This is a genomic window from Akkermansia sp. 54_46 (assembly GCF_001917295.1).
Taxonomy (GTDB): domain Bacteria; phylum Verrucomicrobiota; class Verrucomicrobiia; order Verrucomicrobiales; family Akkermansiaceae; genus Akkermansia; species Akkermansia muciniphila.
The window spans coordinates 1-53,452 of the sequence record NZ_MNUD01000025.1 but is presented as its reverse complement, the minus strand read 5'-3'; the positions used below and the strand labels follow the sequence as shown (position 1 = coordinate 53,452).

Below are 53,452 nucleotides of genomic sequence, written 5' to 3'. Positions count from 1 at the left end.
CCTATAGGCATAATACCTCCAAGATTGAAGTAATGGAATGTATAGGAGATACGATTACCAAAATGGTTGGTAAGAGAATGATGTATTGTGAATTGGTGAAGTGACTTTTAAAAATAAAGGATAAGTAATTTTATGGAAAAAAGATTACATTATTATAACAAAGAAAGAGATCGATGGATTTCAGAAAATGGATTTTTTGTTACTGATCCAATATTAATTGAAATAGAACAAATGAGTTACAATCCATTATGGAAAATAAAATTCCTATTTTTTATCTCAAAATTATTAAATATAAAAATAATTATAGACAAAAAGGAAAAATGGAGACACAAAAGTATCATTTATGACACTGTAAATGGCAAATATATTAAAAAAGATGATATTAATCTAGACAATTTATCCCCGGTCCATCACTAATATCATTACCTTCGTCCATTCTCATAGAATGAACTACCATATTTGAGGAATCAATTTTTAATAAAATAAATGAATCTTCAAATTCAGAACGATATTTTTCAAAAAAATTTTTCACAGAATCAATTAGATCAGGAATTTCTTCAATACATTGTATTGATATTTCTCCTAAATCTGGTTCATCTTCGTGAATTATATATGTTGAAGTAGAAGAATTATTATCGGTTTCTAGCGGAAATTTTTTAGGAGCATAAGACGCTAATAGATCATCAAATTCTTTTCTCCGTTGTTGATAGGAATTAGAAGAACCATCTCTTGTTGTAATCCTAAATGTTATCAAATATGTGGTCATTTCTTCTGAGAGATAATTTGTTTTATAGCTTCTTTTATAATAGAATCATTCTCTTCTCCACTTTTCCCAAGAAGCCAAACCAATAGAGGAAGTGCAACATTGTTTTCTACAATAAACCATTTGGGATGACCGAACGCGCTTGGATAGCCAATACCATTGTATGCTTCATTCCATCTCATTCCGACACGTGAATTGCTTTCATCGTCGTCCCAATTCCCTATCGCTATAGAAAAATCTTTATTATTGTATAAGACTCTATGATTTGTGAAATCTCTAGGATGTACATTTTCTGGTTCCATTTGCATATAATTGAATAATTTTCTTGAGAAGTCAAGAGTCAACTTGTAGTCTTCTAAGAAATTTGGGGAAAACCAATTCCCAAAAGTTAAGACTCTAGTTCCTTGATCAAATCAAATATATTAATATTGAGCAATTTACAAAGAGATAACACTTCCAAAAAGGTCAAATACCGTTCTCCTGTCTCATATTTGGAAACGAATGACTGAGGAAGATTACACATCTCGGAAAGTTCTACTTGAGACAATCCCATTTTTTTACGCTTCATCCTAAGGAATAAACGCAATTTTTCTTCTTGGACATTGTCCCTCTTTCTGAGCATTTAAGCAGGATAACCTAGAAGCCAAAATAACCCGAATCGGGATATTTTTAGGTTTACAATCAGCTTATATCTCGTACTATGCGGATGAGTTCCCAAATCTGGGAATCCTCAAAACGAGATAGAACTATGAAGACATTATTACTTGGAACAGTCTTGGCATCCCTGGCTTTGCTTACCTCATGCAGCAATTCATCATCCAATGGAGATGGAAGCAATTCAGAAGCTCCATTGACACTGGAAGGAAAAACTCTTACGGGAGGCATGTATGTAGACTATCAAGAAGGTGATGGTTGGGAATTGGAGGCAAAGGATTTTGTTTTCAGTACTGGAACCGTTACGTTTGGCGCAGTCGAATATGATGCCAATGACCATGAGACAACCAGAACAATTACAGGAAGTTATGTTTTTGAAAAAACTGGAACTAATGTAGGAACCCTGCAAATTGAGTCAAATTGGGTAGGGTTTCATCTTAATTTGACGTTTAATGGTAGTAATGTTGCTGCTGAAGGAACGATGAAAGAGAATATGGGAAAGGAATTACCTGCAAAGGGTACATTTGATAAGAGGTAATTTATTTATTACAAATATATTATGAAAAACGCTGACTAGAATACCTAGTCAGCGTTTTTGTCTAAGTTATTCACCTTCAGATGATAAGGGGATGACGAAAATATTTTAAAATAATATGGTTAGTCAAGTATGTAGGTCCCTATTTTTTTTCTTTATCCCTGCGCGGAGCATTGGTTTCCTGTGGCTGGAAGGGGTATGTTTGCCGGGAAACGCCGGATGATGCGGAAAAGAAATGCGAAGGTATTCGGATTATTGATGATTTGTTTTTTCAATTTATTGATAAAGAACGGATTTGATTTATTTTTACTGGTGAGGTCAACGTGTTTTTCCCGCGCTCTGTCATTCTGATTCCGCTTGACTTGCATCCGGATAAAGAGTACCTATCGGTACATTTTTGAAGCATGCTTCATTGTTTTATGGCCGACCCTTTTACGATTTCGTTTTTGATGAAAATGATTACGGACCGCGTGGATATGATGCTTACGCGCGGCTTGACTCTGGAGCGTGTTACGGCCTCCCAGGGCCGGGTGCTGGCTTACCTGATGTCCCGTGACGGAGAAAACGTCTCCCAGAGGGACATAGAGCGGCATTTGGGTGTCTCCCATACCACGGCCAAGGGAATTGTCCAGAGGCTGGAACAGAAGGGCTGGGTAACCACGGCTTTTGACAGTGAAGACGGACGGCTGAAGAATGTGTACCTGACGGATATGAGCCGGGGCGTTCATGAGGCCATCTGTCAGCAGATAGGAGTGATTGAAAATACGCTGCTGGACGGGGTGCCGGAGGAAAGCCGCAGCATGCTGAGGGATCTGCTCCGGCGCATGTACGACAATCTCAAATAATAAAAGCCCGTGCTTTTTTCCGGGGAACGGGTTTGGAAAAATATGAAGCATGCTTCAATAATATTGTTAACCAACAACATGAAAGCACACTATATACTGATAGCGGTCCTGTGCGGGCTGGCAGGGTGCCGGGAAGACAACGGCGCCGCGGATGCTGCAAACCGGAGGGAAATGCCTCCGCTCAAGGTTTCCGTGATGAATATGGAGCAGAGAACGGTGGAGTTGAAATCTTCCTGGTTCGGCCATTTGCGCGGGGTGGAGCAGGCGGACATCAGGCCGCAAGTTTCCGGAACGCTGATACGCCAGGTTTACTGGGACGGCTCCATTTGCGACAAGGGAGAACTGCTTTTTGAAATTGACCCGGCTACCTATCAGGCCGCCGTGGACAGGGAGGCGGCCAACCTGGCTACGGCTCGTGCCGTCAAACTTCAGGCGGAAGCTTCTCTGGACAGGGTGCAGAAGGATTTGGACCGCTATGACAAACTGATCAGGACGGGGGCTATTTCCGTCAAGAACCTGACGGACGCGCAACAGAACCTTAAGGAGATGCAGGCCGCTCTGGAACAGGCGGAAGCGGGCATCAAGCAGGCGGAAGCCTCCCTGGAAAACGCCCGGATCAATCTTGACCGCACCAAAGTACGCGCGCCGTTCCGGGGACTGGCTTCCAAGGCGACGGCCAGCGTGGGGGAACTGATTTCCGCCAGCGGCTCGCCGCTCACTACCATGTCTTCCATCGACCCCATCCGGGTGGATTTTTCCGTGACGGGAAAACAGGTTCTCAGCCGCCTGATGGATGGAACCGTGAATGTGAAAACCGGGCGCATGGGAGACATGCCGGATTTTGAATTGATTCTGGAAGACGGCTCCGTCTTTGAAAAGAAGGGGAAGGTGGTTTCCGTGGACAGCGAGGTGAGCCGTTCGACGGGCACCGTCAATTTCATCGGCCATATTCCCAATCCGGATCTGAAACTGCGTTCCGGAATGGCGGTGCGCGTGCGCGCCGTGACGGGTACGGAGAAGGATGCCTTGCTGGTTCCCGCCCGCGCCCTGCTTTCTTCCATGAACCACCGCAACATCATGGTGGTGGCTCCGGACGGGATGCCGCGCCGCATTGACGTGCAGCCGGGGGAAACCGTAGTTCTTGACATGCCTGACGGCAAGGGCGGAACGGCCCCCATGCTGATGCAGATAGTAACGGGAACGGTCAAGCCCATTCCGGAATCTCTGAAGGAAATAGGATACGGAAAGCCGGCGGATGCTCCCGTCATCGTGGAAGGCGGAATGATGGCCGCCCAGTATTCCAAGGCGAACAGCCTGATGCGGGAACATGGAGCCACGGAAGGGTTCGGGACGGTTGTCCCCGTTCCCTTCATCTATACCGCCCCTGTTTCCACCACTCCTTCCGTAACTGCCAAATAAGCCATGAGTGCGTTTTTCATCAAGCATCCCGCAATCGCAGCCGTGATTGCCATTGTGACCACGCTGCTGGGGCTGGTCTGCATGTTCAACCTGCCTATTTCCCAGTATCCGGAAATCACGCCGCGCACCATCCAGCTTCAGGCCATGTTTCCTGGGGCCAGCGCGCAGGCGGTGGCGGATTCCGTGGGCACTCCCCTGGAACGCCAGATTTCCGGCGTGCAGGGCATGGACTACATGACGTCCGTTTCCTCCAACAACGGCGTGTATAACCTTTCCGTCATTTTTGAACCGGGTTCCGATACGGATATTGACCAGGTGCTGACCAATATGCGCTATGGGCAGGCCTCCTCCCAGCTTCCGCAGGAAGTTCAGAGCACGGGCGTGACCATCAAGCAGCAGCCGGGGCTTCCGCTGATGATTTATTCCCTGACATCCCCGGACGGCAGTTATAATTCCGTGGATTTGGCGAACTATGCCCAGGTGAAGCTGGTGGATGAACTTAAGCGCGTGGAGGGCGTGGGGGAAGTTCAGGTGTACGGCGCGGGGCGTTATGCCATCCGCATCTGGCTGGATACGTCCAAAATGACCCATTACGGCGTTTCCGTCAATGAAGTGCGGGGCGCCATCTCCGCCCAGAACACCACCAACCCCGGCGGCAAGATCGGGGCGGACCCCGTGCCGGACGGCCAGGAGCAGACCATTACCGTGCGCACTCAGGGGCGTCTTTCGGAGCCCCATGAATTTGAAGACATCATCATTCGCCAGAATGGGGATGAAATCCTGTACCTGAAAGATATTGCCAAGGTGGAACTGGGAGCTGAAGACTATTCCGCCACCGGCCGCCTGAACGGAGAAGTTTCTGCAGCTATCGTTATCTTCCAGTCTCCGGGTTCCAACGCCATCGCTACGGCGGACCGCGTGGAAAAACTGCTGGAAGCCAAGGCTCCGCTGATGCCGGAAGGAATTACCGGGCGCGTTTCCCTGGATACGACTACGGCGGTGCGCTATTCCATTGATGAAATCAAGCACACGTTCATGGAAGCCGTCATCCTGGTGGCCCTGGTCGTGTATGTTTTCCTTCAAAACTGGCGCGCCACCCTCATTCCACTCATCGCCGTTCCGGTTTCCCTTATTTCCACGTTCTGCCTCTTTCCCGTCCTGGGGTTTTCTCTGAACACCATTTCCCTTCTTGGCATGGTGCTGGCCATCGGCCTGGTTGTGGATGACGCCATTGTGGTGGTGGAAGCCGTGCAGGAGCACATAGACAAGGGGCTCAATCCGCGCATGGCTTCCTTCGCCGCCATGCAGGAGGTATCCGGCCCCGTCATCGCCATTGCCCTGGTACTGGCGGCGGTGTTCCTGCCTTCCCTGCTGCTGGAGGGCATCACGGGAACGCTGTTCAAGCAGTTCGCCGTGACCATCGCCATTTCCATGCTCATTTCCGCCTTTAATGCGCTGACGCTTTCCCCTGCCTTGTGCGCCCTGTTGCTGAAACCCCGGAATGCGGGCAGGAAGAGCCTCTTTTCCCCATTTCACCGTTTGTTCAACTGGTGTTACGGACGTGTCTCCAACGGCTATACCCGCATGTGCGGAAGCCTGGCCCGCAAGCTGGCGATTTCCATCCCCCTCCTGTTGTTATTCTGGGGGGCGGTAGCTCCTGTGGCGGAGCGCGTTCCCGGCGGCTTTCTTCCGGATGAAGACCAGGGCTTTCTGCTGGCCTGCCTGATCCTGAAGCCGAATACCTCCCTGCAGGTTGCCTATGAACAGGACAAAAAATTTGAGGCGGTCCTCCAGGATCCCGCCGTGAAGAACCTTACTACCGTGGTGGGGCTCAACATCCTCAACAGCGTGCAGACTCCCGGCGCCTGCATTGCCTACATTGAGCTCAAGGACTGGAGCGAACGGCCGGAAACCTCCGCGGAGCTGGCCGGAAAGCTTCAGGGAAAGCTGGCCCAGGCCGGCCTGGACGGCATGGCGATGGTGCTGGAACCTCCCGCCATCCCCGGCGTGGGAACCGCCAACGGGGTTACGATGGTACTGGAGGATCTGGAAGGGCAGGGCGTAGCTTATCTGCATGAACAGGTGCAACGGTTCCAGGAAGCGGCTTCCCGGCGTCCGGAAATAGCCTTGTGCATAGACATGATGATGGCGGACATGCCGCAGAAGTACGTGAACCTGGACAAGGAAAAATGCAAATTCCACAAGGTGGATATTGACGTGGCCAACGGCATTTTGGCCTCCTACAACGGTTCCTCCTTCATCAATTACTTCAATGCCTTCGGCCAGCAGTGGCAGGTGTATATCCAGGCGCAGGGCGAAGACCGCGCCAGCCTGGAGAAGATGGACGGCTTCTTTGTCACGAACGCGGACGGAGCCCGCGTGCCTCTCTCCGCCCTGGTGAACATCAGAGAGATAGAGGATACGGAATTCGTGATGCACCATAACATCTACAACGCCGCCAAATTGAACGTGATGCCCCGGCCCGGCCACTCCACCCAGCAGGTGATGGATGCGCTGAAGGAAGTGTTCCATCAGACGATGGATCCCACGAAGGTTGGCTTCGACTACCAGGACATGAGTTTCCAGGAAAATAAAGTGCGCAACAGTATTGGGCTGGGGGCCATCTTCACCATGTCCGCCGTTTTCGCCTTCCTTATCCTGGTGGCGCTTTATGAGAAATGGTCTCTTCCCCTGGCGGTTTTCCTCACGGTTCCCATTGCCGTGCTGGGGGCCTATGCCGGGTTGTTCTGGCAGGGCATGGAGCTGACGCTCTAAGCGCAGATCGGTCTGGTGATGCTGGTGGGTCTGGCGGCCAAGAACGCCATCCTCATCGTGGAATTCGCCAATCTGGAGATGCAGCGCGGCAAGGGCCTGATGGAGGCTACGCTGGCTGCCGCGCGTCTGCGCCTGCGTCCCATTCTGATGACTTCTCTGGCATTCGTTCTGGGATGCATCCCCCTGATGCTTTCCTCCGGTTCCGGGGCTCTGGCGCGCAACGCTATCGGTACGGTTGTGGTGATTGGCATGGGGGTGGCTACACTGGTGGGCGCTTTTCTGATTCCATGTTCTTATGTGTTCATCATGAGATTATTCCGTATTAAATTCTCCCTGAATGATCTGAAGGAGGATCCGGATGAAGTGGGAGCCAGGAAATACCTGGCCGCCCATACGAAAGACTGATGTTTTACAGATTGTCCTGTTCCGGCGCTGACCATCCAGGGCAGCGCCGGAGCTTGCTTTCGGAGCCGGAGGGGAGTATTTTCCTGTCCGGACGCCGGGAGTAACGCCGGGTCATTTTAAGGGAATGAATGAGTACCGGCAGATAACTGAAGCTTTTCAGGAAAACTTCCGTAACTACGGAGAATTGGGCGCTTCCGTTTCTGTCTGGAAGGAGGGAAGGGAAATCGTTTCCCTGCATTCCGGGTTTGCCGCAGCGGATAAAACGCGTCCATGGACGGAACATTCGCTGGTGCCCGTTTACTCCGCCACCAAGGGAGCCGCATCCGCCGCCCTTCTGCTGGCCCTGCACCAGCAGGGAGCCTCGCCGCAGATGAGCATGGGGGAACTGTGGCCTGAATTCCCGCTGCCCTATGCATCCATCGCGCAGATGATGTCCCATCAATGCGGTTTGGCAGCTTTCTCCCGGACGGCAAGCGTGTTTGACCATGAGGATTGCGTGCGCGCCCTGGAGGAAACCGTTCCGGCGTGGCAGCCGCCGGAACACGGCTACCATCCGCATACTTACGGAGTGATGCTTGATGAACTCATGCTGCGGCTGACCGGGGAACGCCTGTGGCGCTACTGGGAGGAATACATCCGCAAACCGTTGAATCTGGATTTTTACATCGGGTTGCCGGAATCCGAATGGAACCGCGTGGCGACGCTGTATCCCGGCAAGATGGACATGTCCAACATGGGTACGCCGTTTTATCTGGAATACATGAACAAGGGCACGCCCGTAAACCGTGCGTTCAATACTCTGATAGGGCTGAACAGTGTGCGGCAGATGAACACGCCGGAAGCGTGGGTGTCCGGAGTTCCGGCCTTTGGCGGCGTGGCTTCCGCCCGCGGCATGGCGCAGTTCTACCAGGCCTGCCTAGGGCTGGATGAACTCCGGGTATTCCCGTCCGACGTGCGCGGCTGGATGCGGAACGTCGTCATTGACGGGCCGGACCTGACGCTGAAAACGCCCACCGCCTTTTCCTGCGGCTTCATGCACGATCCCGCAGACCCCGCCACGGGCCGCAAGCTGCGCCATCTGTTCGGCTCCGGCGGCTTCGGTCATGCCGGGGCGGGCGGTTCCCATGCCTTTGCGGATCCAGCCCACGGCCTTTCCTTCGGCTACGCGATGAACCGCATGGACTTGAACGTGCTGCCCGGCGTGAAGACCCGAAACCTTATCAGCGCAGTCATGAAAGAAGTGGCTGGAGAGTGTTCTTAACCTGAGACCTGGCTATCTGTTCAATCCCATCGGAAGTTTCCGGATAGTTTATTCGTTCCTATTCTTGCGGCCTTTTTTAATCTGAACGTGGGGGGTACAAAGAATGATTCTTCAGTCATTCCCTTGCTGCCCTGTCCCCTGTTGAAAAATCAGGGTTCCGTTTGCCGGGGATGCTGAACCCGGCCTTTGGAGTCAGCTGCTGGTTACCACCCTCCGCCCAGGGCGCGCGCGAGCTGCACCACGGCCTTGCGGATGTTCTGCTTCATGGTGACCAGGGATTCCTCCGAGCTGAGCCAGGAACGCTGGGCGGTGATCACGTTCAGGAAGTCCGTCTCGCCGTTGATGTACAGGGTGCGGGAGAGCTGGAACGCTTCTCTGTTGGCGTTGTTTTCCTTGTGCAGGTATTGCATCTGGGAGGTATAGCTGCCATAGGCGATCAGGGCGTCCTCCACCTCGGAGACGGCGGTAATGAGCGTTTTGCGGTAAGTTTCCGCAGCTTGTTCCGCTGCGGCTTTCTGGGCGCGTACCGTGGCTCTCAGGGCTCCGCCCCGGAACAGGGGCTGGAGCAGGTTCCCTCCCAGGGACCACGCGTTGTTGTTTTCCCTGAAGAGCTGGCCGAAATCTCCGCCGCGGCTGGAAAGGGAGCCCGTCAGGCTGAAGCGCGGGTACAGATCCGCTACGGCTACGCCCACGTTGGCCACGGCCGCGTGCAGGTCCGCCTCAGCGGCGATAACGTCGGGCCTGCGCCGCAGGAGTTCGGAGGGGAGGCCTACCGGAACGGTGGGCGTTTTCTCAAAGACGGAAGCTTTGGGCAGCGTCAGTTCTACACGGGAATTGTATGTTCCCAGCAGCACGGCGAGCTGGTTTTTAGAGGAGGCCACCTGTGCTTCCAGTTGCGGGATGCGGCTTTCCGTGGAGGCGACGGTGGAGGTGGCCTGCTCCACATCCAGACGGGGGGCGAATTCCGTTTTGTAGCGTTTTTCCGCAATGGTGAGGGTGCTGCGTTGGATTTCCAGTTGTTCCCTGGCGATGCGGAGCTGTTCGCAGGCGGTAATCCAGTCAAAGTAGGCCGTAGCGACGTCCGCCAGCAGGGCTGTGCGCACGGCTCCTGCGGAAGCTTCCGTGGACATGAGGGAGGCGCGGGAGGCCTCGATGGAACGCCGGTTGCCGCCAAAGAGGTCCAGCTCCCAGGAGGTGGACGCTCCCAGGGAGAAGTTCTGGGAAGTGGAGCTGCGAAAACCTCTGTCCGGGGACAGGCTCCACCCGGCGCTGGCGTCTGCGGAGGGAAGCAGGGATGCCTGGGAGACGCGGAGTTTTTCCCTGGCCTCCCGGATGCGGAGCAAAGCCACCTTCATGTCCGGATTGTTGTTGAGGGAGGTGGAGACCAGGCGGTTGAGTTGGGGGTCTCCAAAGATATTCCACCAGGAACGCAAATCTTTGTCCGAACTGTGGGGGGGCCTGTTCGCCTCCCACGTGGCGGGGAGGTCATTGGTCGGCGTCCGGAAATCCGGGCCTACCATGCAGGAGCCAAGGAAACAGGCGGCCAGAAGGGGGAGATGTTTGAACGTGGATGACATGGAAAAATAAAAAGTAAGGTGTTATTCGTGGCGAAGGGCATCAATGGGGTCCATCTTGGACGCCTTCCAGGAGGGGTACCATCCGAAGGCCAGGCCGATGAATACGGAGACGCCTACAGCCAGAGCCATGGCTTCCGGGGAGGAGGCTGTGGCCCAGTTCATGGTGCGGCTGACGATGATGGAGATCGCCTTGCCGAGCATGATGCCCAGCGCGCCGCCCACCACGCAGAGCAGCACCGCTTCCAGCAGGAACTGGCGCATAATATCCTGCGGACGGGCGCCCACCGCCATGCGCAGGCCAATTTCCTTGGTTCGTTCCGTGACGGAAACGAGCATGATATTCATGATGCCGACGCCGCCGACGACCAGAGAGATCATGGCCACGATCATCAGCAGATTGGTCATCACTTCCGTGGTGCTGCTCATGGCACGGGACATTTCCGCCATGTCCCATACCCGGAAATCGTCCAGCTGGCCGTCCTTGAGGTTGTGTTTGGCGCGGATCACTTCCGTAATCTGGTCAATGGCCTCGGAGGAGCGTTCCGGGTCTGAAATCTGAGCCATGATGGAATCAATATTGTTGAAGCGCCGCGGATGGGGAGCGTCCGTATAGGGCTGGTCCGTAGTTTCCGTGTAGTAATCCACGGAACTGGCAGTGTATTTATCTGCCCGGTTGAAGGTGGTGGTGCTGTTGCCGGTGGAAGTGGTGGTGGAACCGCCGCCCAGGCCCTGGAGGCGGTAGCGGATGCTTGTCCATGGGAGGATGATGGAGTCGTCCTGGTCGCGTCCCATCATGTTGGCCCCTTTTTTCTGAAGGATGCCGATGACTTTGAACATGACATTCTTGATGCGGATATCCTTGCCCAGCGGGTCTTCGTCCCCGAAAAGTTCCTTGGCCACCGTCTGGCCGATGACGCACACGCGCCTGGCCTGTTCCACATCTTCCTCGGAGAAGGGCTGGCCTCGCGCCATGTCATACCAGCTTTTGATTTTCAGGTATTCCACGGAACCTCCCTCTACAGTTTCCGGGCTCCAGTTCTTGTTGCCGTAAATGACCTGGCCGCTGGCGCGCACCACGGGGGTAGCCCGCAGAACCATGGGGCAGTCTTTCGCAATGGCTTCGCAGTCCGCGTTGGTCAGGGAGGCCCGTCCGCCCGCGCCGGTATTGACGCCGCTTTTGGAGATGGCTCCAGGGCGGATATTCAGCGTGTCCGCCCCCATGGAAGCGATGGTATTTTTAATCTGGAGCGTAGATCCCTGGCCGATTTCCACCATGGCGATTACTGCGGCAATGCCGATGATGATGCCCAGGATGGTGAGGGCTGCGCGCATGGGATTACGCACCAGGGCCCTGATGCAGGTTTTAAGGAGAGGAAGGAATTTCATACGTCGTCCTTGCTAAGCATATCGGAAATCCCTTCGCAGATAAGACCGTCCGCCATGTTGATGGCCCTGTCCGTGAAGGCGGCTATTTTGGGGTCGTGCGTCACCAGGATGACTGTGATTCCCTGTTGGCGGTTCAGGTCCTTGAACATGTGCAGCACTTCCTTGGAGGTAGTGGAGTCCAGGTTTCCCGTTGGTTCGTCCGCCAGCAGGATGCTGGGGTTGTTGATGAGGGAACGGGCAATGGCTACGCGCTGCTGCTGTCCGCCGGAAAGCTGGGCCGGGGTGTGGTCCATGCGGTCGGAAAGGCCTACCAAATTCAGCAATTCCACGGAACGTTCGCGCATGGCTTTCATGCTGAGGGCAGGGTGGGCATATACGGCAGGCATCATCACGTTTTCCAGGGCTGTGGTACGGGAGAGCAGGTTAAAGTTCTGGAAGACGAATCCGATGCGCTTGTTCCGGAGAGTGGCTCGTTCTGCGGCGTTGAATTTGGCAACATCTTCCCCGGCAATATAGTAATGGCCTGAGGTAGGGCGGTCCAGACAGCCCAGGATATTCATCAGGGTGGATTTTCCTGAACCGGAAGCTCCTGTGAGGGAGACGAATTCCCCCCCGTTGATATCCAGGGTGATGCCCTTGAGCACTTGAAGGTCTATTTCTCCCAAGTGGTACACCTTGGTTATGTCACGTAAGCGGATCACGTTTGTTGGAATGCTTGATGCGGTGAAAAAGAGTAATTAAGAGGTCGAATGATGGCGGTTCCCCGGGTCAGGGAGGCGGGGGAGGGCCGTCATTTCCAGCCGAGGCTGGCGTTTTTGTATTGCCTGTGCTAGGCTTGCGGCGTGGGGGCATTTTGGGCGCGAACGGGTTTTCCCCGCCGGCGGAGGCGGAAGAACCGTCCCCCGAACTGTCGGAGCGGTTCAGTATCTGGGCCGTAGAGACGATTTCCATTCCTTCCCGGAGCGTTTCTCCCGCAATGGCTGTCAGCATGCCGTTGCTTTCCCCTTTGGTGACCAGGTGGGGATAAAGAAGATTGTCCCGCAATTCCCAGACCACGGCTTTTTTCTTTTGTCCGTCCCGGACGGGGGCGGCCAGCTCCGGCTGCATCCGGTCAAAGGCCGCTTTTTGTTCAGCGCTGACCAGTTCTGTTTCCGGGCGGAAGCGGAGGGCCGCATTGGAAACGAGGAAGGCGTTTCGTATGTCCTCTACCACGAATTGGACATTTGCCGTCAGATAGGGGATAAGAAGCTTGTCCGGATTGGGTACATCAATGTCCACGATGTAAGTGACCACATTGGACGTCATGGTTGCGTCCAGCCGTATCTTGTCCACCGTTCCCTTGAATTTGCGGCCGGCGAAAGCGTCCACGGTGAACAGCACCTCCTGCCCCTTGCGGATGCTGCCGATGTCCGCCTCGTTCACAGCGGCCCAAATTTTCAGCTTGGAAAGGTCTGTGGCGATGTAAAACAGGCTGGAGGCGCTCATGCTGGAAACCACTGTTTGGCCTATGTTGACCAGGCGTTTGACCACGACGCCGTCCACGGGGGACTTGATGGTAGTGTATTCCAGATTGCGCATTTCCTTTTTCAGCGCGGCTTCCGCCTGTTTCAGGGATGCTTCCGCTTCCTGCAGGGAGGCTTCCGCCACGGCTACGTTGGCGCGGGCGGTTTCTTCATCCGCAATATACTGGTCGTAGCTGGATTTGGACAGGGCATCCCCCGGCCCCAGCTTTTCCGCGCGTTCCCGGTCCAGTCTGGCCTGCTGGTGCTTGGCTTTGGCCTGCTGGATGTCCGCCTTGGAGCGGGCGATTCCGGCAATGGCCTGCGCTTTGGAGGCTTCCGCCCTCTGAACGTCCAGTTGCACGGGAAGCTTGTCGATTTCCGCGAGCATCTGACCGGCTTTTACAGGGCTGGAATAATCCACTACCTTGCCGTTCATGTCCTTGCCGAACTCCATGATGATTCCGCTGACCTGGGCGCCTACATCTACCAGTTCATCAGGCTCCGTGACGCCGGTTGCTTCGATGGTGATCATCAGGTCTCCTTTTTCAAGAGGTTCTGTCTGGTAGTCCACCTGGATGGCTTCATTTCCTTTCCACTGTTCCCAGGCAAACCAGATGCCTCCGAGAACGGCAATGACGATGATGAGTTTGATGAATCCCTTCACGACTATATTATACTTCGCAATAATGAAAAAGTTGCACGGATGTTAAAAACTTTTCCGCAACGGAGCGTGATCCTATCATGATTTCCGGAAATGTCTAAGGGATTATTATGTTTATTAACAGTTGCTGTTTATTAACTAATAATATTTCCTTTCTTCCTTTTCGCCCAGTGACGGAAGGAGCGGGAATGGAGGGCCACGAAATATCTGAAGGTGCTCCCATTCGATCTTTTGGGGAATTGGCTTCTCCGTGTTTGTAAGTGATGCGGGGGTGGGAAGAACAGGGAAAGGCGGTGAATCCCGACAGGAGTAATGTTGCCCAAGAGGGGAATCCCGGCTTACCTGCGGGCTCAAGGAGGGGAGAAACGTTGAAAGAACGAGCTTTCTGGATTCAGGTGATGGAAAAAAGACACCGCTGCACCGTCTCTGGCTGTGAGCCACGTTCCCGTGCCTCAATAGAGCGGGGACTTCCGCCGCTGTTTTGACTTTTCCGGTATAGGACGTAGTCAGCCCTGCGTCGGGGCTGCCCCCATTAGGTTGTAATATCGGTCCGGGCCACTTTGCCAGGCGATGACGAGTGCAGCAGCCACCACCTTATATACCTCATGGTAGGGAATGTTCCAAGGTGTTTTTGCAATCTTTTCAGACATGGAGGGAACTTTCCCGTGGAGCGATTGATTTTGAAAGGGATGCTGCTTTCAGCGGTGTTCTTCCAGCCATTCCTTTAACACAAGGCGGTCCGCAGGTGCTCAGGGCAGTTCTTCCAGCGTACGGCGGGAGAAGAACCCCAGGTTTTCATGTTCCAGAGGCCGGGGCAGGGCGCAAAGTTCCAGACGGCACAGAAAGGGGATAAGGCGGATAATGCGTTCAGGCTCCCGGTGCCGTACGGGGGTGAGCATGCGGACGGGGAAGACGGTGCATCCCAGCTCTTCCCGTATTTCCCGTATGACGGCGTGCCGGGCATTCTCCCCTGGTTCCACTTTTCCGCCGGGGAATTCGTAAAGAAGCCCGTTGGACTGCCCCGTTTTCTTTTTGGCGCCCAGAAGAAGAGGGCCCCGTGCGGCGGGCAGTTCAATCAGGGCACAGCAGACGTCCAGCGTGTTCATGGGGCGTAAAAGTCCAGGTTATGCAGGTTGATGATGCGGGTGTCCGTATCCAGGACGCCGAAACCGATGCGTCCGGTCCTGCCCTGGAGTTCTCCGGGATTGGCCAGCAGGCAGCCGCCGCATCTTTCGCTGACGGCCTGGTGGGTATGGCCGTACAGGGCGGCGTCTGCGTTTCCGCTGCGCGCTTCCCGCAAGGCGTATTTTGGGTAATGGGAGAGGGAAAGTTTCATGCCGTACCGGGTGATAAGGGCATGTTCCGGATGCAGGCGCGCCGCTGGGGAACTGGCGGCCATCCGCCGCATGGTTTCCACATCATAGTCATTGTTGCCCGGAACGGCATCCAGAGGAAAGTCCTCCGTCAGTTCAATCAGGCGCCGGAAACTCTCCGGCGTGGTGCAGTCGCCCAGGAAGATGAAATGTCCGCAACCCAGCAGGCGCATCCGGTGCATGGCTGGCTCCAGATGGTCTGTGCGGTTGTGCAAGTCGGAAAAAATGCCTATCTTCATCTTTTTTCAGCAATTCATGGCATGAATGGGCCATGCCTTCAATTCATCCGGCAGGGAAAGTGGGAGCGGATGGCCTCCCTCCTTGCGCAGCAGACAGGTGAAACCGCCCGCTCCTGCTCCGTGAAAGGGCATGAGCCGGTAGCAGGCTTCCTGCGTCAGGGAGGAACGGAAATGCTCCAGCTCCGGCACGGTTACGGTGTGCAGGTCCGGATGGCGCTTCAGCAGGTACAGGACATTGCGTTCATTTTCCTCCGGAGCGTAGGTGCATGTAGTGTACAGCAGGAAGCCGCCGGGAGCCAGACACCGGAGGGCGGCCAGCAAAATGCCCCGCTGCCGCTTGGCGTTGCCTCCGGTGACGGAGGAATTGAAACAGCCGGGGTTGGGAATGCCTTTAGCCAGCAGGGACTGCCCGCTGCACGGGGCATCCGCCAGAATGAGGTCAAAACACCCTGGGGCCAGTTCCGCCCACTGGTCCGGGCGCAGGCGCTGGGTGTACAGATTGGTGAAGCCGCAGCGAAGCAGGTTGTGGCGTAGAATGCCCAGGCGCTTCGGATGCACCTCATTGGAAACATGCTCCTGAGGAGATACCCGCGTTTGCGCCAGAATGCTTTTTCCTCCCGGCGCCGCGCACATGTCCAGGCAGCGTCCCGGACGAAACGGAAGATGCGCCAGAGGGGCCGTTTCCCAGACGGACGAGAGATCCAGCGGATAGTAATAGCCGCATTCGTAATCCGGCAGGGAGCCGGGTTTGGTTTCTGTCTCTCCCGGCGGGAGCTCCAGAATGAAGGAATGCCCCCACTCCTGCGGCGTGTTTTTTGCCGGCAGGGGCGGCTGGTAGCCTTCCGGAGCCTTCGGTGTAATGACCAGCGCGCTTCTGGAACGGTTCCCGGCCTGCATGGCGTCCAGAAAATCCCGTTCCTGTTCCGCCGTCAATTCCAGTTTGCGGGAGAGTCTGAGTATTTGGGATGAAGACACGAGATCAGGCCCGGAATGTTTCTCCGAAGTGGGTGTTGAGGGCCAGATGGGCGGCCCCCAGGATACCCGCCTCCGTACCGAACTGGGCGGGAAGGATTTCAAGGTATTCCACCAGAGGGGCGGCGAGCTGGGCTTTCATGATTTCCTGCAGGGGCTGGAAAAGCAGGGTTTTGGCCTTGGCCACGCCCCCGCCGATGATGATGGCTTCCGGGTTCAGGAGATAGCAGCAATTCATCAGGGCGCAGGAGAGTTTTACGGCCAGGTCCCGCCATACTTGTTCAGCCACTTCATCACCCGCCAATGCGGCCCGTTCCAAAGCGATGGGGTTGCAGTCCACAATGGCCTTGTCAATGCCGTGGCTGGCGTAAAGCGTGCGTGCATCCGCAGCTATTTCCCGGTTGCCTACATAATCCTCCAGGGAGCCGCGGTTGCCGTAATGGCCCAGGCGCCCCCGGTAGTCGATGCTCGTCTGCCCCAGCTCCCCGGCGGAGCAGGTAGACCCGCGCAGAAGTTCTCCGTTCACGATCAGGCCGCTGCCAACGCCGGTGCCGAGGGTCAGGCAGACCAGATGTCTTTTTCCTTTTCCGGCGCCCAGCTTCCATTCCGCATAAGCCATGCAGTTGGCGTCGTTTTCCACGTATACGGGCAGTCCGCAGGCGGCCTGGAGCATGTCCCGTACCGGAACGTTGTTCCAGCCGGGCACGTTGGTAAGCGTATAAACGGTCCCCTGGTAAAAATTGACGAACCCCGGCATTCCCATGCCGATGGCCTGCACTTCCGGGTGATTCAGCCGCAGCATATTCACGAACTGGGCTATGGCTTCAATCAGTTGATCGGGATTGCCGTATTCCTGGGTGGCTATCGAAGGAGCGTGGGCGATTACTTCCGCGCCCTTGACGACCCCCATCTTGATGGAGGTGCCTCCGAAGTCAATGCCGATGGAGGGAATGGTTGAAGCTGTCATATAACGCCAATATAGAATTTTATCGGGCGTTGAAAAGGTTAAAAGAAGTATGTTCCCGGTAAAATCCCGACAGGAAAATAGAGGGTGCAAAAGGGGGGGAAATGACTTGTTTCATCACTGAATTTTCTTGAATGAACATTTGGGCGTTTGTAATGTCTCATAGTCTAGTCAGCGGGGCGGGTTCTGCCCTCTGTTCGTGAAATATTGTCAACCTCAGCCCATAGAGACACCTCCTATGCCTACTCCCAAGAAAACCAATAGCAAGACCGTCGCCAAGGAAGTTCCGGCTTCCAAGAAAAAGACCTGCGGGAAGTCCGATTGCAAGACCGCTGTAGACCTGGAGGCTCCCGCCAAGAAGAAATGCTGCAGGAAAAAGGCGTCTGAACCGGAAAAAGCCGCCAAGCCCGCCAAAGAGGCTGCCGCCGCCGCGGCTGAAATGGAAAAGAAGCCTGCGCCGAAAACGGCCAGAAAGGCTCCGGTTAAGAAAACCGCTCCCGCTCCTGTTGCCCCGGTTCCCGCTCCCGCGAAAAATGAATTGACGGATGAACAGGCGGAAGCCATTGCCGCCGCCAGGGCCGAACTGGCCGCCAACCCCGAATGGGAGCCTTTTGTGCAGATGCAGCGCCAGCATCTGCTGGACTTGCGCGACAGGGCTCTGGACAACATGAGCGGCGTGGCCCGCGATACTCTCCGGAATCATCCGGAAGGCAGTGAGGCTTCCGGCTCCGGGGAGCACCAGGCGGATGCCGGCAGTGACGCCTATGACCGTGATTTTGCGCTCAGCCTGCTTTCCAAAGAGCAGGACGGCCTGTATGAAATCGAACAGGCGCTCGCCCGCATTGACAACGGAACATATGGCATCTGCGAAATGTCATACAAGGTCATTCCCATCCTGCGTCTGGAGGCCATCCCCTTTGCGCGGCTTACCGTGGAATGCCAGGCCCAGTGGGAAAAGGAAAAAGGCCAGAATGCCAGGTTCCGTCCCAGAGTGGCCCTGGGCTTTGCCGGAGGACAAAATGATGTAGATTTATCTGTTTCTCTTGACGATGACGAAGAATAGTGTATAAATCCTCCCCCGTAACACATTTTCATCATGCCAAGAGACATCATCATCCTCGAATGCACCGAGGCCAAAGCCGAAGGAAAGCCTACGTCCCGCTACGTCACCACGCGCAATAAAAAAAGCCTGCGTACTCCCGGCCGCCTGGAAAAGATTAAGTACAATCCTTTCCTGAAGCGCCGTACGCTTCATCGTGAAATGCGTTAACTGGTTCGGCTTATCGATTATCTTTATTATTATGTCCACTGAACCCAAGACTGTAGAACGCCGTATTCGTTTCCGCACGTGCAATCGTCAGATGCCGCGCCGCCGTCTCGACATCCCGATGGATCAGGTCAATCTGCTCAACCCTGATTTTCTGTCCAAGTTCACCTCTGAAACCGGCAAGATTCTTCCCCGCCGTGTGACCGGGCTGTCCGCCAAGATTCACCGCAAGATAACCCGTGAAATCAAGCGGGCCCGTTCCATCAACCTTCTGCCGTAACAAGCCCCAAGGAAAATCTCTTTCGGTAGAATTGTCTTTGCAGGCGGGAGTTTGTCCGGTAACAGGGCAGACTCCCGTTTTATTTCCACCCATCATCCTCTTTTTCCATGCAGGAACTGAAAGATACCCAGTCCGAGGCGGATACGCGCAATATTTCCATTGACCGGGTGGGCGTAAAAGGGTTGCGCTTCCCCATCCAGATACAGGACAAGCTCAACCGCATCCAGTCCACCGTGGCGACGGTTTCTCTGGCGGTGGATCTGCCGGAAGAATTCAAGGGCACCCATATGAGCCGTTTTGTGGAAGCGTTGCACCAGCATGGCCCCTTGCTGGATGTGCATACGGCCCTGGCCATTCCGCGGGAACTGCTCCGCCGTCTGTCCGCCCGCCGTTCCCATGTGGAAATGGAATTCCCGTTTTTCCGCTCCAAAAACGCTCCTGTGACCGGAATTGAAGGGCTCATGGATTACGTTGTCCGGTTTGAGATGGAGGCGGAAGCGAACAACAAACTGGCTGATTTCAAGCTGACAGTTATCGTTCCCGTGACGACACTTTGCCCCTGCTCCAAGGCCATGAGTGCCTACGGAGCCCACAACCAGCGCGGGCTGGTTACTTATTCCGTGCGTTTTGCCTCCAGGCCCGTCTGGATTGAAGACCTGATTGACCTGGTGGAATCCTGCGCGAGCTGCTCCCTGTTCAGCGTGCTGAAAAGGCCGGATGAAAAATGGGTGACGGAAAAAGCTTATGAAAACCCTGTCTTTGTGGAAGATCTGGTGCGCAACGTGGCGTTGAAAACGCAGAGTCATTCCGCCTTCAGCTGGTACCGGGTGGAAGCGGAAAATTTTGAATCCATCCATAACCACCAGGCATATGCCGTCATTGAGCGCGATTTGCGTTCCTGAACCATTTCCGCGCCGGATTTATGAACGATAACTGGTGGGCCGTTGCCTCTCTCATCCTTTCTCTGGCTTTCACAGGGCTGGGATGGCGCCTGCTGGCTTCCGGTCGGCGGTTTTTATATGCCCATCTTTGGATGGCGTGCCTCTTTGTTCTCCAGACAGGGGCGCTATGCGTCAAAGCGTACCAGACGGGAATGTGTCCCATCCGCGGCGCTTCAGAGGTGCTCTTCTTCCTCTCCTGGAGCATCAATCTCTTTTATCTGATGCTGGGACGTGCTTACCGAATGTCCGTGCTTGGCATCTTTACGGCTCCGGCTATTGCCGTGCTGACGGTTTTTTCCCTGCTGATAGGCCGTTCCGGAGCGGACGTGCAGGGCACGCATGACTTCTGGGTGACGGCGCATGTGGGCATAGCCATGATGTCCTACGGAGCCGGCGGCCTGGCCGCTGCCGCGGGGGCGGCGTTCTGCATGCAGAATGAATGTCTTAAAAGACACCGGATTCCCGGCACCTGCCGTGTGCTTCCTCCCATCCGTACACTGGAAGCCAGCATGAAGCGCCTGGTTCTTGTGGCATTCCTCCTTCTTCTGCTTGGGGAATGGCTTGGGTGGCGGGGGAATCTCCCCATTAATGCGGCCAAGACCTCCATTGTCATTCTTCTCACGGCAGGCTACAGCGTCCTGCTGTGGTTCATCTACCGCCGCGGCATTCCGGGAAGGATGTTGGCCTGCTGCTGCGTGGCCCTCTTTATTGCATCCATGAGCATTTTCCTGGTAAGCTGATGAGAATGGTTTGTTTAGGCTTGAATCACCGGACCGCTCCCGTGGAAATACGGGAGCGGTTTGCCGTGCCGTCCCATAAGCTCCGGGAGGAAGGACAGCGCATCCGTTCCCTTCCTGGAGTGGACCAGTGCGTTGTGCTTTCCACCTGCAACCGCATGGAAATTTATTATTGGTCCAACGCTCCGGAAAATGCGCAGGAGCACATTTTATCCCATTTTCTGGGTGATGGGCGCGGGGAACTGGATATGGCTTCTTATTTTTACAGCCATCAGGGAGAAGATGCTCTAGGCCATCTGTGCCGCGTGCTGAGCGGCCTGGATTCCATGGTGCTGGGGGAAACGGAAATCTTCGGCCAGGTAAAAACGGCTTACCAGACGGCCCTGGATGCCGGGGTAACTGCGGCCTGCGCCAACAAAACCTTTCAGAAAGCCTTTACTATCGGTAAAAAAGTGCGGACGGAAAGCCAGATTCATGCCGGGGCAACCTCCGTGGGATCCGTGGCAGTGGAGCTGGCGGAACAAATTTTCGGGGACCTTTCCGGCACCCGCGTCCTTATTCTGGGGGCGGGCGAGATGAGCCGCGTTACGGGGCGCGCCCTGCATGCCCGGGGTGCTGAGGGCATTTATGTGGCCAACCGCTCCTTTGACCGTGCGGTAGAGCTGGCGGGCATGATCGGCGGCCAGGCCATCCGGTATGACGTGTGGGGGAACTATCTCAGGGATATTGACGTGGTGGTGGCCGCCACCGCTGCTCCCCACTGCATCATCACCCGGGAAACGCTTCTGCCTTTGCGCGCCTCCCGTAAATACCGCTCCCTCTTTTTGATTGATATTTCCGTGCCGCGCAACATTTCTCCGGACGTGGCGGATATTGACGAAGTGTATCTCTACGATATTGATACCCTCACCCAGCTGGCGGATGAAGCCAAGCGCAGCCGGGAGCAGGAGGTTTCCCGGTGCGAGGCCATCATCCGGGACAGCATCTCCAGATATTTTCCGGATTCCGCTCTTTATGACCAGTAAAAATACCCTCATCATCGGCACCCGCGGGAGCGCCCTGGCCCTGGCCCAGGCGGATATGGTCCGTGCTGCCCTTTCCCTCCGTTATCCGGAACTGGACGTGCGCTGTGAAATCATCCATACTATTGGAGACCGCCGCACGGATGTTCCTCTGGCGGATGTGGCCCGCGTTTCCGGCATGGTGGACAAGGGGATCTTCATTAAGGAACTGGAAACCGCCCTCCGGGATGGCCGCATTGACGTAGCGGTGCACAGCCTCAAAGATGTGCCGAGCGAGCTTGCCGCCGGCTTCACGCTGGCCGCCGTCTTGCCCCGTGCTGCCGTGGAGGATGTGCTTATCACGAAAGAACCGGACTGGAACGGTTCCGGAACGCTGGCTACCGGAAGCGTGCGCCGACGCCTGATGGCGCGCACGTACTGGGGTTCCGGCCTGCGGTTTGAAAACCTGCGGGGGAATGTGCCTACGCGTTTGGGAAAGCTGGTGGAACAGCCCGGCTGGGATGCCGTGATTCTGGCCAGGGCCGGTTTGGAACGCCTGGGGCTGTACGCGCCGGAAACCCTTGTGGAAGGAAGAAAACTTTACATGCGTCCTCTGCCGGTGGAAGTTTTTATTCCTGCTGTGGGGCAGGGCATCGTTGGAATGGAATGCCGTTCCTCGGACAGGGAGACGGCGGAAATGCTGGAAGGCATCAATGATCCGGAATCTTTTGCCTGTGCGCTGGCGGAACGGGCTTTCCTGGTACGTCTGGGTGCGAACTGTTCCACGCCCGTGGGTGTTTACGCCCATCCGGATGGAGAGGAACTGGTTCTGCGGGCTGCGTATTACGTTCCGGGCAGGGAAGAGCCTTTTGCCGTTGTGATTCGCGGAGACCGGAAAGCCCCTGAAGCGATGGGTCTTCGGGCTTTTGAAGAATTAGGCCTGAGTGGATGGCGGAAGACTTCCTCGTGTTCCGGATGCGGAGAAAAATAAAAAGGCTCCGGACCGGATCCGGAGCCTGAATCAGGCGGAAAACTCGCGGGCATTAATGTTTTTCCTTGGAGCCTGAGCTTTTATCGCTCATAAACTGCCCGGTTGAAGCATCGCGTTTGATGCGCCGCCCGGTTTTGCTTGTGGTAGTCTCGGAGCGTTTTTTGGAATTGCCCTTATGACTTCCACCCATGTGGGAACTGCTGGCCATGTTGTATTCACCTCCTTTCCATTTTCTTCGCTTGTTCATGAACGAGAGAAGAAATCCTGCCGTATCATAGGTTCCCGTGACAGCATTTGGGGCTTGCGGATGGAGTTTGTGCAGGAATATGCTTCTATTTATGAAGCAAACCGTTGCAAAAGGTAATCCCTTAGAGCCGCAGCTTCGTTGTGCTCCGTGTTTCTGGCGGAGTACAGCAGCGTAACCTTCCCTTTCCGCGCCAGCCGGAGCAGATGGGAAACGGCTTCTCCGTTTCCATCCAGTTCCTCATCGTACTTTTTGCGGAATGCGTCCCATCTGACTGGATCATGGGCAAACCACTGGCGGAGCGCCGTGGATGGAGCTATGTTCTTCAGCCACTCGTCCCAGGAAGCTTTTTCCTTGGAAATGCCGCGGGGCCAGAGCCGGTCCACCAGGACGCGGTAGCCGTCTCCGGGTTCCTTGGGGTCATAAATTCGTTTGATGGTTATGTTCATACAAAAAGATTCGATAAAGGAATAGAGCCGGGAAAGTTTTTTTCTGTTGAGCTGCGTCGGGACATGCGTTTTACGGGACCGCCAACAGAGGCAGTCCGCAGTTGGGGGAAAAAGAAACAAACGGTTCTGTTCCGGAGAGGCTGCCGCTTCCGGCGGAAGATAGCTGAAGCCGCTTAAAATTCCGGCGTAACGCCTGTGCGGACTTGCTACGCCAGCTGTCGGCTTTTCATCTTTCTGGCTGCAGTACGCTCTGTGTTCCGTGGACAAATAAGCTGACGTGGAATCCGGTAAAAAAGAAACCGGATAAGACGGGGAAACTTCTGTATGGAGCGGCTTCTCTGGAAAAAGGATATAACGGTTGCTGCACAGATTCCTTTTCCCCGATTCTCCGGAATACTATTTCCTCCAGGAGGGGTCGGGCGTCGTTCTGCGGGCCTGGAGCATCATGATGAGCATCTTGAGCTCATTGAGGCGCGAGTAGTGTTTTTTCCTGACTTCAGGATCCAGGGCCCCATAATACAGCCACCGGTCCGTTTGGGCGGACATCAGGCGCTGGGCCGTCATGGCCATGGACAGGGCGCGTCCTGGGGACTGGGCAGCAATGGCCGTACTCCAGGAATACAGCATATTATTGTAAATGGTAGTCCAGGCGAACATGCGGTCGTCAAACCTGCCGGGACTCTCTACGTACGGGCGGAGCAGCTGTTCCGCTTCCGTGAGGCGTCCCTGGAGGATGTAAAGGAGGCTTTTAGCCGCCGTCAGGCCGTGGTTCCCGGGGCTCAGGCGTTCCGCTTTTTCTTCCTGATGCTCCAATACTTTGAGCCGGGCTGGGCTTGGGGGGGGAGAACTGCCTGCGGCATGCAGAATGTTGCGCCGCACCAAATCCGGGTCCAGGCTGCAGGAGGCGGCTGCTTCCAGCATGGGCAGCCGATTGCTGGAGGAAGCCGGGACGGCTTGAAGGGAGTTTTTCCAGACCGGAAAAGCCAGAAACGCATAACACAGAGCCAATATGGCCATCAGCAGTGCGGCGGTCGCTTGAAGCCAGCGGCCGACTCGGCGCGAAGCCTTCACCCTGGAAAGAGGGGCCGTGCAGGTAATGCCGCCGCATAGGGCGCTGGCTCCAAGCAAGGCAGGGTTATGCCAGATGAATTCCCCATAGGCGTGGAAAGCGGCGATGCACAATACGCAGAACGCCGCCGGTCCCAGGGGATTGGGCCGTTGATGTTCTCCCGACAATTTCAGAACGCTCCGGAGTCCGGAAATAAGAAACAGGGCCAGCAGAGCCAGCATCAGCCCCAGCCCGGCATAGCCGTAGTCGCAGGCGGCTTGTGCGTATTCGTGGTGGGCAAAATTGGGGAGGTTGGCTCCGGAGAAAAACTCCGTGGAAAGATTGGTGTACATCCGGCTGCCGTGACCGAACAGCGGAGCCTGGTCCGCCAGCGCCCAGGCCAGTTTGGACAGGTCCAGCCGGTTGCCGAAGGAAAATGTATCCAGAAGGGCGGTAAGCCTGCCCGCCCCCCGGGACAAATCCAGCACGGCATAGGACGTGCCCAGGAAAAGCAGGATAATAAAGAGGATGGACGCCGTGTAAAATTTTCTGTTATTGCGGAAAACGCTGGAGGTATAAATAAAGAAGCACAGGGTTACGCCAGCCAGGGCGTTTGGGAAGGCGGACCGCGAGCCGCACGTGAAGGAAACGAGGATGAGCGCCAATCCTGTGAATAGGCGGATGCCCCATTTTCTGGCGGAAGCCATGCTGTATGCGCAAAGGAAAAAACCGGTGACGGACAGGAAATGGGCGGAAAAATTTTTGTATCCGAACAATCCGATGTTGCGGATTTCCGTGCCGAACAGGGAATAATCCGGTCTGAACCAGGAGGCTTCCGTTCCCGTTATGTTCTGATACCCCCACAGCAGGGCATTCAGCAGCCCCAATGCCGCAGCCAGTACGGGAAGAATACTCTTTTCCCCGTTTCCGGCTCCGGCATACGTTCCCGCCGCGAACATGACGATGGCCGTGGCGATAAGGCCCAGATCCGCTACGCTCTCATAATAAAACCAGGGGGAAAACCATGCCCGGACAAGGAAATAGCCGCCTCCCAGACCCAGGGCCAGCCAGCCCGGCAGTCCGGGGCTGGGAATCTTGTATCCCCGGAGAATACAGAAGCAGAACAGCAGGAGGGCTGCCGCCAGAAAGCAGGCGGGAAGGAAAAGGGTGTGCCATTCCCCGCCTGCCGCCGTCGTTGCCAGGAAGATGTAAAAAAGGGCCAGCAGGCCCGCCAGAATTTTCCCGGCGGCAGTTTCAGCAATGCGCGGAGCGGGGGAGGTGCTGGGGGGAGAGTCTGGCATGGTTGGGAATTTATCTGGAAGGCTGCAGTATAAACGCGGGAAACTTCCTTGCCAAGAGCAAGCTCCCTGTTGTATGCGGGAGGATGCGTCCAAATGCCAGAGTTCTGGCGGACAAGACGGAAAAGGTGTCCGTAAGCCGGACAGGATAAAATGATCCCTGTTGCCAGGGAGAGTTTCTGCCCCTTACTGCGGCTGAAATAAAACTGAGTATCGGTAAGGGAAAATAATATACCGCAGAAGCGGGCATCAATCCGTCTTTGGCTGCATATTTTCCGTTCGCCGTAAAATCTTGCAGCGTTTCAGCCTGTTTTCTGGAAAACAAGGTTCCCTTATGCCTGTAGGCCGAATTTACGTTTAATTTCCGGAACGGAATAATTCACCAGCGTGGGTTTGCCCCCCGGGGTGCAGTACGGCACTTCACAGGCAAGCAAATCCTTTAGGATGGCAGGGGCCCGGTGAGGGGAAATGCGCTCCCTCCAGGCGGATTTTCTGGCAAATTCCCCAATGAAGGTCTCATAAGCCACGCGTTTGGCATTTCGGCTGAATTCGGACTGGGTGAGACGGTCCACCAGCTCCAGGAGAAAAGCGCGTGCGTTTTCCAGTTCCAGCAGTGCGGGGATGGATTCTATTCTGATGGTATTCTGTCCAAAGGGCGTAACGACCATGCCGGCCTGGTCAAAATGCGGGGCGAACTGCCGGATGACGGCAAAATCCCGCGGGTCCAGATCCAGCACCACCGGATCCAGAAGCTGCTGGGACGGCATGGGGGCTTCCCGGCGTGCGCGCAGCCGTTCAAATATGATGCGTTCCCGGGCCGCCTTGGGATGCATCAGAACCAGGCCTTCCGGCGTTTCAAACAGGGCGAATTGCTGGCGGAGTGTTCCCAGATAGGAAAATCCGGCGGAGGCATCCCTTTCTGAAGCTGCGTTTTCATGGGCGTTTCGTGCCGTTTCTTCATCCTCCTGACGGTGAAAATCCAGTTTCCCCTGGGTGGCGGGAACCTGTTTCAAGGGAATGGCCCGGAGGGTAGGGGGAGGGACAGGCCCATGGGATTGTCTGGCAGAGGAGGAAAGCGGCGGTTGGGCGGCGGAAGAAGCAGGGGCCGGTCTGGCGGCCGCCGGGAAAGCAGAACCGGGGTTGGTGGAACGGGCGGGTATTTCCCCATACGGCGCGGTGGTAGAATGGGCAGGAGGAAGAGTTCTCTCCGGCTCCGGCGCGGCGGCAGCGTGGATTTCCTGCCGGGCGTGCTTTTGAAGAGTGTTGGCTATGGCTTCCACAATGGTATTTACCACGTCTGCGGAACGGCGGAATCTCACTTCCTTCTTGGCGGGGTGCACATTGACGTCCACCAGAGCGGGCTCCACCTCCATATACAAAAAAAGCGCCGGATGCAGTCCGGTGGGGAAGCCTCCATAGCCGTCCCGAATGGCCCTGTTAATGAGCTGGTCCTCCACGGGGCGCGTGTTCATAAAGACGTACTGCCCTTTTCTGGTGCGTCTGGCTTCGGAAAGAGGAAGCAGGAATCCCGTGATGGAAATACCGGGGCCGATGGTCGTTTCTATCGGAATCAGGGCCGCCGCTGTGGCAGCATCCGTCAGTGCGGAAATGCGGACGCGCAGATCCGCTGTGGCGGGAAGGTCAAAAACAAGCTGGTCGTCCCGTTTATAGGCAAACCGTACTTGGGGATAAGCCAGGGCATGCAGGCGTATCTGGTGCTCCACATGGGAAGCTTCCGTTTCTGCGGATTTGAGGAACTTGCGGCGCGCTGGAGTATTGTAAAACAAGTCGGCCACCTCAATGGCGGTGCCGGGAGAGACGCCTGAGCTTCTCGGTTCGTGTTCCAGGCCGCCGTCAATGCGTATTTCCCAGCCTTCCAGATCCTGCTGCTGCCTGGTACAGAGTTTGAAGCGGGAAACGCTGGCAATGCTGGGCAGAGCCTCTCCGCGGAATCCCAGGTGTGTGATTTCAAAAAGCTCCTCCAGGGAAGAAAGTTTGCTGGTGGCGTGCCGTTTGGTGCACAGCTCGGCGTCTGCCCGTGACATGCCGCTGCCGTCGTCCGTCACCTTGATCATGCCCACGCCTCCGCGGCGTATCTCCACCCGTACGAATTTGGCTCCTGCATCCAGGCTGTTTTCCACCAGTTCCTTCACAACGGAGGCGGGGCGCTCCACTACTTCTCCTGCCGCCACTTGGCTGGCAAGGGTGGGAGACATGACGTGGATGGATGGCATGGCGATGACGGATTGGAAAAGACTGTTCCAGAAAGCGGAACCCTAGCCGCCGGCGACGATGGAGACAATTTCCACCCGGTCGCCGGGAGAAACCGTCACCCGGGAAAAATCCTGCGGCAGGAGCGCGGCCCCGTTGTGTTCCACGACGACGGGTTTGCCTTTCATGTTCAAAAGTTCCAGAAGCCGGGAGACGGAACAGGGTTCCGCCAGTTCGTACGGGGATCCGTTCAGCATAATATCGTTCTGGGCTGCCATGACGGAAGCTACTGTACCACAACAGGAGAAAAAATCCAGAATCATCCCGCGGGGATGGCATAAAAAAGATTCCGGTGCAAGTCGGAAAAAAGAAAAGCTGGCATCGCGTACGGGACTCGAACCCGTGTTGCCCGCGTGAAAGGCGGGAGTCCTGGACCGCTAGACGAACGCGACTTGAACCGGCTTTGACAACATCTTGGAGGCGGGAGCGGGAATCGAACCCGCGAGTTATTCCGGCATATATTCAGGGGGTATTTTGTCATGTTTTTACTAGGTTTTTTATGTTTGTTGTTGATGGATTTACTACGCTGTACTACGTTTCTCCTATGGCGTCCTACTACAAGCGCAAGGATAGTCCCTATTATTGGGTTGGCGTGATGCGTCCGGATGGGCGGCGGAAATACCGTGCGACAAAAATCAGGCATGACCAGCCTGGGGCCCTGCGGCGTATTCTGGAATATGTGCGCGGACTGGAGAAAGAGGAACAGATGGCCCGGAATGAAGATGGCCGCCAGTTGTTCAAGGCGTGGGTGCCGGCGTTCCTGGAAGAGTTTCAACGTGAAGGCACGCGCCGCCGTTATCAGGTGGCGTGGAGGCATTTGGATTTGTTTTTCAGGCTCCGGGATGTTCAGCATCCGGGGGAAGTGGATTATAACCTGTTGAAAGATTATGTGGCTTTCCGGACGGATGCGGCCATGGCTAAGGAGTACGGTTGGCGCGCGTGTACCCGCAATAGTGCCATTCTGGAGCTGAAGGTGCTGGGGCGCATCATGACGGAGGCGGTAAGGAAGGGCTATATTTTCGCAAACCCGTGTTATCACATGGGCTTGAGAAAAGACCCGGCGCGGGAGAAAAGGGAAATCACGAAAGAAGAAGAACGGCGCATTGTGGAAGCCTTGAAAGAGGCTCCGGAATGGATGCGGGATTCTTTCATGATTGCCATGAAGCAGGGATGCCGGCTGAAGGAAGTTCAGGTGCCCGTGGAACGGGTGGATCTGGAACATGATACTATCCGTTTTCTTGGTAAGGGCGGCCGGATGCACGAGGCTCCGTTGCATCGTGACGTTAGGCCGATTGCGGAAAAGGCCATGCGGGAGGGGCGTTCCTCCCTGGTTAAGTTGCCGGGGAACGCAAGCAAGCAATGGTGCCAGTTTTTTGACGATTTGGGGATGCCTGATTTGAGTTTCCATTGTACGCGGGTAACGGTAGTGACCCGGCTGGCGCGCGCAGGATTTTCTGAAGGGCAGTGTATGCAATATGTGGGGCATGCCTCGGAACTGGTTCATGCGATTTATCGGAAGCTTAAAGCGCGTGATGTGGCTCAATTAGGTGATGTTTTGTAGGCGTCAAGGTTGCATTGCGGGATGCCGTGGGGGCCGGTAGGGCTTTTGCGTTCTTTGTACGGGCGGAATTCCGGGTTTGCTTTGAGCCATGCCAGGGCGTCTTTAATCAGGATGCGGCCGCCTGGGAACGGGCAGCCCCATTTTTTCATTGCGGAGGTGAAAGCCATGGTAACTCCAAGCGCGGCGGCAAGCTGGGTCTGGTTAAGCAGTCGCGGGGAGTTGCTCGGCAAGTTGCGGAGTTCTTCTTTTTCTTTTTGGGTCATTGGTGTGTGGGTGGTTAGAGGTGGATGATATAAGGGGTGATGGCCGTGCAGGGGAGGCCGTGGCGTTTGATGTGTTCGGCGTAGGGTGATGTTGGGATGTGGTAGCGGCAAAAGGTTCCGGAAGTCCGGTGGGTTTGCAAGTAACAGGTTTCCCCGTCCTTCCCGGTGCGGCGGCTGATGATGCAGGCTCCTAAATTGAGGGGGGTGGCCGTTACTGTAGTGTCGGTAATGTCCGGATCGGCGGCATTGATTTTGTAGTCAATTTTCTGTTCCGGGGCCCATAGCTGGCAGTTTCCGCAGCATTGGCAAGAGGTGAAGTTGTCTTCAATGTAACTTGTTTCTATTTTATAAACATACATAATTTTTTAATTTGATAGTTTATGAAAAGTGTATTTTGAGTATTTGATTGTTCCATACATAAAATATAATCTTGTCTGTTTTTAAGGCGAGCCATGGCAAATTCTGTTCATCCTTGATAAATATAATATCTTTTTTTTCTGCGGTGTTCTCTAATTTTCTAAGTAACTCCAGTGCAAATGTGCTAGTAGTATTTATTAAAACACTAGGATTTTTCCCGAAAGATGCCGTATAGATGTGTATTTCAGATTCATTTTTCATATTCGTATTTTATTTGTAAGTTTGTTTGTGCTAGCCGGATAGGTTTTGATGTGATTCTGTTTTGAGTGTTTTTTTTGAAGATGGCGCCGTTTTGGCGTTTTTTAAGGGTGTAATTTATGATAACTTTTTTATATTTAATAGGTCATCTAATGGCGCCGTTTTTGTCTTTCGAGTTTCCCGGGCGTTTCTGATTCTCATTCCGAGATCTAGCCGGTTGTGGCAACGTTGGCAAAGAACGATTAAATTCGGATAGGCGTTGTTTTCCGGTCCTTCCAAGTATTGGATATGATGGACGGTGAGAATAACCTTGCTTCCTGTAATGGGGTGTGCCTGATGGTTTGTTGCTTGGCAGAGTTCACACTTGTTTCCGGCGCGGTGTCGTTCGCGGAGGCTGATAAACTTCCAGTCAGGCGGATATTTCGATTTATCTTTGATTGGCATTATTCACCCCTCCTTTCCAGTATCGCCGCTTGCTCGTTAGTGATATAACGCCAGGACTGCGGCGGGCGGGTCATGCCGATGACAGAGAGCGGCACAGCATGAGAGAGCCGCACGGGATCCTGAACGCCCCAGACGGAGCAAGGCAGGTAATTCCGCAGGTGCTCTTCCGTCACGCAAGCTTGCTTCATGGTCCATTCTAAAATTCCCTTTGGGGGATATGGTCGAAGTCCAGCAGTGACAACTAAACGGCACTTGCCGATGATGCCCCGTGTCCCATCCATGCCGGATTCGTAAAGCCACAGTGTGACGGAGTCGCCTTTGTTGAGGCGTGGCGCATTTTTACGCAGTTCCCATTTCTTTTCCCCGGACAAAATTTTCTCGGAGAAAGGCCGCCTGACGGATAAGAGGATGTTAATCATTGCTAGCCTCCTTTCTTGGCTCCCAGTTGTCTTGTAGGAACAGGAACTGATAATGTTCCGCGGCGGCGTTGCGCAAGCATTTCCAGCATGGAGAAGAGCGGTGATAATTGTATCCGTTTTCGCAATTTCCGCATGTCCTGCCTTCCGGAGGATTCCACGCCCGGCGTGCGGCCCGCTTCTGCCATGCGTCACGGATGGCTTCTTCAACGCCGTACATCATCCGTGGCTCTCCGTGATAATCGCTGCATTCCCCGGAGCCTTCCGTGAAACGCATTAAGCTTTTCCGCTCTTTCAGGATGCCGCGGGTTTCTCCATAGGCCAGGATCGATTTCTGTTCAGGTGTCAGCTTCATTTTTCCCTTCTTTTCCGGTTGAGTATTTTTCTTTTAATTTCCTTCCAGTTGTTGCCGATGGAGCCGGTGCATATATCCTTGACTATGGAGCCGTCATACATTGCTTCAATGTGCATGGCGTCAATTTTTAAGTGGGCTTTCCATACGTTAAGGCCGTATTTCCTTCTTTTGGCCGGAGCTTTCATAGTGATATTTGATTAAGCGGTTTTCTGGTTGAGGGTGTATTGATTCTTCAGGGCGTTGTGCAGGGACAGAGCCATTTCATAGGCCATGTGGACTTCTACGGCGTTCCCTATGAATTTCCTTTGCTGGGTTTGCGTGCCGCAAAGTTTGTAATCTTCAGGGAATCCCATGACGCGGAGGCATTCACGGATGGAGAGCGGGCGCATGCAAATATCCGCAATGCCCCTTTCCCGCATGGCCCGTTTGAGGGTCAGCATGGCTTCCGTGTCTCCTGGGGCGTCCTGGCTGTAATTGGGGCATCCGGTGTAACGGCATGTGTCCAGGTAAAAATAATCCCTTGTGAGCAGGGTTTTCATGGGCTTGTCCAGCGGGTACACAAGCCCTTTAACTCCGGGGCGCATCATGGCGCGGATGAAGGATGCCGTGGCGACGGAGTAATGCGAATTGGTCATGATGGCCGGGCTGGGCCGGTTTAATGATGCCGGTTTGCTTTTGCCGAATTGCTGATCCAGAAATTGGCATTGAACAACGCGCGGTTTAGGAACCGTGGTGAGAGCAGGGCATGGAGTTTCCGTTGCGGAGATCTGGCCGCCTCCGGAATAGTAGGAAGCCATGAAGATGGCCGTGACCGGATATTTCTGCTGTTTGGTGCAAAGGGTTCCCACGGGCGCATGAATGGAAGTGGCGTAACCCTGGCCGTAATAGTTATCCATGAATTTTCCGGCCGCAAGATACAGGTTTTTCTGTGTGCAGACGGTAACGCAGGGAGCTTCCAGCGGATGCACATGACCGGGGCCTGACATGTACCGGAAGATGAATTGAGGCCGGGCAAATTTTTTGATTCCTTCCGTCAGGCGGCGCAAGGTGGCATCACAGAGGGGTTTTTTCCGCGTGAAAATGGATTGGCCGAAGTCATCAAGGTCAAGAACGTCCCTGCACGGTTTCCAGTTTTCGCGGGAATGGGTGGGAACCGGCCATGCCAGGGGAAGGCCGTAGCGTCCGAACTGGACAAACAGGCGTTTCCGGGAGGTGTAGGCACCAAAATCCGCAGCGTTAAAGATGCGCCAGTCCCCGGAATATCCCATGTCTAAAATATGGGAAAACCATAACTTAAAGGATTCTCCTTTGCGGGCCTTGTCTGGCACCAGTTTTCCGTCCTTTTCCAGCATGGGGCCCCATTCAAGGAATTCCGTTACGTTTTCAATCTGAATATAGTCCGGTTGCAGGGCTTTAATGTAACGGTAAAGGTGCTCCGCAAGGCTGCGGCTGTCCGGATCGCGCGTCTTGCCGCCTTTCGCGCGGCTGAAATTAGTACATTCACAGGATGCCCATAATACTACTTTAGTATCGGGGTAACGCAGGCGGAGCATGGCAACGCGTGCGGCAATGGGCGAGATGTCCAAGGTTCTGATGTCTTCCGTGTAATGGAGGGCGGCCGGGTGATTGGCCGCGTGGGACGCTATGGCCGTTGCGTCATGGTTGACGCAGGCCACTACCTGCACGCCGGGCACCCGGCTTACTCCGGTAGTGACGCCGCCCGCGCCGCAGAACAGGTCTATATATAAGAGCCGGGGTTGATATGTAGGAAAGGAAGCGGACATGTTTTGATTAAAGGTAGTTGTTTTCTGGAAGCGGGTAGTTGCTGAAAAGGCTGGAAGTTCCGTTTTCCAGATTTTGCTGAAGTTCAGAAAGTTGTTGGTTCAGTTGCTTAATGGTTTCCGTTTTTTGCAGATACTCCTGAATGTCGGGATGATTCATTTCTGCCGGCGTCAACCGGAAAGCAATTTGAACGGCGTCTTTCGCCGGTCCGTTCATTCCGTCGTACCGGATAGTGATGCCTTTTGAATATGAGGGTCTTCCGACAGGGTAAACGCAAAAAGTGGTTTTAAGGCGATAAGCCACAATACCGAATGACCAGTTATTTCTAGGGCTGTTCCCTCGCATGGGATTTTTCAGGAAGCGAATAAGTTCGCCTGCTTTGATGTCGTCAAATTGGTTTGTCTTTTTCATGGGATTACTCAATTTCTTCGAGAGTGTTTATGGCACTTGTTATGCATTCCCAGGCTTCCTGCATGGAGTAAATGGCATTTTCAGATTGCTCTATGCGATTGAGCATGTTTTCCGGGAGGTTATCTTTATACTCTTCTTCTTCCTCCATGATCGTTTCCGGCGTTTCGAGAAGGTTTTGGAGGTTGTCATGCAGGTCTTCTATTTCTTTGCGGCGTTGTTTATTCATGGTGTCAGGCGGCGGGGCGGTTGAGGGTGGTGGTTTTTGATTTTGAATATTGATCCAGGGCGTATGAGATGATTCCGTGAACCAGGTCTTTCACCGGGATGTGGATGTGTTCAGCGATGCCTTCCAATGCCTGGAAGTCTTCTTCCTTCAGCCGGATGATGAGGTTGGTTTGTAATGATGTCGTAGCCATGGCTTTCTTTTCTCAAAAAGAGAATAATCCGTCAATCATTTTCTCACTTTTTGAGAAAGTAGAAATTTGGGTTTGATTTTTTTTCATCTTTTGAGAACTTGAGCACATGACCGACTTCAGAGACCAACTAAAATCCTTCTTGAGGGAAAAAGGGGAGGATCGTGATTGGCTAGCCGCCCGGATGGGGGTTTCCAAAAAAACAGTTGATAATTGGTTTTCTAAAAAACCGATTCCAGAAAAAAAGCAAAAGTTGCTCCGCGAATTGATGGAGAAAGAGCAGCAACCGAAGCAGGTTGAAATCAGTATGGATTTTACGCCGGAGCAACTGGAAATGATTCGTCAGGCTGCGGCGTTGAGGGGGGAAACTCCCGGAGAATGGTGTGAGCGGGCGATTAAGGCCTTAACTGCTGTGTCCGTAGCCCTGAATGATTATCACCGGGTAGGCGGGAAGGGAGGATAAAAAAGCCGTGGCTTGGTGAGAGGCGCACCTCCTTTTTTGCTTGACTTTAGAAGCGATTTTTTTTTTTTTTCTGTGAAAACTATGATGCCGCAAGAATATTATGTTGATGAAATGGGGGAGATCACCGGCCCTTATGCGTTGAGAACTCTTCAGCAGTTGGCAATTAAAAACCGCCTTGAAATGATGACTATGGTTTGCCCTGCGGAAAAAATCAATAATCCGGAGTGGGTGACGTTGGAAGAAGCGTTGAGAGATCATGGATTAAGTGCTACCGTGGCTTCCCTGTACCCTCATCCGATTCCGCAGAACAAGGCGCAGTTATCCAGGGTTGTTTATATTTTGCTTGCTTTATTCTTAGGAGGGTTTGGCATCCATAACTATTACGCCGGATATAGCAAACAGGGAAGTTTGCAGCTTGCGGGAACGTTGCTTGGCTGGGCTCTTGCTGTTGTTTTTCCTGTTTTTATTTTGCTTCCTGCTTGCGTCGGTGTTTGGGTGCTGATTGATATTTTCTCTACCGACAAGGACGCACAAGGCGTTGCCTTCAAATGATTATTTATTTTTTTTATACTGGAAAAATTTGACAATCTGCTATTGTAAAACTTATCATTGATTCGTTATGCGTGCTTTTACCTTTATCATGTTTTTGTGCCTTCTTTGTTCCTTAAGCGGATATGCCGCCAGAGAAAAGGGTGAGATTATGCTTTTCCCTAAATCTGAAAGAGCGGTAGCAAAATCAGAGAAGAAGTATCTGGAATTTTACCGGAATTTGAATAAGGGGGTGTTAATGTATGAGGTGAAATTCGAAGAGAAAAAGCAATGGATTGAGAGGCCGGCTTCAGAGATGGGGAAGTTGGGAGAAAGAAGCCGGAAAGCAGGGAATGGAAAGATTGAGGTCTTAAAAAAGGTGAGAGTTAAGACGAGAGGGAAAAAGGTTGTGCTTGTAGGTTTTAAGAAGCCGCTTGCCACAGGGGAAATCATTAAAGTTACGGTCAAGAAAATAGGCGTTTATGAGCGGACGGAAAGAGGGGATGGCGATACTTGGGCCGTATATCAGTATGAGGAATAATGAGGGCCGAGAGAGTTTTTTTGCCGTTCTGCGTAAATAGTTCTTGCCTTTTGGCCTCCGGCGCAGTCCCTGCAAACCTAAAAGTCGCGTTCGTCTAGCGGTCCAGGACTCCCGCCTTTCACGCGGGCAACACGGGTTCGAGTCCCGTACGCGATGCCACTTTCTCTATTCCTTCCGGCATCATGAGCAGTTCATGATGCCTTTTTTGTGTCTTTGCGTCGCGATCAATAAAAAACCCATGGTGGAAACCATGGGTTTTTTATTCTATATTATTTTTTGCGTTACAGGTAATAATGATGGGATTATGAACTCTTTTGAGAAGATAATTCCTTTTGCTTTTCTCTCGCTTGTTCAATAACGTCTTTCATCATAATCATGGGTAGCATCGTAAGACCGAGAGGAGATGATGCCGTAAGAGAACCAACATAGCCACGGAGCAAGCTATAGAGAGTTGTCAGACCTTGAAGGGTAATCATTCTTTCTCTTTCTTCCTCAGGGCATTCTTCTTCAAATCTGAAAAAGCCTGTAATTTTAGCAGAAACTTTTGTGGAAGGGTGATAATCGGGGGTTGTTTTTATTAAAAGAGCAAGTTTGTAATCTGTGGGAGTATCTTCATTTTTTCCAAGCTCAAAACCTATTGAAAGCTCTCCCGAATTATTGTGTTTTTTTTCTTCATGCTCTACAGGTTCTTCACTATCAAAGGAAATGTTATTAATATAATAGTGGACTAGAACTGGGATATTTTTAGGAAGGCTCATAATGTTTCTTTTTAGGTTATGCCGCTAGCAATAATTCTTCATCATTAGGTGATGTTGTATAGTCTTTGATTGGAATAATAACGGAAGATTTATCCTGTTGTTTTAAGGGGATAAGAATATCTGTATTTTCAAATGTATTATAAGGGATATAATCATTTGATAAATGTTGAATAGATTTAAATATAATTTTATCAAAATTATATATGTTGTTCTTCTTGTTATAATCCTCTATATTTTTGTTTATTTTTATTTCAAAGTGTTTGAGGGTTTTATTAAAATGAAAATACGATTTCTGAATATTTTCGGAAGAATAGATATTTTCTTGACTAATATATGAATAAAATTTTTCTATCAAATGCTTATGTTGTTCTATATATTTTTGTATCCATAGAACAGTTTTGTAAGAAATACTAATATCTCCGCACTGGTTACAACGTTGAACAGGAACATTTGGGATTAAAATTATAAAACCGTCTGGGAGAGTATATTCCTGATCCATGAAGGTTTTTTCATAATATCCTTCATTGCATTCATAGCACGGTCTGTTGGTGGTTTTGCTCATGATGGTAAAATGGGTAGAATGGCAGATTTATATCCTGTGGAATGCTGGTGGATACGAATTTGGAATGGAATTTCGGTAGGGAGAGTGCGCCCTTTCATCTCTAAGTATACAGTAAGAGTCAAATCCTTTAGAGCTTGTTGAATGTCTATGCCATGGCAAAGGGAGCAATCATAGCCGAAACGGGGGCGAGCATGTGGGGTGTTGTAAGGTTTGATGTAAACATTGTAGCCAGATTTTAGGTGTTTGTGTATGCTGGTAAGAACTTCATCCACTTTCCAATCCCGCCTAATGATGAAGTCTACTGCGGATCTACTGAACTCCATGCCGGGAGTATCCATGTCAGGGTTATCAATAGTCATTTTACAGGCGTTGGTAAGAATACTTCGTTGTTTATCGGAAATGAGAAGCCTGTGGCACATGTCTTAAAAGGTATGATGAAAAGACCAGTAGCATGCCGGGCGATATCGTCAAGTTTTATATCTTTTTACTGACGAAGTACAGTGAAGTTTCAATAGGAGAAAACCTGCCAGTATGTGATTTTTAGTAGTAAACATGTTTTCATACTTTCATTCATGGGTTGATAAGCGTTGTTCCTGTCCGTGAACGGCGCGCTTTTGTGCGGATTGAAAGGGGGCGTGGGGTTTTGAAGAGTGCTTCGCAAGGTGGAACAGGCCGGAGCGGGGGCAGATAACGGCGCGTTTTTGAAACGTGGGGCAGGATGACGGCGCAGGGAATAAGCGTTTGATGATAAGGTGAATATGTATCTTATAGCGTACTTGCGTACTTATTACCGGATAATAACGGATAGAAGAATGATATATAAAAAAGATTCCGAAAAGAAAACACGGGGCAAAGGCGCAAACGGCGCGCAGAGCAGGGCCGGCATGGGGAAGGCAGGGCCGCCATGCGGGCGCATGATGGCAGGTGCCGGTGGGGGCGGCAAGGAATCTTTTAATTGAGGGGCCCTGATCGCGGAGTTCGGCGGACACAGGGAAAAGCGGGAGTGTTCATGAAGGGATTTTTTTAGCGCACCATGAAGGGGGATGGCCGTGTTTTTGTTCGCGTGGGTCTGCGGTTTTTTCGCAAAAGCGGACGGATGGCGGCGTTTTTTTCGTCTTCCGGGCGGCGGACGGGGGAAAGCGGCTGATTTGGAGGGCATTTTTTCGTTTTTGAAAATTTCGCTTAATAGTAGAGAGAGCGAACGCCCGCCGTCGTGAATAGGTGCACGGCGGAGAAGAGTAGCGCGGCGCGGGAGGCTTCCCCCGGTGAATGAGACGAGCATTTGCCGGGTCGCTGGGGCTCCGGGAGCATGCAGGCTCCAGCTGGGGCTTGTCCGGCTTTCCGGGCGTTCGCTTTCTCATGTATTCGTGATATGGGACAGAAGAGAGACAGAGTAAACGGCGCGTTGAAGAAGGCTTTCGCGGAGAAGAATGGAAAGTCTTTGCGTTGGGCGCAGATAGAAGCGGCCAAGGATTCCCCTGCATGGAGGGGTTTTCTGGCAGAGCAGTTTCCGCCGTCACCTGCGAAAGCGGACGGAGGCGGCGGAGAGGGCGCGCCCATGGGCGGCGCGTCCGATTTGGCGCGGGCAGGGGAGGCGAAGGAAAGCGCATGGCAGATTTTGAAGAGGATGGAAGAGCAACTGGAAACGGCCGCCCGGTCCGGTGACGTGGGGCTGATTGCGTCGTTCACCCGTGCCGTGCGCGAAGCGCGCGCGAATTGGGAGCGGGCCGGCCTGCATGAGCAGAGGCTTCAGGAGGCGGCCGGAAGTCTGGTGCCGGTCCATGTGTTTCACGAGATGCGGACGCGGGGCGTTGCGCCGCTGGCGGAGCTGATGGCGCAGCAGAGGGATTTTATCGGTTCCCGGCTGGAGGCGGCCGGGCGGCCGCGTTTTTATGAAGCCTGGGACGAATGGGCGCGGGAGTGGAACAGGAAGATTGATGATCTGAACGCGGAAATAAATGGATTGTTGAATCATGTTTAGCAAGTTGAAGATTCATGAGAAGCCGGGCGTGGTGGAGTGGGCGGAAAGATGCCTGGTCTTGCCGCGGGAGACTTCACCGAACGCGCCGGGGCGGTTTTCCACGGCGCGCATGCCGTATATGAGGGAGCCGCTGGAAAGTATCAGGGAAGAGGGGTTGCAGCATATTTACTGGTGCTTCGGCACGCAGTCCGGCAAGACGGTTTCGCTGTTGATTGCGGCAGCGTATTTTATTGACAATGACCCCGCGCCCATGTTGTGGGCGTTGCCTACGGAAATTCTTGCCAGGTCGTTTTCACGGGCGCGGCTCCAGCCGCTTATATCCAAGAATGATGTGCTGGCGCGGCATAAGCGGCGTGACCCTGACGCCTTCACGGCGGCGGAAATGCGCCTGGATTCCATGGAGCTTTACATGGTTGGGGTGTCGGAGCCGGGCAATTTGTCCAGCAGGCCCATTATGCGCTGCGTGATGGACGAGGAAGCGAAGTATAAGCATGAGAATAAGGAAGAAGCGCACCCGGTGGACCTGATTGAAGAGCGCGCGAAGGGCTTTCACCGGTATCAGATTCTGCATGCGTCCACGCCTTCTTCCGAAGATTCTTATTTTTGGCAGAATTTTATTACCACGGACATGAGGAAGTTTTATGTGCCGTGTCCGCGCTGCGGGGAAATGATGCCCCTGGAGTTTAGCCGGAATACGGTGCAATGGGAAAGGCGGGAGGATCTGGAAGGGGATGCGCTGGCGGATTGGGTGCAGGATCATACGTTTTACGTGTGCCCGCATTGCGAGGGCCGGGTGGAGGATTGGGAGAAGATTGGGATGATGGAAAAGGGGGAGTGGCGGCCGACGAATCCGAACGCCTCCCGCGCGCGGCGGGGGTATCACCTGAATTCCCTTTATTCTCCGTTTGTGACATGGGGGCAGATGGCGCGGAAGTTCATCGTGGCTCAAAATGACCTGTTCCGGCAGGTGGCCCTGCACAATTTCCGGAACGGCTGGGAGGCGTTGCCGTTTACGCAGTATGAAATCAAGGTGGGGGATGACAGTGTGCGGGGGCTGCGCGGTGTGTGCCGGCGCGGAGAGTTGCCGCGGCATTATTATTATCTGGCCGTGTCCTATGACCCCGGCCAGAATCAAACTCATTGGGTGGCGCAGGCGATAGGGCGCGGCGGGGAAACATGGGTGGTTGATTGGGGAACCCTGCTGGGCATCAGCACGACGGACGCGACGCCGGGCATAGGGGCCCATTTTGAAAGCCTGGAGTGGGGCGGGGTGCGTCCGGATTTTGGGCTGATTGATTCCGGGGATTGGGCGCAGAAGGTTTATGACGAGTGCTATAAGTATTACGGCAAGCTATGGCCTACGAAGGGGAGCGGCGCAAATTTCGGGAGTTGGAATGTGAGTGAAGTGAAGTCGCATCCGGGGCTGGAGCTTTATTTGTACGTGGACCGCACCGCCAAAATGGAGCTTTACGCGGGGCGCATCCAGAAAGGGGCGGCTCCGGCCCTGCATTTGCCGGAAGATGCGGATCAGGATTTGCTGGCCGGATTGTCCGGGCAGCAGCTTGAGAAGCCAAGGGGCGGCGGCCTGGCGCAATGGCGGAAGCTGCCGAATGACCATTATGGAGACTGCGTAAAAATCGGGCAGGTGTCCTGGTGGGTGCGGCGCGGGGATTTTTACGCGGAAGAAATGAACGCGATTGAAGAAAGGAAGCAGAATGAAGGAGTACCGGAAGAATGACGTGCTGGAGAGGCTGAAGGCGGCCGGGTGCGAATGATAGCGGGTTTTTGAAAAAGCTCCTGAAGGGTATGAATCCCATTGTACAGGCTTATGTGGAAAATTATGATTTGCCGGATTTGCAGGGAATGCTGCGGGAAAAGCTGGCGATTCTGGAAGGGCGCAAGGAAATAACCGGGGCCTCCACAGGCGGCGGAACGTCCTACACCGCGCAGGAGACCATGAATTTAAAGGACCATATAGCCTGCTTGCAGGAGGCAATCACGGTCAAGAAGATGGAGGAAGGGGATTTTTCCGGCCTGGCCGCCGCGGATGACGGCGTGCGGGAAGTGCGGTTTGACCATACCATAACACGCTTTTGACCATGGGCAGGAACAGAAGGAAGGTGTATGCCGGGGCGCGCCGCGGTCATGGCGCGCGGGTGAAGATGAACCGGGAACCGGAAACGGCGCGGAGGGAGATGTGGGGAGGGTATGCGGCCGCGTTGCAGTTCGGAGGCTCCAGCGTGTTATACTGGCCTACGCTGGACAGCCGGTTTGAAGTGGATTCCTGGACGCTGGACCGGGTTTGGCGGAATGCGCGGAATCTGGAAGCGAATTCCGGGCTTGCCGGGAAGGCCGTGGCGGATGTGGTGGAGTTGCTGGGCTGGCTGGTGCCCCATGCCTGCACGGCGGATGAAGACTGGAATCATGAGGCGGACCAGATTTTTATGAATCGGGCCGTGAATCCGGAATTGTTTGACGCCCGCGGAGAGCTGAATTTTTTTACGGCGCAGATATGGAGCGAGCGGCAGCGCGTGATTGACGGCGATATGCTGACGGTACTGACCAGCGGGCCGGATGACGGCGGGGCGTTCGCGTTTTACGAGGCTCCGCAAGTGCAATCTCCGGCTGATGGGGGGCAGGCGTGGAATTGCGGCGTGATGCGGGATAAAAACGGGAGGACGGCGGCTTACGGGCTGCGGCATCCGGACAAGGGGGAGGTGACGGTGATTCCGGCCCGTGATGCTATTTTGTACCGGCACAACATGGGCGGAGGGAAGCCGCGCGGCCTGTCCGATTTGCACCGCGCTATCCGGAATTTGCATGATGAGGCGGATATTGTGGGGTATGTCAAGCAGTCTGCCAAGCTGGCCGCCTCCGTTGGGCTGGTAGAAACGGGGGGCGCGGAGAAACGGCCGGGCATGGGGACCGTGGGCAAGGTGTCCGTGGGGCCGGACGGGCGCAGGGTGGAGCAGGTGTTAGGGGGGCCTACTGTCCACCAGCTTCCGCCCGGCCGGGATTTGAAGGTGCTGACGGATAACAGGCCGTCTCCTAATGTGATGGCGTTGCTGAAGCATTTGATGGATGAGGTGGCTTATGGCATCGGGCTTTCTCCGGCGTTGCTGTGGGAGCCTGACAAGTTGGGAAGCGGCGGCATCCGGTTTGTGATGCAGAAGATGAAGCGTTGGCTGAAAATCAGGCATGCCTACAGGCAAATGTGGTGCGTGCGGGTGTGGCGTTTCATGCTGGCGCGGGAAATGGCCCTGGGACGGCTGCGCTTGTGCCGGGATCCGCATTGGGTGCGGTGCCTGTGGACGCCCATGAGCGACATGACTATTGACCTGGGCCGGGAAGGGAATCTGATGATTAACCTGGTGGATTCCGCGCTGGCGGATCAGGATGGCTGGTGCCTTGCCAATTACGGATGCACGTTTGAGGAAATCGTGAATAACAAGATACGGAATTTGAAGATGGCTAAAGAAGCCTGCGCCCGGAACGGACTGACCCTGCAAGAGGTGATTCCGGGAGCGAACCGCGGCGGGGTAGCCGCGGCGGCGGAGAAACCGGAAGATGAAGAGCCGGGAACGGGCGGCGGGGAAGAGGAAGATGGCTTGCATCCCCATGAATAGCAATTTTGAAAAAGCTCCTGAAGGGTACAGAACAGTAATAAGTGATGAATAAGATTGTTTTTGCGCAGATGGCGGCACGGCTGGAAGGCGGTGCCGGTGAACAGAAAAAAACGGGCATGCTTGCCTTTTCCCGCATCATGGAGGCGGAAGAGAAGGTAGGGGTGGCTACCATTTCCGGTTATATCGGTTACGGCAATGCCACGGTTGACGAATTTACGAAGCACCTTGAAGAGCTGAAGGCGGAGGGGTGCACGAAGTTTGAAGTCATCCTGAATTCCATGGGCGGCAATTTGTTTGAGGCGTCCGGGATTTACGACATTATCAAGGGGTGCGGGATGGAGGTGACGGCCAAAATTTACGGGGTAGCCGCTTCCGCCGCGACGCTGATTGCCTGTGCGGCGGGCCGTGTGCTGATTTCGGAAAATTCCCGTTATATGGTCCACCGGGCGCGCGGGTGCGCGGTGGGGACGGTGGAAGAGATTGAGGCTTACGCGGCGGATCTGAAGGACGCGGAAGGGCAAGTGACAGGCATTTACGCGGAGCGTACCGGAAAGAGCGCGGAAGACGTGCTGGCCGTGCTGAACGCGGAGACGTGGATGAACGCGGAAACGGCCGTGAAGGAAGGCTGGTGTGACGAGGTTATTTCTCCGGCCGCTGCGGAGTCCGGCCAAAAAGAAACGGCCGCGCCGGGGAAAGAAGAGGACGGCGGCGGGGAAGAGGGAGACCCAGGCGAAGAAGAGAAGGGCGGGCCGCCGCAGAATTACACGGTATTGCGCCGCATGATGGCCGCCGTGGGGCTTGCAGGGAAAAACAGCGTGGAGGAACTGGAACGGGAAGTTGCCCGGCTGGTGGCCGAAAACGAAAGGCTGGCGGCGGAAAATGACGGGTTCCGGGGCATGCAGGGGCAGCAGGCGCGCGTGATGGAGGCGCACGAGCGGGAATTTGAGCAACGCGTGAAGGAGGCCGTTGTGCGGGAAATGGCGGCTATGGGGGTTGCTCCGGTAGGGCTGCCGCCCGCGGAGGGAGCCACGGAAGAGACCGGAAAGAAAGAACCTGCCATGACGAACGAAAAGCTGCGGGAGATGGCCGCGCAGGATGCGCTGGAATGGATTATGGGGCATCCGCAGGAGGCCGCGCGGCTGGCGGAGCAGCCGGGGAAATAGCATCTTGGCCGCCATAGATAGATTTTTACTAACAAAACGCAAACATAAATAAAATATGAACAAGAAAACATTGATGAACATTCCGCGGAATGCCGTGATGGAAGGAAATGATGTCGCCGCGCTTAACTGGACCATTGTTTCACAGGCGGCTATTGCCACCCTGGAAGAAGAATTGGCTTCAATCAGCCGGTTTTCTCTGGATGTGTCCGGCGAGTTCAAGACGGACGGCGATTCCGTCAAGGTGGAAGTGATTGACGGAGCCGGGGAGGCGTTGAAAAATACGGAAGACTGGAATCAAAGCGAGCTGAAAACCAGCTCCGTTTCCGTGACGCTGAACCGTTATTCCCGTCCGGCTGGCCTGTCCTATAAGGAAAGGAAAAGCGGGGTGCAGCTTGCGAATAAGGTGCAAACGCTTGTGCGGACGGTCGCCAAGGCGTTTTGGAAGGACCTGATGGCCGCCATAGCCGATTCCGGGGCGGAAGTGGTGAATATTGGCCCGCGGGCCGGGTTCAAACCGGAAATGATGGCGGATGTGATTTGGCCGTCCATGACTAATGGCGCGGATGCCGTTTATTTGGACCGCATGTATTATTCCAGGCTGATTCCCACGAATGCGCTTGCTCTTAACCTGGCGGACGGGGCATATTCCATTCCGGGGGGAATTCACTACGTGGAAGGGGTGAACGTGCTTGCCGGGAATGCCGGGGTTGGTTTTGCGACGCGGCCGGACGCGCTGGCCGTTGCCGTCCGTCTTCCGAATATTGACCCGAAGCTGAATTTGGAAACGCAGGTGGTGGAATCTCCTAAGCTGGGGATTTCCCTGTTGCTGAAGTGCTGGCCTGACCAGGGGACGGAAACGGTTTACATTTCCGCGGAGCTTTTGGCCGGCGTGGCGGTGGGCAATAAGAATCATTTGCGACAGCTTTCCGGCGCAGCTCCGGAGACGGCGGCGGAAGGTGGAAGCGTTGGGGACGGCGGCGGGAAAGAAACGGGGCCGACTGAAGGTGCTGGGGCGACTGAAGAAGAAGGGGCCTGACGGGTTTTTGGCGGAATCATGGGATAAAAGAGAGCAAAGGACCGGCGCGCGGGGTGTCAATTCCGTGCGCCGGTTTTTATTGAACGGATATGAGTTTAGCAGGGGAAATAAAAAAATTGCTGGACCTTGGGGATCATGAGCAGGAAGAAGCCTGGGGGGAGCGCGTGATGGTGGACGGTCAGGAATGCCGGGGCGTTTTTGCGCCGCTGGAAGGCTGGTATGAGGTGGAGCTTGGCGGCCGGGTGTGCAAGGTGCAAACGTCCCTGCGCGTGCGTCGGAAGGCGTTGAAGGGCGTTCCCGCGGCCGGGCGGAAGGTGGTGGCGGTCCGAAGCGGTAGGGCCTTCCGCATTGCGCGGGTGCGGGACTGGGCCGGAGACGTGGCTCTGGTGCTGGAGTTGTCCGAAGTATAGCCGGAAGGGGGGCGAATGGCGCAAGTCAGGTATAAAGTGGATATTTCCCGCGTGCTGAAAAGGCTGGCGGAGGTGAAGAAGGTGGGGGCTGACGGCATCAGGGAATTGACCCTTGAATATGCCAAGAGGGCCGCAAGCAAGGCCATACGCACCACGCCGCCAAACAGCCTGAAGAATGGCGGAAACGGAAAAAGAGCGTTGGAGGAACATATTGCGCGGGATATTGGCGGGGATCCGTTGGAAACGGATGTGAGGCTGAAGCGCGGTGAGGATGGAAGGCCGGTGCCCTATGCTTACCCCCGGAAGAAGCGCGGCGGGGTGTTGCTGGGGGTGCGCGGGAAAAAGTTTAAGGGCATGGCCACCGTTTCCGCGGATGCGTTTTTGCGGAGCCATACCCTGCTGAAAATGGGCCGGAAAAGCAGCGTGCGCGTGCTGAAGGGCGGCGGCCTGATGTCTCCGGGAGTGGCGCAGGCGGGAGACGTGCGAAGGGCTTTGGCGGAGCGGCGGCGGCACGTGGGGAGGATGGCGGCCGGGTGGCTGCGGGGCGCGCAGGTGGCCGGGCTGAAGAAGGTGCCCGCGTGGATCGCGCGGCACGCCTCCCATTATGACGGCGCGGCTTCTTTGACGGTTCAGGGCGGCCGGGTGCGGTTTGAGATGGAGAATTGCCCGGAATATCCTGACCGGGGGCAGCTTTCCCGCGTGGCGGCGTATGCGCTGAATTCTGCGGGCCGGGATATGCGGAAGGTAATCAAGGGGTATGTGGCCAAGTTGAAAAAGGAACTTAATTCATGATGACACAGGCAGATTGTTTGATTAAGGCGGTGATTGCGTGCCTGGAGGCGCGTTTTCAGGAAGACAGGGGGAACACGGAACGGGGGATTCCGGACGGGTTCCCGGTGCCGTTGAAGATGGCGGTGGACGAAGACCGGGAAGGGAAGGAATATGCGTTGTTCCAGGCGGCGGAAATGGAGGAAATTGTGGCCGGGTACTGTACGTATCACGCCGGAATATCCGTGGAGCTGCATTTGGACGCCAATGACCGGACGGCGGATGAAATACGGATGTTGCAGGCGTGGATGGAAGAGCGGCTGAAGGAAGTGGACCGCGCCGGGCTGAATGCCGTGGAGAGCCCGCGGCCCTATCGGAATTTCCTGGTCATCGGCAAGGTGAGGCTGGGGCCCGCGCAGGATGCGGCGGCGGAGGAAGGCGCGTTTGCGGTGACGTGGAAAATGACGGTGCCCGTGCAGTTTTGAAAAAGCTCCTGAAGGGTAGATAGATGAATTTTAACACGAAAGGAATTTGATTATGCCTGCACATATTGGAGATGTCCCGAAGCACGGGATTGACGAACCGGAAAAAGGAATTTTTGTTGAGTCGATCGATTTTGACGGTCAACAGGAAATTTATGAACAAAAGGATAACAAGGGGAAAAAGTGCGGAGTGCTTATCATTGATGAAGAGCTTTCCTTTTCCATGTCCGGCGCAATCCTTACCACGGGGGCGGCGTCGTTGAAAATGGGAGCGTCTTTGACCCTTGCCAATGAAATTCCGGATATTTGGAATGAAACTCCTTCCGCCACTACCGTTTTCCTGAAGGGCGTCAAGCACAACCTGAAGAATACGGACGCGCAGAAGATGGACGTGAGCGGAACTGTTTACGGGTTCGGGGCCTCCGCCGTCTCCTGAAGCCTGAATAAAAAAGTCAGATAGTAAGATTGATGAATGCCGCAGACAATAAAAAGCTGGAAAGTGATGTGGTTGTTTTCACGGAAAACGCATCCAGATACGAAACGGAAAACACCATGCTTGCCGCGTTGCTGCTGACGCTGGGGGTAAGCATGAAATGCACGTCCGGAAGCGTGCTGATAGGCAGCGGCGCGCGCCTTTCCGCGCCGGGCGGGGTAATTACCTGGCAATTTGAGCCGAAAAGCGAAGACGGAAGGTTTAGGACGGAGGAAGTAATCAAGCTTTTCGGGGATAAGAATTGGCTGACTGACCCGGAAAATGAAAGCCCGCTGGCTTACGTGGCGTGCGCGTTCCACAATTACAAGCGGTTATTGGATTTTGTGAAAAGCCAGGTGCCGCTTGCCGTCATCCGCAAGGGGAAAAGGAAGGCCCTGGTGCGGTTGGATGCGGATCCGTATTGGCAGGGCGTGGCGGAGGGTTTTCTTGGCGGCCGGCCTTTAATCTAACTTAATTGACAACCAAAAAAGCAAGAAAGATGGAACTACAGGAACAGGAAAGGCGCGCCCTGACGGAAGCGGCGTTGATCGGGGGAAATGAATTCCGCTGGAAGAACTACCGGCTGCGGTGCATGACCCTGGGAAGCATGATGCAGTTGCAACGCATCGGAAATCCTTACAGCCGGCTTGGGGAAATTAACCTGGCACCGGATGAAAACGGGCGGCATCCGTCCATGTGGGAAGCCCTGGGCGTAACCGACCAGGCGCAAATTGTCTATTATCTGGCGGAATTCCTGTGGGTTCACATGGGGGACCGGGAGGAAGTCAGGGAAGGGGTTTTTGCGCCGGAGGAAGAACGGCGCGTTCTGGTGGAAGCGGCTGCCATGAACATTCCCGGCCGGGATTTGGTGGAACTGGAATGCGCCGTGCTGGGGGATGTAGAAGTGATTCAGGCGGGGATGGTGATTCCGGAGGCGGAAGGGGAGGATGAAGAGGACCCTTTAGGGCGTGGCCGTCCTGGGGCGCGGCCATGCTGATGACGGTGGCGCGTGTGACGGGTTGGCCGGAACGGGAAATTCTGTGGGAAATTCCGCTGGCGCGGCTGGTGCAGTACGTGCATGCGGTTTGGAGCTATGACGCGACGCCGTGCCGGTGGAGCTGCTACACGGAATCCTCCGGGCATGTGGGGGACGTGCTGGAGCAGGCCCGGGAAGCGTGGAGGGAACAGATAGAGCAACTGGAATAGTCCGGTTGCTCTACTTTTTGGCAGGGGTGGAGGTGCCGTGGAAAAGCAGGTAGAGCAGTACGAGGACAAAAGCAATAATCCACGGAGTGCCATGGTACAGGATGGCAAGCGATACCCCCGCAAGAAAGGCAACGGCAAGAATTCTTTTCAGGACGTAAAGAATGAAGTCCATAGGTTAAATTTAGAACATTTACAATAATAGTCAACGGAAAACGATTATGAGCGAAGGGGCAACTATTAAAATTGACGGGGACGCTTCCGGCTTTATTGCCGCAACGGAGGAAAGCAGGAAAGCGGCAAGCGGCATGTCCGAAGCCTTGCAGGGGGCCGTGGGCGGAAGCACGGGGGAGGCCGTGAAGGGGCTGAAGGGCATGGATCAGGAGGGCCGGAAGGCGTGTAAACGGCTGAATGCCGGTCTTATCAATATGAGCGCCACCATTACGGGGGTAGGGGCCGCCATTAACGGCCTGCGGGCAGGCTGGGGCAAATTTTCCGCCATGCTGGCGGGCGGGGATGACCTGGAGAGAGTAACCCGGCGCATGGAGGCATTCACGGGCGGCGCGTCAAGCGCGGCGGAAGCGGCGCGGGATGTGGTGGATTTTGCTGATACGCCGCCATTCGGGCTGGCGGAAACGCAACGGGCGGCGCAGTTGCTTCTTGGGTGCGGCGTCAGGGCGAGCGAGTTAAAAAGTACATTGGAGGCTCTTGGGAATGTGGCGGCTGGTGGTGGTGCCAGTCTGGAAACAGTAGCGGCGCGACTTTCCAAGGCTTTTCAAATGGGGAAGGTGGATGTGGAAACATTAGAACCATTTACGTTAAGCGGTATTGACGTTATGGGGCAAATGGCAAAACAGGCGGGAAAAACGAGGGCGGAGTTAAAGGATATGATGTCTAAAGGGAAGGTCGGATTTAGCCAAGTTTTTAGTGCTTTGAAATCCATGGGTTCCGGCAGCGGGCAGTTTGCGGGGGGGATGGAGAAAAATACGCAGGATATAGAGAGCAGAGTGGAGACCCTGAAAGGCAAGGTTGGAGCGTTGAGCCGTATTTTTGCGGAACCGGTAACAAGCGGCATCAAGGATGCCATGGACTCCATAGGCGCGTCATGGGCCGGTCATGGGCCGGAGGTGGAGCGCGGCTTGAGGAAAACGGGTGAATTGCTGGGGGGGATTGTGAAAGCGGCCGCGCCTATCGTTTCCGCAGTAGGGGGCGGCCTGGCTTCAGTAGCCGCGGGAGGCGGCCGGGTTGAAAAGATGATCCGTAGCGGCATTCTGGCCTGGGGGGCGTGGAAGGCTGTAGGCATGGCGGCAAATTCTTCCGTGGGGCGTTCCATTCAGGCGGCGGCCGCGGCTTTCCGGGTGGATTACAACAATGAATTGCGCCTGGCCGGGGGAAATATGAAGAGGTTTGATTCAGCCGTTCGGGCGGTGGGGTTGACCGCGAAACGCACATGGGCGCGCATGGGGGCCGATTTGGCCGCTTCCCTGAAGGGGCCGGCCATTATGGCGGCCATTGCGGCTATTTCCTATGCTGTATCGGAGTTGTATAGGGTAGGATCTGATGCGTTTGGCCATGTGCCTAAAGACGTGCAGGAAAAGGAAAAAAATTTTGGCCGGGATAATGTTGATTTTGATGAACGGATCAAAAAGATGGCCGGGGAGGCGTCCAGCAAGCTGGACGTGGGGCGCGTCATGGATGAATATGACGCTGAAATTAAACGCCTGAAGCGCGAAGAAGAAGACCTGCTGGCGGAAGATCCGCTGGGGAGAATGACGGTTGCGGTGCAGGATAGGCTGGTGCTGTTGCAACGTGAGCGGAAGGAGTTGCAGCAGGTGGCGGAAGCGAACGCGAAAGCGGCGGAGACGCGGGAACGGGCGGCGCAGCGCGGGCAGCAGACGGAAGAGGCACGGAAGAAGACGCTGGAAAAAATCAGGGAAATACAAGATGAATTGTTATCCCTGGATTATGACCGGGCGGAAGAAGAGAGGGAGAGGCGGCGCAGCGGAATGGGGCTGGAGGACCGGAAAAAAGACCTGCTGGGAGGATATGGGAGCATTGAGGGCCTCAAGAAGGCCATTGCGGAGCAGAAAGCCCTGCTGGATGGCGGGGACGCCGTGGACGGCATGTTGAATCTGGAGGGGGTGGAGTCCAGAATCAAGAGCCTGTATGAATTGCTTGGCAAGGTGGAAGAGGTGGATCGTGAAATAGTGGAGCGGAATAAGGAATGGGACAAGGCGGAAGCCAAACACCAGAAGCAGGCTGCCCTGCTGCGCGCGGAAATTCACGGGCAGAAGGATAAGCTGCGCGTGTTGCAGGAGCAGGCGCGCGTGCTGGAGCTGCAAAACCAATATGAGGCGGATGGCATGAGCAAGGCCCGCGCCGGCGCGGCGGCCCGTGAAATAGCCGCCCTGGAGCAGAACCGGAACCGGGCGCAGGCCGGGCGCGAATACCGCCGGCAAATGGCCCTGTTGAAAGCTCAGGCGGAGGGAAACAAGGCGGAAGAGCGGCGGCTGAAGATGGCGGAGCGCATGAAGGAAATTTATGACCAGCAGCGCGGCTTGGGGATAGACAGGAAGACGGCCATGAGGCGTGCCCGCGGCATGGCCGGGTTGGAGGATATGGTGGAGCGGCGGAAGGACCGGAAGGAAGGGAGCGGACCCATAGCGGACAGTCTGGCGCAAGTGGGCGGCGGGGGCCGCTCCATGATGGGGAGCATGCCGCAACTTACGGAAGCGAGGAAGCAGACAAATTTGCTTCAGCAGATCGTGAAAAACACGGGCGCGGGGCGGAGGGGAACCCTGAAAACGGCGGCCGTGCTGGGATATTGAAATAGCCGCTAAATGATAGAGAGAGAATAATAAATATGGGAAGAAAAATTAACATTAAGAAGCGGGAAACGCATGAAAAGACGCTGGAAATAGAACGGGGGGATGAAGGGGAAGTAAGGGCTGTGGGGAGGATTGTTTACACGGACAATCAGGAGGGCTGGAATACCCGGTGCCCGTCAATAGGATCCGCTTATCCTGATGATGCCGCTTTGAGGCTCAAAAAGATAAGCATGGAAGGAATGGAGGGGGATATGGTGAGGGTGACGCTCTATTACGAGTTGCCGCGGGAAACGTCTTTTGAATTCGGTGGAGGGGAGGAAGTGGAATATTCCATGGATTATTCCTGCTCTGAACAGCCGTTGCTGACGCATCCGAACTTTCAGGACATAGATGGGGAAGAAAAAGACGCATTGATGGCTATGGCGTCCGGGGCTTCTCCTAAAGATACGTTTGGGAAAGAGGATAAGGTGATTGAGGATGTTGTGAAATCGGAGGCCGGGAAGAAGGCCATGGAAAAAATGCGTAAAGGACAGGTTAGTTTTTTGTGTCCCGGAGGGGTTTTTTCCGTCACTTCTACCGTTCAGGCGTTGAGCATGGCCGGGGTCGGAAAAAAAGGGGCTCCGGGCAGCGGCGCGCCCGCGGTAAGCGGAAAATATGATTGGATCAAAGAGGGCGTGAGCGGTCGCAGGACGGGAACCGGGAATTGGCGTCAGACGGTTTCCTGGAGGTTGAGCGGTCCGGATGGCTGGGATTCTGATTTATATTGATTTATGATTAGCTGGCCGTTTTTTAATCAAGGGGAAGAGTTGAGCGCGTCTAAGTTGAGGCGTCTGGTTAAGGGGTGCCGGGAACTGGAGCAGTTGGCCAAATCTTGCCGCTTGCAGAACGGGGTTGGTTACACGTTTAACCGGGGGCTGGGCGGCACGTCATTAACCATAAGGCCGACGGGGGGGAGGAACAAAGCAGGAGAAGGCGCGCCGTTTACGCTGAAGAGGCTGGAAAAGGGGGATGCGGGATATAAGGCGTATTTCTGGCCCGGCATGGTTTTTGAAGTGCATCCGGGCGGCGTGCGGCGCATTAAGCCGGAACTTAACGGGGAAAAGATGGATCAGGCGGAGGAACCGCCTTTTTTGTCCGTGCAGGGAGGGGATAAGGTATTTTTGTATCTTGAGCGGAGCGCGGATAACCATGATTGCATTACATATGCGGAAGTGACGGCGGAGGAAATAGGGCTGGCGCGCGCGGTCAGAATTTATCTTGGGGAATTCGAGGAAGAAACGGATGAAGCCGGAGAAAAGGTCTTGAAGTATCATGAGGCGTGGAGCGGCCATGTTCATTATGCTCAAAGTTCCCTGAATGAGGGTTGGAGGGTTGTGGTTGATACGGATGAAGAAGGCGCGCCGGATATGGCCTATGTTAAGAAGGGCGATATTTACATAGCCGGGCAACTGGCGCAGCGCGGAGGGGGTACCTGGGAGGTGGCACCGAAAGAAGAGGGGGAAATCTGGCTGGAAGTGAAATGCACCGGGGATGGCGTCATTACAAGTGCCGAACTGAAAGAAACGAAAGGATCTTCCAAGCCGCTCCAGTATGTAGCGGAACCGGATGATGAAGAAGCCGAAGAGGAATTCACCTATTGCTTCCTTTTGGCGAAGGTGGAGAAGCTTGAAGAACCCTTGCCGGAGGATGGTAATTTGCCGTCTCTGGTGTCAGTAAAACAGTATGCCCTGGGAGCGGTTTATTGCGGGGTTGCTCCTGATGAATTGGGGTTGAAAGCCGGGAAGGGGATAGAGATTGTGGATTCAACGGAAGAGCGGGAAAAAGAAATTGCCGCTCTTATTGAGGACGCAAAGGAACCTTCCAACGGAGATTGTTCCCTGATTTACGAAGAAAAGGAAGACGGCGGGAACTCCGAAGGAAATCAGGGAGGGGGTCAGGGAGGGGATCAGGGAGGGGATCAGGGAGGGCAAGGCGAAAACAAAGGAGAACCGCTGAAACTGTTATGTTCTTCTGACGGCTCGGTCAACATTAAGGATGAAGAAGGAAAACTGTCTTTGTCCGCCCAAAAAGTGGAACCTGGGGATGGCCTTGAATGGAAAAAGGAAAAGGATCAGGACGGGAATGACATTGATACGCAGATTTTACAGGTCAAGATTGATTCAACGGAGGCAGATTCTCCCAAGCCGGGGAAATGGCCTGTAAACTTGTCCGTCTCTCCTGAGGGATTGAAGGGGGAACTTGATTTAACGGTAGATACCAGCGTTCATGATTTAGGTGGAGGGGCTTCCGTGGGATTGTCCAATGCTACGGCGGGGGTATTGTCCCTCGTGGTCACTCCTGGAGGCGACGCGGAAGAATTGAGTTTTCGCGCCCCTTTGCGGAAAAATGGGAAGTATGTTGTGCTGGATTATGTCAAGGAGCCACACACCTTGCCGGACGGAACAACGATTGCCTTGGGGTTATTAGGCACCCAGCTTGATTTGGTGGTAGATACGTCCAACACGACCGGCGGC

General features: G+C 54.6%; 59 protein-coding genes, 2 tRNA genes and 2 pseudogenes. 33 read left to right on the top strand and 30 right to left on the bottom strand.

All coding sequences use genetic code 11. The annotated features are described in order from the left end of the window. Window positions 1-382: 382 nt before the first annotated feature. The 3 genes from BHW66_RS04435 to BHW66_RS12780 all read right to left on the bottom strand — a co-directional run bounded on the left by BHW66_RS04435 (window position 383) and on the right by BHW66_RS12780 (window position 1,385). Window positions 383-766 carry a hypothetical protein gene (locus BHW66_RS04435; RefSeq protein WP_128153385.1) on the bottom strand — a complete coding sequence of 128 codons (384 nt, stop codon included), beginning with the start codon at window positions 764-766 and terminating at the stop codon, window positions 383-385. Further along, window positions 763-1,071 carry a hypothetical protein gene (locus BHW66_RS04430; RefSeq protein WP_046435989.1) on the bottom strand — a complete coding sequence of 103 codons (309 nt, stop codon included), beginning with the start codon at window positions 1,069-1,071 and terminating at the stop codon, window positions 763-765. The genes BHW66_RS04435 and BHW66_RS04430 overlap by 4 nt, the downstream gene beginning before the upstream one ends. A gap of 80 nt (window positions 1,072-1,151) precedes the next feature. Next, a complete protein-coding gene (locus BHW66_RS12780) occupies window positions 1,152-1,385 on the bottom strand; it encodes a helix-turn-helix transcriptional regulator (RefSeq protein WP_046435991.1) in 234 nt (77 codons plus the stop codon). A 126-nt stretch (window positions 1,386-1,511) separates the two neighbouring features. On the opposite strand from BHW66_RS12780, the gene BHW66_RS04425 reads away from it, so the two are divergent. From BHW66_RS04425 to BHW66_RS04405, 5 genes and pseudogenes are all read left to right on the top strand, one after another. Continuing rightward, entirely contained in the window at window positions 1,512-1,955 is a 444-nt protein-coding gene (locus tag BHW66_RS04425) for a hypothetical protein (RefSeq protein WP_128153384.1), read from the top strand. 416 nt (window positions 1,956-2,371) lie between these two features. Further along, window positions 2,372-2,797, top strand: a complete 426-nt coding sequence (locus BHW66_RS04420; protein ID WP_065529489.1) for a MarR family winged helix-turn-helix transcriptional regulator — start codon at window positions 2,372-2,374, stop codon at window positions 2,795-2,797. A gap of 78 nt (window positions 2,798-2,875) precedes the next feature. After that, complete coding sequence (locus BHW66_RS04415; protein ID WP_180975850.1) at window positions 2,876-4,216, top strand: efflux RND transporter periplasmic adaptor subunit; 1,341 nt, start codon at window positions 2,876-2,878, stop codon at window positions 4,214-4,216. Between the two features lie 3 nt (window positions 4,217-4,219). Beyond that, window positions 4,220-7,396 (top strand): annotated as a pseudogene (locus BHW66_RS04410) (efflux RND transporter permease subunit). 124 nt (window positions 7,397-7,520) lie between these two features. After that, entirely contained in the window at window positions 7,521-8,657 is a 1,137-nt protein-coding gene (locus tag BHW66_RS04405; RefSeq protein WP_102733920.1) for a serine hydrolase domain-containing protein, read from the top strand. Between the two features lie 203 nt (window positions 8,658-8,860). Here BHW66_RS04405 and BHW66_RS04400 read toward each other — a convergent pair whose 3' ends face one another. The 8 genes from BHW66_RS04400 to BHW66_RS04365 form a co-directional block, all read right to left on the bottom strand. Beyond that, the gene (locus tag BHW66_RS04400) at window positions 8,861-10,234 is read right to left on the bottom strand and encodes an efflux transporter outer membrane subunit (RefSeq protein ID WP_012419165.1); all 1,374 of its coding nucleotides are present in this window, start codon (window positions 10,232-10,234) and stop codon (window positions 8,861-8,863) included. 21 nt (window positions 10,235-10,255) lie between these two features. Continuing rightward, window positions 10,256-11,620, bottom strand: a complete 1,365-nt coding sequence (locus tag BHW66_RS04395) for an ABC transporter permease (protein WP_012419164.1) — start codon at window positions 11,618-11,620, stop codon at window positions 10,256-10,258. Beyond that, entirely contained in the window at window positions 11,617-12,321 is a 705-nt protein-coding gene (locus BHW66_RS04390; protein WP_046436001.1) for an ABC transporter ATP-binding protein, read from the bottom strand. Before BHW66_RS04390 ends, BHW66_RS04395 begins: the two co-directional genes overlap by 4 nt. Window positions 12,322-12,388: 67 nt before the next feature. Then, complete coding sequence (locus BHW66_RS04385; RefSeq protein WP_102733918.1) at window positions 12,389-13,786, bottom strand: efflux RND transporter periplasmic adaptor subunit; 1,398 nt, start codon at window positions 13,784-13,786, stop codon at window positions 12,389-12,391. A 746-nt stretch (window positions 13,787-14,532) separates the two neighbouring features. Beyond that, window positions 14,533-14,889: an NUDIX domain-containing protein gene (locus BHW66_RS04380; RefSeq protein ID WP_102758782.1), complete on the bottom strand. Its 357-nt coding sequence runs from the start codon at window positions 14,887-14,889 to the stop codon at window positions 14,533-14,535. Beyond that, window positions 14,886-15,395 (bottom strand): metallophosphoesterase family protein, encoded by a 510-nt coding sequence (locus BHW66_RS04375; RefSeq protein WP_012419159.1) that lies wholly within the window; start codon window positions 15,393-15,395, stop codon window positions 14,886-14,888. Before BHW66_RS04375 ends, BHW66_RS04380 begins: the two co-directional genes overlap by 4 nt. A gap of 6 nt (window positions 15,396-15,401) precedes the next feature. Then, window positions 15,402-16,370: an RsmB/NOP family class I SAM-dependent RNA methyltransferase gene (locus tag BHW66_RS04370; protein WP_146023949.1), complete on the bottom strand. Its 969-nt coding sequence runs from the start codon at window positions 16,368-16,370 to the stop codon at window positions 15,402-15,404. A 4-nt stretch (window positions 16,371-16,374) separates the two neighbouring features. After that, complete coding sequence (locus BHW66_RS04365; protein ID WP_022198648.1) at window positions 16,375-17,334, bottom strand: ROK family protein; 960 nt, start codon at window positions 17,332-17,334, stop codon at window positions 16,375-16,377. 235 nt (window positions 17,335-17,569) lie between these two features. Between BHW66_RS04365 and BHW66_RS04360 the strand changes: the two genes are divergently transcribed. The 7 genes from BHW66_RS04360 (at window position 17,570) to hemC (ending at window position 22,548) form a co-directional block, all read left to right on the top strand. After that, complete coding sequence (locus tag BHW66_RS04360; RefSeq protein WP_022198647.1) at window positions 17,570-18,394, top strand: TraR/DksA family transcriptional regulator; 825 nt, start codon at window positions 17,570-17,572, stop codon at window positions 18,392-18,394. A gap of 33 nt (window positions 18,395-18,427) precedes the next feature. Beyond that, a complete protein-coding gene (rpmG, locus tag BHW66_RS04355; RefSeq protein ID WP_012419155.1) occupies window positions 18,428-18,601 on the top strand; it encodes a 50S ribosomal protein L33 in 174 nt (57 codons plus the stop codon). Window positions 18,602-18,632: 31 nt separating this feature from the next. Then, complete coding sequence (gene rpsR, locus BHW66_RS04350; protein WP_046436007.1) at window positions 18,633-18,878, top strand: 30S ribosomal protein S18; 246 nt, start codon at window positions 18,633-18,635, stop codon at window positions 18,876-18,878. Window positions 18,879-18,985: 107 nt separating this feature from the next. Further along, entirely contained in the window at window positions 18,986-19,780 is a 795-nt protein-coding gene (gene folE2 / locus BHW66_RS04345; protein ID WP_012419153.1) for a GTP cyclohydrolase FolE2, read from the top strand. A gap of 20 nt (window positions 19,781-19,800) precedes the next feature. Then, complete coding sequence (ccsA, locus tag BHW66_RS04340) at window positions 19,801-20,559, top strand: cytochrome c biogenesis protein CcsA (protein ID WP_046436010.1); 759 nt, start codon at window positions 19,801-19,803, stop codon at window positions 20,557-20,559. Window positions 20,560-20,579: 20 nt separating this feature from the next. Next, the gene (hemA, locus tag BHW66_RS04335; protein ID WP_237970441.1) at window positions 20,580-21,581 is read left to right on the top strand and encodes a glutamyl-tRNA reductase; all 1,002 of its coding nucleotides are present in this window, start codon (window positions 20,580-20,582) and stop codon (window positions 21,579-21,581) included. After that, window positions 21,571-22,548, top strand: coding sequence for a hydroxymethylbilane synthase (gene hemC, locus BHW66_RS04330; protein ID WP_215833580.1), 978 nt, complete (start codon window positions 21,571-21,573; stop codon window positions 22,546-22,548). Before hemA ends, hemC begins: the two co-directional genes overlap by 11 nt. 52 nt (window positions 22,549-22,600) lie before the next feature. Here hemC and BHW66_RS04325 read toward each other — a convergent pair whose 3' ends face one another. From BHW66_RS04325 to BHW66_RS04300, 6 genes are all read right to left on the bottom strand, one after another. After that, window positions 22,601-22,795 carry a hypothetical protein gene (locus BHW66_RS04325; protein ID WP_046436015.1) on the bottom strand — a complete coding sequence of 65 codons (195 nt, stop codon included), beginning with the start codon at window positions 22,793-22,795 and terminating at the stop codon, window positions 22,601-22,603. 89 nt (window positions 22,796-22,884) lie between these two features. After that, a complete protein-coding gene (locus BHW66_RS04320; RefSeq protein ID WP_012419149.1) occupies window positions 22,885-23,241 on the bottom strand; it encodes a DUF488 domain-containing protein in 357 nt (118 codons plus the stop codon). A 396-nt stretch (window positions 23,242-23,637) separates the two neighbouring features. After that, a complete protein-coding gene (locus tag BHW66_RS04315) occupies window positions 23,638-25,590 on the bottom strand; it encodes an O-antigen ligase family protein (protein WP_046436017.1) in 1,953 nt (650 codons plus the stop codon). Window positions 25,591-25,919: 329 nt separating this feature from the next. Next, complete coding sequence (gene mutL, locus BHW66_RS04310; protein ID WP_102738079.1) at window positions 25,920-27,821, bottom strand: DNA mismatch repair endonuclease MutL; 1,902 nt, start codon at window positions 27,819-27,821, stop codon at window positions 25,920-25,922. Between the two features lie 42 nt (window positions 27,822-27,863). After that, window positions 27,864-28,121 carry a sulfur carrier protein ThiS gene (gene thiS / locus BHW66_RS04305; protein ID WP_022198640.1) on the bottom strand — a complete coding sequence of 86 codons (258 nt, stop codon included), beginning with the start codon at window positions 28,119-28,121 and terminating at the stop codon, window positions 27,864-27,866. Between the two features lie 53 nt (window positions 28,122-28,174). Next, a tRNA-Glu gene (locus BHW66_RS04300) sits at window positions 28,175-28,250 on the bottom strand. Window positions 28,251-28,402: 152 nt separating this feature from the next. Between BHW66_RS04300 and BHW66_RS04295 the strand changes: the two genes are divergently transcribed. Further along, window positions 28,403-29,419, top strand: coding sequence for a tyrosine-type recombinase/integrase (locus BHW66_RS04295; protein ID WP_164917349.1), 1,017 nt, complete (start codon window positions 28,403-28,405; stop codon window positions 29,417-29,419). Here BHW66_RS04295 and BHW66_RS04290 read toward each other — a convergent pair. From BHW66_RS04290 to BHW66_RS04250, 9 genes are all read right to left on the bottom strand, one after another. Continuing rightward, window positions 29,398-29,682 (bottom strand): hypothetical protein, encoded by a 285-nt coding sequence (locus tag BHW66_RS04290; RefSeq protein ID WP_102733907.1) that lies wholly within the window; start codon window positions 29,680-29,682, stop codon window positions 29,398-29,400. The two genes, BHW66_RS04295 and BHW66_RS04290, sit on opposite strands and share 22 nt — an antisense overlap. Before the next feature lie 14 nt (window positions 29,683-29,696). Continuing rightward, entirely contained in the window at window positions 29,697-30,041 is a 345-nt protein-coding gene (locus BHW66_RS04285) for a hypothetical protein (protein ID WP_102733906.1), read from the bottom strand. A 699-nt stretch (window positions 30,042-30,740) separates the two neighbouring features. Then, the gene (locus tag BHW66_RS04280) at window positions 30,741-31,160 is read right to left on the bottom strand and encodes an ASCH domain-containing protein (protein ID WP_102735072.1); all 420 of its coding nucleotides are present in this window, start codon (window positions 31,158-31,160) and stop codon (window positions 30,741-30,743) included. Continuing rightward, window positions 31,153-31,512, bottom strand: coding sequence for a hypothetical protein (locus tag BHW66_RS04275; protein ID WP_102733902.1), 360 nt, complete (start codon window positions 31,510-31,512; stop codon window positions 31,153-31,155). Before BHW66_RS04275 ends, BHW66_RS04280 begins: the two co-directional genes overlap by 8 nt. Further along, window positions 31,509-31,697: a hypothetical protein gene (locus BHW66_RS04270; RefSeq protein ID WP_102743595.1), complete on the bottom strand. Its 189-nt coding sequence runs from the start codon at window positions 31,695-31,697 to the stop codon at window positions 31,509-31,511. Before BHW66_RS04270 ends, BHW66_RS04275 begins: the two co-directional genes overlap by 4 nt. Before the next feature lie 12 nt (window positions 31,698-31,709). Next, window positions 31,710-33,296, bottom strand: a complete 1,587-nt coding sequence (locus BHW66_RS04265; protein ID WP_102753059.1) for a DNA cytosine methyltransferase — start codon at window positions 33,294-33,296, stop codon at window positions 31,710-31,712. A 7-nt stretch (window positions 33,297-33,303) separates the two neighbouring features. After that, complete coding sequence (locus BHW66_RS04260; protein WP_146023473.1) at window positions 33,304-33,705, bottom strand: hypothetical protein; 402 nt, start codon at window positions 33,703-33,705, stop codon at window positions 33,304-33,306. Window positions 33,706-33,709: 4 nt separating this feature from the next. Beyond that, entirely contained in the window at window positions 33,710-33,931 is a 222-nt protein-coding gene (locus tag BHW66_RS04255) for a hypothetical protein (RefSeq protein ID WP_102753061.1), read from the bottom strand. Window positions 33,932-33,935: 4 nt separating this feature from the next. Then, entirely contained in the window at window positions 33,936-34,121 is a 186-nt protein-coding gene (locus tag BHW66_RS04250; protein ID WP_102733896.1) for a hypothetical protein, read from the bottom strand. Between the two features lie 106 nt (window positions 34,122-34,227). On the opposite strand from BHW66_RS04250, the gene BHW66_RS04245 reads away from it, so the two are divergent. The 4 genes from BHW66_RS04245 to BHW66_RS04230 all read left to right on the top strand — a co-directional run bounded on the left by BHW66_RS04245 (window position 34,228) and on the right by BHW66_RS04230 (window position 35,809). Next, on the top strand, window positions 34,228-34,581 hold the full coding sequence (locus BHW66_RS04245; protein ID WP_102745019.1) for a hypothetical protein: 354 nt from the start codon (window positions 34,228-34,230) through the stop codon (window positions 34,579-34,581). An 81-nt stretch (window positions 34,582-34,662) separates the two neighbouring features. Further along, the gene (locus tag BHW66_RS04240) at window positions 34,663-35,133 is read left to right on the top strand and encodes a TM2 domain-containing protein (protein WP_102735078.1); all 471 of its coding nucleotides are present in this window, start codon (window positions 34,663-34,665) and stop codon (window positions 35,131-35,133) included. 148 nt (window positions 35,134-35,281) lie between these two features. Further along, complete coding sequence (locus BHW66_RS04235) at window positions 35,282-35,650, top strand: hypothetical protein (RefSeq protein WP_094153284.1); 369 nt, start codon at window positions 35,282-35,284, stop codon at window positions 35,648-35,650. Between the two features lie 83 nt (window positions 35,651-35,733). Further along, window positions 35,734-35,809 (top strand) — tRNA-Glu (locus BHW66_RS04230). Window positions 35,810-35,952: 143 nt separating this feature from the next. Here BHW66_RS04230 and BHW66_RS04225 read toward each other — a convergent pair. The 3 genes from BHW66_RS04225 to BHW66_RS04215 are packed head-to-tail and all read right to left on the bottom strand — an operon-like array spanning window position 35,953 to window position 37,329. Then, window positions 35,953-36,408, bottom strand: coding sequence for a protein-export chaperone SecB (locus BHW66_RS04225; RefSeq protein ID WP_102753062.1), 456 nt, complete (start codon window positions 36,406-36,408; stop codon window positions 35,953-35,955). A 16-nt stretch (window positions 36,409-36,424) separates the two neighbouring features. Further along, the gene (locus BHW66_RS04220) at window positions 36,425-36,970 is read right to left on the bottom strand and encodes a YgiT-type zinc finger protein (RefSeq protein WP_102753063.1); all 546 of its coding nucleotides are present in this window, start codon (window positions 36,968-36,970) and stop codon (window positions 36,425-36,427) included. Continuing rightward, a complete protein-coding gene (locus BHW66_RS04215) occupies window positions 36,967-37,329 on the bottom strand; it encodes a hypothetical protein (protein ID WP_102753064.1) in 363 nt (120 codons plus the stop codon). The genes BHW66_RS04220 and BHW66_RS04215 overlap by 4 nt, the downstream gene beginning before the upstream one ends. A 1,013-nt stretch (window positions 37,330-38,342) precedes the next feature. On the opposite strand from BHW66_RS04215, the gene BHW66_RS04210 reads away from it, so the two are divergent. The 13 genes from BHW66_RS04210 to BHW66_RS04150 all read left to right on the top strand — a co-directional run bounded on the left by BHW66_RS04210 (window position 38,343) and on the right by BHW66_RS04150 (window position 48,114). Then, complete coding sequence (locus BHW66_RS04210; RefSeq protein WP_146023474.1) at window positions 38,343-38,951, top strand: hypothetical protein; 609 nt, start codon at window positions 38,343-38,345, stop codon at window positions 38,949-38,951. Next, window positions 38,944-40,689 carry a terminase gpA endonuclease subunit gene (locus BHW66_RS04205; protein WP_102753067.1) on the top strand — a complete coding sequence of 582 codons (1,746 nt, stop codon included), beginning with the start codon at window positions 38,944-38,946 and terminating at the stop codon, window positions 40,687-40,689. The genes BHW66_RS04210 and BHW66_RS04205 overlap by 8 nt, the downstream gene beginning before the upstream one ends. A 68-nt stretch (window positions 40,690-40,757) precedes the next feature. Then, window positions 40,758-41,048: a hypothetical protein gene (locus tag BHW66_RS04200; protein ID WP_094135267.1), complete on the top strand. Its 291-nt coding sequence runs from the start codon at window positions 40,758-40,760 to the stop codon at window positions 41,046-41,048. A gap of 2 nt (window positions 41,049-41,050) precedes the next feature. After that, window positions 41,051-42,577, top strand: coding sequence for a phage portal protein (locus BHW66_RS04195; protein ID WP_286688919.1), 1,527 nt, complete (start codon window positions 41,051-41,053; stop codon window positions 42,575-42,577). A 44-nt stretch (window positions 42,578-42,621) separates the two neighbouring features. Next, entirely contained in the window at window positions 42,622-43,740 is a 1,119-nt protein-coding gene (locus tag BHW66_RS04190; RefSeq protein WP_102753069.1) for a head maturation protease, ClpP-related, read from the top strand. 55 nt (window positions 43,741-43,795) lie between these two features. Next, entirely contained in the window at window positions 43,796-44,776 is a 981-nt protein-coding gene (locus BHW66_RS04185) for a hypothetical protein (protein ID WP_102753070.1), read from the top strand. 89 nt (window positions 44,777-44,865) lie between these two features. Further along, window positions 44,866-45,186: a hypothetical protein gene (locus BHW66_RS04180; RefSeq protein ID WP_102735086.1), complete on the top strand. Its 321-nt coding sequence runs from the start codon at window positions 44,866-44,868 to the stop codon at window positions 45,184-45,186. A gap of 15 nt (window positions 45,187-45,201) precedes the next feature. Beyond that, on the top strand, window positions 45,202-45,978 hold the full coding sequence (locus BHW66_RS04175) for a hypothetical protein (protein ID WP_102743586.1): 777 nt from the start codon (window positions 45,202-45,204) through the stop codon (window positions 45,976-45,978). Continuing rightward, a complete protein-coding gene (locus BHW66_RS04170) occupies window positions 45,975-46,439 on the top strand; it encodes a hypothetical protein (protein WP_102743585.1) in 465 nt (154 codons plus the stop codon). Before BHW66_RS04175 ends, BHW66_RS04170 begins: the two co-directional genes overlap by 4 nt. Window positions 46,440-46,491: 52 nt before the next feature. After that, complete coding sequence (locus tag BHW66_RS04165) at window positions 46,492-46,872, top strand: hypothetical protein (RefSeq protein ID WP_102735089.1); 381 nt, start codon at window positions 46,492-46,494, stop codon at window positions 46,870-46,872. A 32-nt stretch (window positions 46,873-46,904) separates the two neighbouring features. Next, entirely contained in the window at window positions 46,905-47,378 is a 474-nt protein-coding gene (locus tag BHW66_RS04160; protein ID WP_102733884.1) for a hypothetical protein, read from the top strand. 29 nt (window positions 47,379-47,407) lie between these two features. Then, window positions 47,408-47,905 (top strand): hypothetical protein, encoded by a 498-nt coding sequence (locus tag BHW66_RS04155; RefSeq protein WP_102733883.1) that lies wholly within the window; start codon window positions 47,408-47,410, stop codon window positions 47,903-47,905. After that, complete coding sequence (locus BHW66_RS04150) at window positions 47,899-48,114, top strand: hypothetical protein (RefSeq protein ID WP_102743584.1); 216 nt, start codon at window positions 47,899-47,901, stop codon at window positions 48,112-48,114. The genes BHW66_RS04155 and BHW66_RS04150 overlap by 7 nt, the downstream gene beginning before the upstream one ends. Before the next feature lie 10 nt (window positions 48,115-48,124). On the opposite strand, the gene BHW66_RS04145 is transcribed toward BHW66_RS04150, so the two are convergent. After that, window positions 48,125-48,286, bottom strand: coding sequence for a hypothetical protein (locus tag BHW66_RS04145; RefSeq protein WP_164917348.1), 162 nt, complete (start codon window positions 48,284-48,286; stop codon window positions 48,125-48,127). Between the two features lie 46 nt (window positions 48,287-48,332). On the opposite strand from BHW66_RS04145, the gene BHW66_RS04140 reads away from it, so the two are divergent. From BHW66_RS04140 to BHW66_RS04130, 3 genes and pseudogenes are all read left to right on the top strand, one after another. Then, window positions 48,333-50,939, top strand: coding sequence for a tape measure protein (locus BHW66_RS04140; RefSeq protein ID WP_102753071.1), 2,607 nt, complete (start codon window positions 48,333-48,335; stop codon window positions 50,937-50,939). A 35-nt stretch (window positions 50,940-50,974) separates the two neighbouring features. Beyond that, window positions 50,975-51,706: a hypothetical protein gene (locus BHW66_RS04135; protein ID WP_102733881.1), complete on the top strand. Its 732-nt coding sequence runs from the start codon at window positions 50,975-50,977 to the stop codon at window positions 51,704-51,706. Window positions 51,707-51,709: 3 nt separating this feature from the next. After that, window positions 51,710-53,452 (top strand): annotated as a pseudogene (locus BHW66_RS04130) (hypothetical protein); the annotation flags it as partial.

Excerpts from the sequence above, each read along its gene's own strand:
- BHW66_RS04435 (WP_128153385.1), bottom strand. The coding sequence starts at position 766 with ATGACCACATATTTGATAACATTTAGGATTACAACAAGAGATGGTTCT.
- BHW66_RS04430 (WP_046435989.1), bottom strand. The coding sequence starts at position 1,071 with ATGCAAATGGAACCAGAAAATGTACATCCTAGAGATTTCACAAATCAT.
- BHW66_RS12780 (WP_046435991.1), bottom strand. The coding sequence starts at position 1,385 with ATGCTCAGAAAGAGGGACAATGTCCAAGAAGAAAAATTGCGTTTATTC.
- BHW66_RS04425 (WP_128153384.1), top strand. The coding sequence starts at position 1,512 with ATGAAGACATTATTACTTGGAACAGTCTTGGCATCCCTGGCTTTGCTT.
- BHW66_RS04420 (WP_065529489.1), top strand. The coding sequence starts at position 2,372 with ATGGCCGACCCTTTTACGATTTCGTTTTTGATGAAAATGATTACGGAC.
- BHW66_RS04415 (WP_180975850.1), top strand. The coding sequence starts at position 2,876 with ATGAAAGCACACTATATACTGATAGCGGTCCTGTGCGGGCTGGCAGGG.
- BHW66_RS04405 (WP_102733920.1), top strand. The coding sequence starts at position 7,521 with ATGAATGAGTACCGGCAGATAACTGAAGCTTTTCAGGAAAACTTCCGT.
- BHW66_RS04400 (WP_012419165.1), bottom strand. The coding sequence starts at position 10,234 with ATGTCATCCACGTTCAAACATCTCCCCCTTCTGGCCGCCTGTTTCCTT.
- BHW66_RS04395 (WP_012419164.1), bottom strand. The coding sequence starts at position 11,620 with ATGAAATTCCTTCCTCTCCTTAAAACCTGCATCAGGGCCCTGGTGCGT.
- BHW66_RS04380 (WP_102758782.1), bottom strand. The coding sequence starts at position 14,889 with ATGAACACGCTGGACGTCTGCTGTGCCCTGATTGAACTGCCCGCCGCA.
- BHW66_RS04375 (WP_012419159.1), bottom strand. The coding sequence starts at position 15,395 with ATGAAGATAGGCATTTTTTCCGACTTGCACAACCGCACAGACCATCTG.
- BHW66_RS04365 (WP_022198648.1), bottom strand. The coding sequence starts at position 17,334 with ATGACAGCTTCAACCATTCCCTCCATCGGCATTGACTTCGGAGGCACC.
- BHW66_RS04360 (WP_022198647.1), top strand. The coding sequence starts at position 17,570 with ATGCCTACTCCCAAGAAAACCAATAGCAAGACCGTCGCCAAGGAAGTT.
- rpmG (WP_012419155.1), top strand. The coding sequence starts at position 18,428 with ATGCCAAGAGACATCATCATCCTCGAATGCACCGAGGCCAAAGCCGAA.
- rpsR (WP_046436007.1), top strand. The coding sequence starts at position 18,633 with ATGTCCACTGAACCCAAGACTGTAGAACGCCGTATTCGTTTCCGCACG.
- folE2 (WP_012419153.1), top strand. The coding sequence starts at position 18,986 with ATGCAGGAACTGAAAGATACCCAGTCCGAGGCGGATACGCGCAATATT.
- ccsA (WP_046436010.1), top strand. The coding sequence starts at position 19,801 with ATGAACGATAACTGGTGGGCCGTTGCCTCTCTCATCCTTTCTCTGGCT.
- hemC (WP_215833580.1), top strand. The coding sequence starts at position 21,571 with ATGACCAGTAAAAATACCCTCATCATCGGCACCCGCGGGAGCGCCCTG.
- BHW66_RS04325 (WP_046436015.1), bottom strand. The coding sequence starts at position 22,795 with ATGAACAAGCGAAGAAAATGGAAAGGAGGTGAATACAACATGGCCAGC.
- BHW66_RS04320 (WP_012419149.1), bottom strand. The coding sequence starts at position 23,241 with ATGAACATAACCATCAAACGAATTTATGACCCCAAGGAACCCGGAGAC.
- BHW66_RS04315 (WP_046436017.1), bottom strand. The coding sequence starts at position 25,590 with ATGCCAGACTCTCCCCCCAGCACCTCCCCCGCTCCGCGCATTGCTGAA.
- mutL (WP_102738079.1), bottom strand. The coding sequence starts at position 27,821 with ATGCCATCCATCCACGTCATGTCTCCCACCCTTGCCAGCCAAGTGGCG.
- thiS (WP_022198640.1), bottom strand. The coding sequence starts at position 28,121 with ATGATTCTGGATTTTTTCTCCTGTTGTGGTACAGTAGCTTCCGTCATG.
- BHW66_RS04295 (WP_164917349.1), top strand. The coding sequence starts at position 28,403 with ATGGCGTCCTACTACAAGCGCAAGGATAGTCCCTATTATTGGGTTGGC.
- BHW66_RS04290 (WP_102733907.1), bottom strand. The coding sequence starts at position 29,682 with ATGACCCAAAAAGAAAAAGAAGAACTCCGCAACTTGCCGAGCAACTCC.
- BHW66_RS04285 (WP_102733906.1), bottom strand. The coding sequence starts at position 30,041 with ATGTATGTTTATAAAATAGAAACAAGTTACATTGAAGACAACTTCACC.
- BHW66_RS04280 (WP_102735072.1), bottom strand. The coding sequence starts at position 31,160 with ATGATTAACATCCTCTTATCCGTCAGGCGGCCTTTCTCCGAGAAAATT.
- BHW66_RS04275 (WP_102733902.1), bottom strand. The coding sequence starts at position 31,512 with ATGAAGCTGACACCTGAACAGAAATCGATCCTGGCCTATGGAGAAACC.
- BHW66_RS04270 (WP_102743595.1), bottom strand. The coding sequence starts at position 31,697 with ATGAAAGCTCCGGCCAAAAGAAGGAAATACGGCCTTAACGTATGGAAA.
- BHW66_RS04265 (WP_102753059.1), bottom strand. The coding sequence starts at position 33,296 with ATGTCCGCTTCCTTTCCTACATATCAACCCCGGCTCTTATATATAGAC.
- BHW66_RS04260 (WP_146023473.1), bottom strand. The coding sequence starts at position 33,705 with ATGAAAAAGACAAACCAATTTGACGACATCAAAGCAGGCGAACTTATT.
- BHW66_RS04255 (WP_102753061.1), bottom strand. The coding sequence starts at position 33,931 with ATGAATAAACAACGCCGCAAAGAAATAGAAGACCTGCATGACAACCTC.
- BHW66_RS04250 (WP_102733896.1), bottom strand. The coding sequence starts at position 34,121 with ATGGCTACGACATCATTACAAACCAACCTCATCATCCGGCTGAAGGAA.
- BHW66_RS04245 (WP_102745019.1), top strand. The coding sequence starts at position 34,228 with ATGACCGACTTCAGAGACCAACTAAAATCCTTCTTGAGGGAAAAAGGG.
- BHW66_RS04240 (WP_102735078.1), top strand. The coding sequence starts at position 34,663 with ATGATGCCGCAAGAATATTATGTTGATGAAATGGGGGAGATCACCGGC.
- BHW66_RS04235 (WP_094153284.1), top strand. The coding sequence starts at position 35,282 with ATGCTTTTCCCTAAATCTGAAAGAGCGGTAGCAAAATCAGAGAAGAAG.
- BHW66_RS04225 (WP_102753062.1), bottom strand. The coding sequence starts at position 36,408 with ATGAGCCTTCCTAAAAATATCCCAGTTCTAGTCCACTATTATATTAAT.
- BHW66_RS04220 (WP_102753063.1), bottom strand. The coding sequence starts at position 36,970 with ATGAGCAAAACCACCAACAGACCGTGCTATGAATGCAATGAAGGATAT.
- BHW66_RS04215 (WP_102753064.1), bottom strand. The coding sequence starts at position 37,329 with ATGACTATTGATAACCCTGACATGGATACTCCCGGCATGGAGTTCAGT.
- BHW66_RS04210 (WP_146023474.1), top strand. The coding sequence starts at position 38,343 with ATGGGACAGAAGAGAGACAGAGTAAACGGCGCGTTGAAGAAGGCTTTC.
- BHW66_RS04205 (WP_102753067.1), top strand. The coding sequence starts at position 38,944 with ATGTTTAGCAAGTTGAAGATTCATGAGAAGCCGGGCGTGGTGGAGTGG.
- BHW66_RS04200 (WP_094135267.1), top strand. The coding sequence starts at position 40,758 with ATGAATCCCATTGTACAGGCTTATGTGGAAAATTATGATTTGCCGGAT.
- BHW66_RS04195 (WP_286688919.1), top strand. The coding sequence starts at position 41,051 with ATGGGCAGGAACAGAAGGAAGGTGTATGCCGGGGCGCGCCGCGGTCAT.
- BHW66_RS04190 (WP_102753069.1), top strand. The coding sequence starts at position 42,622 with ATGAATAAGATTGTTTTTGCGCAGATGGCGGCACGGCTGGAAGGCGGT.
- BHW66_RS04185 (WP_102753070.1), top strand. The coding sequence starts at position 43,796 with ATGAACAAGAAAACATTGATGAACATTCCGCGGAATGCCGTGATGGAA.
- BHW66_RS04180 (WP_102735086.1), top strand. The coding sequence starts at position 44,866 with ATGAGTTTAGCAGGGGAAATAAAAAAATTGCTGGACCTTGGGGATCAT.
- BHW66_RS04175 (WP_102743586.1), top strand. The coding sequence starts at position 45,202 with ATGGCGCAAGTCAGGTATAAAGTGGATATTTCCCGCGTGCTGAAAAGG.
- BHW66_RS04170 (WP_102743585.1), top strand. The coding sequence starts at position 45,975 with ATGATGACACAGGCAGATTGTTTGATTAAGGCGGTGATTGCGTGCCTG.
- BHW66_RS04165 (WP_102735089.1), top strand. The coding sequence starts at position 46,492 with ATGCCTGCACATATTGGAGATGTCCCGAAGCACGGGATTGACGAACCG.
- BHW66_RS04160 (WP_102733884.1), top strand. The coding sequence starts at position 46,905 with ATGAATGCCGCAGACAATAAAAAGCTGGAAAGTGATGTGGTTGTTTTC.
- BHW66_RS04155 (WP_102733883.1), top strand. The coding sequence starts at position 47,408 with ATGGAACTACAGGAACAGGAAAGGCGCGCCCTGACGGAAGCGGCGTTG.
- BHW66_RS04150 (WP_102743584.1), top strand. The coding sequence starts at position 47,899 with ATGCTGATGACGGTGGCGCGTGTGACGGGTTGGCCGGAACGGGAAATT.
- BHW66_RS04145 (WP_164917348.1), bottom strand. The coding sequence starts at position 48,286 with ATGGACTTCATTCTTTACGTCCTGAAAAGAATTCTTGCCGTTGCCTTT.
- BHW66_RS04140 (WP_102753071.1), top strand. The coding sequence starts at position 48,333 with ATGAGCGAAGGGGCAACTATTAAAATTGACGGGGACGCTTCCGGCTTT.
- BHW66_RS04135 (WP_102733881.1), top strand. The coding sequence starts at position 50,975 with ATGGGAAGAAAAATTAACATTAAGAAGCGGGAAACGCATGAAAAGACG.